Genomic DNA, 45,013 nt, shown 5'->3' with positions numbered 1-45,013 from the left:
GGGCGGTGATGCGCGAGCCCTGTAACCAAACCCCGCCCGCCCACGGACTCACCCCCAAAGGGAACCCACGGATGACCGCGACCGGCATGCGCTCGATGTCCGAGATGAAGCTGCCGCCCTTCGGGATCGCGCGCTTCCGGAAGCCGCGATGAGGCAATCATCCCCGACGAGGGCGGCGTCCCTGTCCGCGGAAGCGGCCGCCGGCATGCGAGGGGGGGTGCCGGGCGCCCTCGTCCTGCCTCGTCCCCGGCTGTTCCTCGTCCCGTGCGCGGCACTCCTCCTTTCATCCCCGGCGGTCGCCGTCGGGGGCGCGTCCGCCCCTACCGTAACGTCATCCGCGGGCGATGCGGCTCGCACGGCGTCGGATCAGGCCAGCTATCGGCGGATGCTCGCGCGCGAGGCCGAAGCGCGCGGAGTGCCCCCGGCCATCGCCGATGCCGTCGCGTACGTGGAGAGCGGGTACGATGCCGGCGCGGTCGGCGGGGTCGGCGAGCTCGGACTGATGCAGGTCCGGCCGACGACCGCGGCCATGCTCGGTCACACGGGTCCCGCCGGGGCCCTCCTCGATCCCGCGACCAACGTCCGCTTCGGCGTCGCCTACCTCGCACAAGCTTGGAAGCTCACGAAGGGCGATCTCTGCCGCACGCTGATGAAGTACAGGGCCGGTCACGGCGAGGAGCGGATGAGCCCGCGCTCCGCCACGTACTGCCAGCGGGTGCGGGTCCGCCTCGCGGCGACCGACGCTTCCCTCGCCGGGACCGCCTCACCCTCCTTCCGGGGGAGCGTCCGCGGGGTTTCCGCGGCACGCCTCACGGAAAGCGATCCCCGTTCGGCAATCGCTCGGCGCCTGTGGGCCGAGCATGCGGCGCGTGTCCGCGGCATCGGGGCGCGCATCGACCGCATCATGCGCGGCGGCTGAGAACCTGTCGGAGCAAGCCACGTGAACGTCCGCTCCAGCCCGGTCCCGCCCGCCGTCGGCGGCAGCTTGGAGGTCTGAACCCATGGCCCACGCCCACCACGCGCACCATGCCCACGGGAACCGTCACGGCCACGGCGCGGCGTGCGCTGCCGGGGAAACCGCGACGGACCCCGTCTGCGGCATGCAGGTCGACCCTTCGGTCACGCCCCACCATGCCGAGCACGAGCACGCGACCTACCACTTCTGCTCGGCGGGCTGCCGCGCGAAGTTCGTGGCCGAGCCGGCACGCTACCTGGCGGCTGACAAAGGGCCACCGGAAGCCCCTGGCGGGGCGATCTACACCTGTCCGATGCACCCGGAGATCCGCCGCGACCGACCGGGCAGCTGCCCGATCTGCGGGATGGCGCTGGAGCCGCTCACGCCGACGAGCGGTCCGGTCGAGAACGCCGAGCTCAAGGACATGAGCCGCCGCTTCTGGGTCGGCCTCGTCCTGACCCTGCCCGTCTTCGCCCTGGAGATGGGGGGACATCTGACCGGCCTCGTCGACCGCCTCGGCCTGCAAACCTCGAACTGGGTCCAGTTGCTGCTCGCCTCGCCGGTCGTCCTCTGGGCGGGGTGGCCGTTCTTCGAGCGGGGCTGGCAGTCGCTGGTGAACCGCCGCCTCAACATGTTCACCCTCATCGCCCTCGGGACCGGCGCGGCCTACCTCTACAGCGTCGCCGCGACCGTGGCGCCGGGGCTCTTCCCCGAAGGCCTGCGCGGCCATGACGGGGCGGTGCCGGCCTACTTCGAGGCCGCGGCGGTCATCACCGTCCTGGTGCTGCTCGGGCAGGTGCTGGAACACGGGGCCCGCGAGCGCACCTCGGGCGCGATCCGGGCGCTGCTCGACCTCGCCCCGCAGAAGGCCCTGCGTCTCGGGACGGGAGGGGCCGACGAGGAGGTGCTCGTCTCGGCGGTGGCTGTCGGGGACCACCTGCGCGTCCGGCCCGGCGAGAAGGTGCCGGTCGACGGCGAGGTCGTCGAAGGGCGCTCGGCGGTGGAGGAGTCGATGATCAGCGGCGAGCCTCTCCCCGTCTCGGTGGAGCCCGGTTCCCTCGTGGTGGGCGGGAGCCTGAACACGACCGGGGGCTTCGTCATGCGCGCAACGCGAGTCGGGTCCGAGACCACGCTGGCCCGCATCGTCGCGATGGTCGCCGAGGCCCAGCGCTCGCGCGCGCCCGTCCAGCGCCTGGTGGACGATGCGGCGGCCTGGTTCGTCCCCGTGGTCATCTCCGTCGCCGCCTTCGCCTTCGTCGCCTGGATGGCCTTCGGGCCGGAGCCACGCTTCACCTACGCGCTCCTCGGGGCGGTCGCGGTCCTCATCATCGCCTGCCCCTGCGCCCTCGGCCTGGCGACGCCGATGTCGATCATGGTCGGGGTCGGTCGCGGCGCCCGGGACGGGGTGCTGGTCAAGAACGCCGAGGCCCTGGAGCGGTTGGAGAAGGTCGACACGCTCGTCATCGACAAGACCGGGACCCTAACCGAGGGCAGGCCCAAGGTCACCGGCGTGCTCCCGGCCCCCGGTTTCACGGACGCCGACGTGCTGCGCCTCGCCGCCGCGGTCGAACGCGCGAGCGAGCATCCCCTGGCCCTCGCCATCGTCCGGGCCGCGGACGCGCGCGTCGTCCCGGGCGCCGTGGCGTCCGACTTCGAGGCACCGACCGGCAAGGGGGCGCTCGGCACGGTCGAGGGGCGTCGCGTAGCCATCGGCAACGCGCGTTTCCTGGAGGAGCATGCGACGGACGTGGCGCTTCTCCAGGCGCGGGCCGAGAAGGTGCGGAGCCGAGGCGCGACGGCGGTCCTCGTCGCCGTGGGCGGGAAGCCGGCCGGCGTCATCGCCATCGAGGACCCCATCAAGACGAGCACGTTCGAGGCCCTCCGACGGCTTCGGGAGGAAGGGTTGCGCATCGTCATGTTGACCGGCGACAGCCGGACGACGGCCGAGTTCGTCGCCAAGGCGCTCGGCATCGACGAGGTCGAGGCCGAGATTCTTCCCGACCGCAAGGCGGAGGTGGTCAGGACGCTCCAGGGTCACGGCGCGGTCGTGGCGATGGCTGGTGACGGAGTCAACGACGCGCCGGCCCTAGCCGCGGCGGACGTGGGCATAGCGATGGGCGGCGGCGCCGACGTGGCCATCGAGAGCGCGGGCGTTACGCTGCTCCGCGGGGACCTGTTCGGCATCGTCAGGGCCCGGGGCCTGTCCCGGGCAACGATGCGCAACATCCGCCAGAACCTGTTCTTCGCCTTCATCTACAACGCGCTGGGCGTGCCGGTCGCCGCCGGACTGCTCTACCCGTTCCTCGGCATCCTTCTCTCGCCGGTCATCGCGGCGGCCGCGATGGCGCTCTCGTCGGTCAGCGTGATCGGCAACGCCCTGCGCCTGCGCGCGGCGCGGTTCGGCTGAGACGCGGCCGTGACCTGCGCATCGCCATCCTTCGCCGACGGACCTCGCCCAACCCGCGGCGTGCAGGCCCGGCGCAGTCGAAGCCGGGGACGTGCCCCCTCCCCCTCCGAGCAACCGCATGAGCCCGTGGAGACCGTGACCACGCACCCGCTCGCACTCGGCGTCGCGGACGCCTACCTCGCCCTGGTCGATGCCGTCGTCCCGGAGTTCGTCGAGGCCTTGTACCTCGTCGGTTCCGCCGCCATGGGCGACTTCCGGCCCCCGCTCAGCGACGTGAATTTCGTGGCGGTGTCCCTGGCTCGCCCGGGGCGGGGGGGAGCTGGCCGCCCTCGCCGAGGCCCACGCCGACCTCGCGCTCGGTTGGCCGGCCCCGGCGCTCGACGGCATCTACCTGACCTGGAACGACCTGCGGGCCGGCCCGCTTGCCGTCCCGAACAGCCCCTGCGTCCAGCGGGGGCGACTTTTCGAGTCCGGGTGCCACGACCAGCATCCGCTCACTTGGAGCGTCCTAAGGGCCAGCGCAGTCACCGTTCGCGGTCCACTCTGCGCGGGCACCGGGCTCTGGCGTGGTGCGGCCCATCTCGAACGATGGGCCCTGGCCAGCGCCAATGGATGCTGGGGCATATGGCTCGGACCCGATATGGCGGACGAGACACTCCTCGCGGCGGACGGGGTCGAACGGTTCGTCCTCGGTATGTGCCGGCTCCATTACGTACTCGCAACCGGGGTCGTACCCTCGAAGAGCAACGCCGGCCTGTATGGGTTGATCACCTTCCAGCCGGAGTGGCATCGCATCATCGACGAAGCCCTACGCGTCCGTAGGGAGCCCGAGGCGGCCGGCCTCTACGGGACGCTTGGAGAGCGCGGCCGCGACGCGTTGGCTGTTGTCCGCATCGTCGCGGACGATGCACGAACGCTCGTCGTCAGTCCTGGCGGTTCCAGACCGGGCTGAAGGGGCTGGTCCCCAAATCGCCCGGTCGGGAACGGCCGCGCTGCGGTTCGCGGTAGCCTACGCCGTCCAGAGCTTGGCCGTTACGCCAGGCATGCGGGCGGGCCGCGGAAAGGGAGCCAACGTGATCGGCCTTCGTTCTGCCGGACGCCCCTCCGGCGTTCCCGGGAGAGGCAGGCCTTAGCCTATTCGGAGGTATTCGGGCTAGGCGCGCTGCGCCCTTCTGCCCGAACAACCGCCAGAGCCTTGTCGCCAGGAGTACCCGTTGCTTACCCCGCCAATCATCCACGACCTGATCCATCAGACGTTGGGCCTCGACCACACCCGCACCCACTGGTGGGTGGACCTCGTCACCGTCCTGGTCCTCGTCGTGGCGCCTGGCTGGACCGCTTGGCTCGCTGCCCGGTCGGGCCTGCGCTGGGCCGCCGCCCGGTGGCATCGCACCCGCGGGATGGCGGCGCTTCCGCCACCCGCCGCGGCCATGGACGAGCCGGGACGGCCGAGCTCTCGTCCGGCCGTGGCGGCGCGGCTGGAGTCCTACGTCGTGCGTGCGACGTCGCGGCTGCAGGTCCGTCTCGTGCTCCTCTCCGTCCTGACGCTGCCGGCGGCCTGGCTCCTCCTTGAGATCCCCAAGCACATCATCAACCACGCCCTTGCCGATGACGCGGGCGACGGTCACCCGAAGATGGCCTTCGTCGGCCTCCATCTGGGCCGCATCGAGCTGCTGTTCGCGCTGTGCGCCAGCTACCTGGCCGTGCTCACGCTCAGCGGTCTCGCCAAGTACGCGGTCAGTCGGGTCCGGGGGCGCGTGAACGAGCGCCTCGTGCGCCGCCTCCGCCTCGCCGTCGTCCGTCGCGCGCGCGGCGAGCGCTCCCCCGAACGGGGGGCCACGCTAGCCGCCGTCGCGGTCCAGGAGATCGAGCCCATCGGCTACTTCGGCGGCAGCCTAGTGGTGGTGCCGCTCGTCCAAGGTGGCACGCTCGTGACCAGCATCGTGTTCCTCCTCCTGCAGAACGCCGCCCTGGCCATGGCAGCCCTGATCATGCTGCCGGTCCAGCTGAGTATCCTGCCGCGGTTGCAGGGGCGGTTGAACGCGAAGGTCCGGCAAAGGGTGCATGCCACGCGGGAGCTGGGGGCGCTCCTCACCGCTCCCGCGCTCGCGCGGCAGGCCGGCCGCGAGGCGTGCGAGCCCTCCGACCTGAGCCGGCAGATGCGGCAGGCCCGGAAGCTTGAGGGGGTGCGCATCGAGATCAACGACCTGAAGGGCCGGCTCAAGGGCCTCTACAACTACACCTCAAACCTCACCCCGTTCTTCTTCTTCTCGATCGGCGGCTACCTCGTCGTGCAGGGTCAGCTCTCGCTCGGCGCGCTCGTCGCAGCCCTGGCCGCCTACAAGGAGATCGCCCCGGCCATGCGCGAGCTGTTCGACTTCGCCCAGGCCTGGTCCGACGCGAGCGCGCGCTTCGAGGAGGTCACCAAGGCCCTCAGGCCGGCGGGGCATGGGGATCACGCGACGGAGAGGTCGGCGCGCGACCGGACCGTTCGGGCGGCCTGAGCGAAGCCGGCGAGCGCCGGAGCCTCGCGAGAAGGCGTCCGGCCCCGCGCGACGACGCCATCCCGCATGGCCGGGCGCCCCTGGGAGGCGGCACCTCCCTCACCCTCCGGCACGGCCGCTCCTACCGCAGCAGCGTCGCGCCGAGCTGTGCCAGCCCGCGCCCCAGGCCCGGCGCGATGCCGAGGCCCAGCGTCCCTGCCGTGCACAAGCCGAGCGCCCATGCGTAGCCGGAGCCGGATGCCGGCCCCTCGGCACGGTCCGGGTCCCTGAAGTACGTCTCCGCGATGACGGCCGCGTAGTAGAACAGCGCCACCGCCATGTTGGCGGCGGCCACCACGGCCAGCCAAGCGAAGCCGCCCTCGATGGCGGCCACGAGCAGGAAGACCTTGCCGGCGAAGCCCGCCAACGGCGGGACGCCCGCGAGCGACAGGAGGGCGAGCGCCAGCGCCGCCGCTGGCCCCGGCGCCCGCCGTCCGAGGCCGCGGATCGCGGCGAGGGCGTCGCTCCCGGTCATGCGCTCGACCTGCGCGACCACCGCGAACGCCGAGAGGTTCATCAGGAGATAGGCCGCGAGGTAATAGCCTATGGCCGGCAGGGCGTCCGGGGCCTGCCCGGCCACCGCAACCCCCATCAGCACGTAGCCGGCCTGGGCGATGCTCGAATAGGCCAGCAGGCGCTTCAGGCTCGCCTGGCGGAGGGCCACCAGGTTGCCGAAGGTCATCGTCGCGGCGGCCAGGAGCGCGAGCACGGTCGGCCAGGCGGCGAGGCCGTCCGGCATCGCTGCCAGCAGGAAGCGGATGAGGCCGGCGAAGGCTGCCACCTTCGGCACGACCGAGACGAAGCCCGAGGCGGGGGCCGTCCCGCCCTGGAACACGTCCGGGGCCCAGACGTGGAACGGCACCAGCGTCATCTCGAAGCCGTAGCCGACGAGGACCAAGCCGAAGGCCAGCGCCACCCAGGCCCGGTCGGCGCCGGCCAACCCCGCCCCAATGGCCCGCAGGTTCAGGCTGCCGGTGAGGCCGAACAGGAAGGTGAGGCCGTAGGCCATCACCGCCAGCGCGGCGGCGCCGTAGAGGAAGTACTTGAGCGTCGCCTCCTGGGCCGGTCCGTCGCTCCGCACGAGCAGGACGAGCAGGTAGGAGGGGAAGCTCACCATCTGCAGGAACAGGATGATGAGGCCGAGATCCGTCGCCGCCGTGAGCCCCATGCCACCGACGGTCGCCATGAGCAGCGCGACCGGGTGGTGCGGTTCCTGCTCGCTCCCGCGGAAGTGGGACCCGAGCGCGAGCAGGCTCACCAGGGCGCCGGCCTCGATGACCAACTGGTAGAAGCCCCGGAACGGATCGACGGCGTAGGTGCCGCAGAAGGCCTCGCGCGGCGGGGCCGTCAGCATCGGCGCGGTCAGGCCCATCGCGACGAGCAGGGCGAGGAGCGCGACGGCGGCGGGCAGGCGGCGCCACCGGCCCCGGACCCAGCCGGCAACCGGGACCAGCGCGAGGGCGCTTCCCGCCAGGACCATCTCGGGCGCGACGGCGCCGAGATCCATGCAGCCGCCCATCGTCTGCCCGCCGGTCATGGAAGGTGCGCCAGGGCTGCGGTCGTGCCGTCGAGCAGCGCGACGAGGACGGCCGGCAGGACGCCGATGCCGACCGCCAGGGCCGCGAGCGCCCCCGCCGCGCCCGCCTCGGCCGCCGTGAGGGGCGGCAGCGCCGGCATGTCGGGCGGCGCCCGACCCATCAGCAGGCCCGTCATCAACCGGAGGTAGACCGCGGTCGTCACGACGAGCGCGAGGACGGCGAGCGCGGCGACCCAGGCGGAGAGCTGCAGGGCGGCGCCGATGGCCTGGAACTCCGCGATGAAGCCGGACAGGCCCGGGAGCCCGAGCGAGCCGAAGGCGAGCAGGCCGAACAGCCCGCTGAAGGCCGGCATCGCGCCGATCAGGCCGCCGAAGCGGGCGAGTTCCCGCGTGCCGGCGCGGTGCTGGAGCATGCCCACGAGCAGGAACATGCCGCCGGTCAGGAAGCCGTGGCTGACCATCTGCACGGCGGCGCCGTTGAGCGCCAGCCGGCGCACGCCCTCGTTGCCGGCCAGCGCCGCCACCGCGACGCCGAGCGTGACGAAGCCCATATGGTTGACGGAGGTGTAGGCGACGAGCCGCTTCATGTCGGACTGCGCCAGCGCCGCCAGGGCGCCGTGAAGGAGCGAGGCGAGCGCCAGCGCGACGAGGAGCCAGCCGAACCGGGAGGCGGTTTCCGGCAGGACCGGCAGGAGGACGGCGAGCATGCCGTAGCCGCCCATCTTGAGCTGGAGACCGGCCAGCACGACGCTGCCCTCGGTCGGCGCCTCGACATGCGCGTCGGGCAACCAGTTGTGCAGCGGCACCACCGGGAGCTTCACCCCGAACCCGAGGAGGAGGGCCAGGAAGACGAGGCCGCCCGCGAGCGGGGTCCGGTCCAGCGGCCGCGCCTGGACGATGGCCGGAAGCGAGAAGGTGTGGGGCTCCATGGCGAGGTAGAGGGCGAGGAAACCGAGCAGCATGGCGAGGCTGCCGGCGCGGGTGTAGAGGAAGAACTTGAGCGCCGCGTACCGCCGCCGCTCCCCGCCCCAGATGCCGACGATGAAGTACATCGGTACCAGGCCGACCTCGAAGAACAGGTAGAACAGCAGCAGGTCCTGCGCCGCGAACAATCCGATCAGCCCGGTCGCGAGCAGGAGGAAGAGGAAGGCGTGGGCGTGCGCCCGGTCGTGCTCGCCCAGCACGTAGACCATCACCACCGTGAGCAGGAGGGCGGTGAGCAGGATCAGCGACAGGGAGAGGCCGCTGACGGCGACGTCGTACGCCGCCCCGACCGACGGGATCCACGGCAGGGTCGCCCGCCATTGCAGGCCTCCCCCTGGCTCGAATCCGGCCCAGAGCGCCAGCGCCGCGGCGAGCGTCAGGATCGCGCCGCCGAGAGCGACGTGACGCGCGAGACCCGGGCGGCCGCGCGGCAACGCCAGCACGACGAGGCCCGTCAGGAGGGGGAGGAAGATCGTCGCCGTGAGCATCGGGTCAACTCGGGTTCAGGGCCAGAGCAGGAGGGCGCCGGCCGCCAGGGCGGCCGTGGCCCAGGCGAACAGGCCGAGCGTGTAGAGGTAGAGGCGGCCGGCTTGGAGCGCGCGGAGCTGCTCGCCCCCGGCGGCCAGCCAAGCCGCGAGCCCGTCCCCCAGGCGTGCGAAGCCGCGCACCTCGATGCGACCGGCCGCCTCGCCGGCGCCCCAGGTCCACCCGGCGACGCGTCGGGCTGCCGCGTCGAGCGCGTCCTCAAGGGGTCCGAGGCGCCGGGCGAGCTGCGTCGTCCAGCGTGCCGGGGCCGCCGTGGCCGCCGAAAGCCCGGCGGCGAGCCGAGCCGGCCACGGGCCGAGCGCGGGTGATCCGCCCCTTCCCCTGGCAACCCCGATGCCGAGGCCGAGGAGGCCGGCCGCGATGCCGAGGTTCCGCCAGGAGACCTCCGCCCCGGGGTCGGCCTCGATCGGCAGGAGGGCGCCGAGGCTGCCGGCCAGCAGCCAGCCGAGTACCGCCGCGGCGAGCGCCAGCGCGAGCGTGCCCGCGCGCATCGTCCAGGCGGTCTTGCCGGTCCCGGCCCGGTCTCGGCGCCGGCCTAGGAAGGCTGCGGTCCCCGCGCGACCGATGTAGGTCCCGCCGAGAAGGACGAGCAGCACAACGAGCGCCCCCGCCCCCGGACCGTGTTGCGACGCGACGGCGAGGATGCCCTCCTCGCTCCAGAATCCGGAGAGCGGCGGAACGCCGGCGAGTGCGAGGGCCGCGACGAGGAAGGCGGCTCCCGCGAGGGGCAGGGCGCGGAAAAGGCCGCCCAGGCGGTCGAGCGCGCGCGTGCCCGCCCGCTCCTGCACGATGCCCGCCGCGAGGAACAGGGTTGACTTGAAGGCCGCATGCACCGCGAGGTGGAAGGCCGCGGCGCGGGCGCCGCCGAGGCCGAGCGCGACCATCATCTCTCCGAGTTGGGAGCAGGTGGACCAGGCGAGCACCCGCTTCAGGTCCGCCTCGGCGGTCGCGACGAGCGCCGCGAAGACCGCCGTGACCGCACCGACCCAGAACAGGGCAGCCATCGCGAGCGGGGCCGCGGCGAAGACCGCGTCGAGGCGAAGGACGAGGAACACGCCGGCGGCGACCATGGTGGCCGAATGCAGCAGGGCCGAGACCGGGGTGGGCCCGACCATTGCGTCGGGGAGCCACGCGGAGAACGGCAGCTGGGCGCTCTTGCCGAGCGCGGCGGCGAGCATGAGGAGCGCCATCGCGGTCACCGCGCCGGGAGCGACCCTGCCCGCCTCGACGGCCCCGGCGAGAGCGCCAATGTCCGTGGTCCCCGTGGCTGCGAGCGCCAGCAACCATCCGAGCAGGAGGCCGACGTCGCCGGCCCTCGTCATCAGGAACGCCTTGGAGGCTGCACCGGCGGCCCCCGGCGCGTCGTGCTCGAAGCCGATCAGCAGGAAGGACGCCAAACCGACCATCTCCCAGGCCGCGAACAGGAGCGCGAGGGAGTTCGCCAGGACGAGGGCCAGCATGGCCCCTACGAACAGGCCGAGTTCGGCGAAGAAGCGGGGCCGGTCCGGGCGGCCGCCCATGTAGCCGACCCCGTAGGTGGCGACGCATACGGCGACGCCGGCGACGACCATCGCGACGAACCGGGTGAGAGGGGTCGCCGCGAGCCCGACGGTCAGCCGGTAGTCCCCGCTCTCGAACCAGCTCACGGTCATCGTTGCCCCGGTCGGGACCAGCGCGAGCGCGACGAGGGAGAGGGCGACCCCGGCGACCACGAGTTCGCCGCCGCCCCATGGCAGGCGCCGGCCGGCGGCGAGGGCCGTGACTGCCGCGAGGAGCGGCAGGAGGGGGATGGCCAGGAGCGCCGTCATCCGTTCAGGTCGGTGTAGGCGTCGACCTCGACGGTCCGGCGCTGCCGGTAGAGCAGCAGTACGAGGGCGAGACCGATGGCCATCTCGATAGCCCCCACGGTGACGACCAGGATGGCGAGGACCTGCGCGGAGTAGTCGGTCGGCGCGGTGAAGCGCCAGAACGCGACGACGTTCAGGCCGATGGCGTTGAGGAGCACCTCGACCCCCATCAGGACCATGACCGCCGAGCGCTGGGCGACGACGGTGTAGACGCCGATGGCGAACAGGAGCGCGGCGACGACGAGATAGGCGGTCAGCGGCACGGTCATCCGACGTGGTCCTCGTGTCCGTGGTGGCTCCCGTGGTGCTCCGGTTCGGGCGCGCCGCCCGCTTCCGCGAGCGGAGCCAATCGGTCGTCCCGGATGGCCTCCGGCTTCGCGTCGACGGCGGCCTTTGCGGCGCGCGAGGGGTCGTCCGGGTGGGTCGAGGGCCGGGCAAGCAGCACGGCGCCGAAGATGCCGATCAGGATCAGGAAGCCTGCGCCCTCGAAAGCGACCATGTACTTGTCCATGAGAAGGTTGCCGACCCGCCGGGCCGAGTCGGGATCCGGTACCGCGTCGGTCACGGGCCAAGCCGGCCGCAGGAACAGCATGCCCACTAGGACGACCCCGGCGGCGGCTGCGAGCCAGGCCGCGAGGGGGCGCACGGGCGTCACCATGGACATGTCCATTCCGCCGTGGCCGCCATCCCCGTGCTGGTGGTCTGCGTGCCGGTGCTCCGCATGTCCGCCGTGGGCGCCGTGTGGCATGGCACCACCCCCGTGGTCGCGCGCGTGGCCGTGCCGTCCCTCGCCGTGCGGCATGGCATGGCCCTCGTGCCGGTTCCCGGCGTGGCTGCGGCCCTCGCCGCTCGCAGGGTCGTCCTGTCCCGCGCTTGTGGCCTCGTCGCGCGGCACCAGGCCCTTGCTGAACCAGCGCTCCAGCGGGGACAGCTCCATGCCGGCCATCATCGCCCCGCCGGGATCGTGCATGACCAGCACCATGAACAGGATCATGACGAGGAAGCCCCCGATGTACATCATGACCTGGAGCAGCCCGATCAGGTCGGCCGACAGCAGGATGAACAGGCCGGCGACGCCGATGAACGAGGCCATCAGGAAGATGCCGGAGCGGAACATACTCATCGTCGTCGCCATGCCGAGCGCGCCGGCGACGGCGACGAAGGAGCAGGCCCCGAAGGCAAGGATATCGAAGGCGGCCATCATGCGCCGGGCCCCACCCCGAGGAGGATCAGGCCGCCGACGAGGAGCACGTTGACGAGGCCGAGCGGGATCAGGATCTTCCAGGAGAGGGCCAGCGTCTCCGCCGTCGAGAGCGGGCGAACGAGGCGCCCGAGCCCGAGCATCAGCGCCATCAGGCCGTACGTCTTCGCGAGCATCCAGGCCCATCCCGGGAGCCAGGGACCCGAGGGACCTCCCAGATAGAGCACCGCCCCGACCGCGGCGACGACCAGGAGCACGCCGGCGAGCGCTACCCGCCAGACGAGCGCGGACCAGCCGCCAGCGACACCGAGCACGCCGCCGCCCAGCGAGGCCGCGAACGGCTCCAGGAACGGGGCGCGATACGACTGCATCAGCCCGGTGACGACGTAGAGCAGGAAGCCCAAGGGCTGCAGGACGACGAACCAGAGGCCGCGCTGCGCGTCGACCACCGCCACGGTCGACAACGAACGGGCCATCATGATCACGCCGACGTAGGCGAGCCCGAGCGGCACGACGTACGCCACGAGCTGGGCGACGATGCGGTAGCATGCCTCGACCCCCTCGGGGGTATTCGCGCCCCAGCCGGCGAGAGCCAGGCCCAGCACCACGAAATCCACGACGACGATGACGTAGAAGAGGCCGATGCCGAGGTCCCTCCCGATCAACCCGGGGCCGAGGGGCAGCACGACCATGGCGAGCGCGACGCCCGCGAGCGCCACGACCGGACCGGCCGGCAGCAGCCATCGGTCGGCGTTGGGCAGTTGGAGGTTGTGCCGCAGCTCGGTGTGCCGCGCCGGGCCGGCCTCCCGGTCGATGCGAACGAACGCGTGCTCGACCGCGAGCGTCAGGGCAGCCCCCCCGAGCAGGGCGCCCAGGACCGCCAAGGCCGCCGCTACTCCCATCGCAGCCCGCCCATGCCCCAGGCGTAGGCGATGCCAGCCGACAGGAGCGCGATGAAGACCAGCATGTCGAGGAAGGCGCTCATGCCGATGTCGGCGAAGACGACCGCCCACGGGTACATGAAGATCATCTCCATGTCGAAGGCGAGGAAGATCAGCGCGTAGACCGCGTAACCGAAGCGGAACTGCGCCCACGCGGGGGGAGCGCGGACGGTCCGCGTTGGCGCGCGCGCGAACGCGGCCACGGCCAGCAGCGCAAGGCCCATGGCCATGAGCAGCACGAGGGCCACGAACCCGAAATCACCCAGGACTGGGCTTTGCGCCGGCATCCGCTCCATTCCCTTCTCCTGCTGACCGCCCCCACCCGAGGCAGGGCCCCTCCGTGGCCTGGGACGCCTAGGCGACGTGGCCCGCATGTCGACGGCGTCAATCCTCCGCGAACGCCCGCCCCGCATGGTCGTCGACAGGCGGAGGAGGTTGGCGAAGGCGCTGAGCAGACCGACCGCGGGAAGCGCGGCTTCGGCCCCGCGGAGCGGGCCTTCCCCCCTCCTCCCCGACCTCGGCACCCCCGGGGGTGGACGAACTCTCGATGCGGCTCATCGTGGCGGCCCTGCTACGGGGTGGTCCGGGGATCCAGGCCGGCGTGGGAACGCACGGTCCGGCGGCTCGGGGAAGTGGTCGGGCGCTCGCGGCCGTGCCGCGGGCACCATCCTGCCTCAGACACCGTGGCAGGTGAGGCTCGCCAGCCGCAGGTATCGCCGGCTATTGAAAGATGAGCTGGGAGCCGACCGACGTGATGGCCGGGTCGTTCACGAAGGCGCCTGCCCGTCCGTCGTCCGCGTTGAACATGAAATCGTCCTGGGCCATCTGGCTCTTCGTCAGGCCTTCAAGGAAGATCGACCCGTTGCCCTGGTCCGTCTGCCAGCTGACCAGGAGGCCGGTGTGCCCGTCGTCGTGCGCCGAGACCCCGTCGGCAACGGTGACTTGGCTCGGCAGGATGTCCCGGAACGCGATATGGTCGAAGGCGCCCGGGCCGGCGTCGAAGCCGCCGGTGACGACGTCGTTCCCGGTATCGGGTCCCACGATGAAGGCGTCGGCGCCGTCGCCGCCGTTCAGCTCGTCGTTCCCCTTGCCGCCGTCGAGCATGTCGTGGCCGGCGCCGGCGTAGAGCTTGTCGTTGCCGTCCTCGCCCATGAGGTTGTCGGCCTGATCGCCGCCGTACAACCGGTCCGAGCCGGCGCCGCCCCTGAGGTCGTCCTGGCCCGCACCGCCGTCGAGGACGTCGTCGCCGGCATCGCCGCGTAGATCGTCGTCCCCGGCAGCCCCGAACAGCAGGTCGTTCCCGCCTAGGCCAAAGTAGTAGTCCCGCTCGCCGGTGCCTTGGAATGTATCGGCTTGGCTGGAGCCTTCCCTTACGTTGAACTCGTCGAAGCGGAACGTGTTTGCGGAACCGGTGTCACTCCCCGGGTTCGGGGCGCCGAGGTTGAAGCCCTCGTCCTTCGCGTAGCTCAAGGCGGTGACGTGGTCCGCGTCCGCGCTCGTCGGCTGAATGAGCATCCTGTCGTCCGTGAACATGAAATCGTCCTGCGCGAGGTCCGTCTTCCGGACGCCCGCCAGCAGGACCGAGCCCTCGCCCCCGGTCACGTCCCAGCTGATCTTCACACCGGCGGAAGTGTCTTGGAACCTGAGGTCCTCGGGCGCGAGGTCCCGTACCGCGAGGTGGTCCAGGATGCCGGGACCGGCGGAGAAGTCGGTGATGACGTCGTTGCCGCTGTCGGGCGAGATGACGAAGGCATCGCCTCCCGGACCGCCTGTCAGGATGTCGTTGCCGGGACCGCCCTCAAGATCGCCGTGTCCGACGCCCTCGTTGAGATAGTCGTTCCCTTCGGCGCCACGCAATGCGTCCGCGGCCCCGCCGCCGATCAGGACGTCGTTTCCCTTGCCGCCGTCGAGGTGGTCCATGCCGGCGCCCCCCAGGAGGACGTCGTTGCCCTTGCCGCCCTGCAGGTCATCGTCTTGGCCTCGGCCGGCGAGATAGTCGCTCCCGCCTCGGCCGAAGGCGATGTCCATCCGGCCGGTGCCGGGGTAGGCGTCGGGATCTCGCTCTCCGATGAGCAATCGGTAGTCGCCGAAGTCCTCCTGAACGTTGTGGTCGTTCGCAGGGACTTGGTGGTGCGAGCGATGCGACATGAGGGGTCTCCTGCCGATGAGCCAAGAATCGGAAGCCAACCCGCCCGGGTTGCGCATCCGCCTATACCCCATCGGGGTAGGCAGGCTTCCAACACCCCGCCCGCGAAGCTGTTTCATCCCTACCGCGGCGCGGGGCGGTTTGACGCAGGCCCCGCCGTGCGCTCCGCGTCGGAACGGATTGCCACGGTCCCGCCGCTCCGGACGCCTTGACACCTGGTTCCAGGAAACGGGCAGGTGTTCGGAATACGTGTCCCGAACCCCCTCGGGGTATATCCCACTCCCGAGTGGGCCCTTCGTCGCGGCGGGGTGCTGACGGCGTCGACCACCGGGGTGGATGCCCGATCAGGTTGACCGCGGAAAGCTGGCCACCGGCCCAAGGCGGTAGTTGTCCGCATCCCCCGCGATTTGCCCGGATGCGCCTTACGAAGCAGCCGGGGCCAAGCGTAAGTCAGCGTCGTCGAGGGGACGGGGTGCCCGAGTCGGCTTTGGCCGGCGCGGCCGGCACGAACGCTCGTGATGTCTCACTAGGCCGGAGAGAGGGGCCGCGCGGCCTGGACATCACCTGGGCGCGCCGACCGGCCGTGCGATGGCCAGCACTCCCTTGAGGCCGGTTCCGAAGCGCGCGATGGTCTCGCGATGCCCCCGCAGCTCGCTGTACGGCAGGTAACGAAGATCCAGCTCGCTCACACGCGAGAAGGCAGGTCTGGCGAACTGCGCCCGGACGTCCTCCTCCCTGTTGTCGGGCGCGACGAGGAAGAGGTTGCGGGCCGTCCCGCCCTCGACGCCGAGCGCCAAGTCGAGCATCCGCACGATCCCGGAGTATATGCTCGTCGTATGCTCGACCTCGAAGGCCGCCGCCACGTCCCCGCTCGCCTTTTCGAGCCAGATCACGTCGATGAGCCGGACCGTTTCGGCCGTTCCGTTGGCGGTGAGCCGTTCGGGTAACCGGTCGAGGCAGCCGTCGGACAGCCTGCCGCCTGCGTAAGGACGGCCCCCGTCATTCGAGGCGACCCAGACGTCGAAACCGAGCGCGAGCCCGAGGTCCCGGAGCCAGCCCTGGATCTCGGTGTGGGTATGGTCGGCCTCGCTTGCGGCCTGGGCCGCCTTCGAGGCGGCGCCGGCCGCCTCCGCCCGCACGCGTTCGAGATCCTCCCGCCATCGCTCCAGCGCCCCGGTGGCATCCCGCTCGGGAAGCGGGTAGCGCCCCGACCCGACGTCGAACAGGAAGCCGGCTACGGCGCCGAGGTCGTTCGACAGGAGCGTCCGGTGGGCGGCGTTGAGGGCAAGGATGCCTTGGCGCATCGCGAGGTACTCGTCCCACCTGCCGAGCTTCACGTTGGCGCCCATGAGCGCGTTGAAGCCCTTGACGATGGCGGTGTTGAACGGGGAGGCCACGGTCGGATGCAGGAAGTACAGCAGGTTCGCCGCGGCCGGGCCAAGCCCTTTAATGCGCGACTGGTCGAGCGTTCGGATGGCCGCCAGGACCTGCGCCTCGGCGTTGCAGCAAAGGCAGGCGTCGAGGAAGCGCCCAAAGGCCAGCTGGTTGGCCCGATCCTCGTAGATGTCAGGGATGCGAAGCTTGGGCTTCCAGAGGAAGGCATGGTCGGCGCCCTTGAACACCTGGCGCTGCTCGGCGATGGAGGAGACGATGGTCTCCAGCGAGGAGCCGCGGTAGGCGTTGCCGAAGGTGTCGGACCGGATCTCGTCTATGACCGCCTGGATGCCGCGCCGGATCGAGCGGAAGTTCTTGATGCGCTCCTCCCACAGGAACCACGTTCTGTAGGAGGCGCCTGGGTCCTCGCGCCAGTGCCGGATGAGATTGACGATCCAGGCGTCGTTCACGTTCGTCATATTCGGGGGCTTGGTGGTCGTGGCTCCCGAATATGCCTGGTCGGGGTATCAGGCACCACAGGGCCGTGGACGCGCAGGCAGGGTTTCCGATGATGGCGGGAGGGTGTCGCAACCGTGCAACAGATGCGAGAGGCGTCGGTGATGGCGGGGCGCACGCGCCCAGGCGGCATGCCGATAGCAGCTCCCGGAGATCAGTGCCGCGGCTCATCCCGTGAAGCTTTTCCTAACCGGCGGTCCCGCACACATGAGAAGCGGACTGCCGTGGGCGAGTCCGCGGCGCAAGGTGACGGGCGCACTGCGGCCTGCGTCCGTTGCGCATCAAGGCCGGGGCCGACGGCGCGAGACCCGGGGGCCGCCCACGGCGACCGCCACGCAGGCGAGGCGGTCCCGCCGCGCCGATTGGTCCCGCCCATCCGCATGTTCTGGGCCCGGGCGCTGACGGTCCGGCACCGTGCCTGTACGTGCATCGTCGGCATGCGGGGATCTCGCCCCGCGCGGGCCGGCGGTGCGCTGGCCGTGGCGACGCCGTTCGAGGACGCTGCGCCGCCAGTGGTCCCAGCGGCACGCGGCACGAGCTGGTCGGCCTTCCTCGCAATTCCTCCACGCCCATGAAGGCGAGCGGGGAGCCTCTGGGATGCCGGAGAGCCTGGCGCAGCCCGGGGCCAGCCCGGCCCCGACAAGGATGGCGTCCGACGAACCGATGAACTCGCCGCGAAGCCTGGTGGATCCCTCCGGCGGACTGGCCGGCTCGGCTGTCCGGGCGCGGGGGCAGTGATATGTGCCATGAGGCCCGACGCGATTGCACCTGACACCTCCCAAGCCGGCCCGGGCAGGGCATCGGTCAGAAGGGCCGGCGGGACAACCGGGACGAGGCGGCGCGCAGGGAATGCCGCCGAGCGGCCGTGTCCTGAGCCGCCCCGGACGAGCGGTTCAGGCCGCCATCTTCCGACAGCTTTCCGCGCAGCGGCGGCACTGGTCGACGCAGTGCTGCATATCGCCCACCTGCTCGCAGCTCCGCGCGCAATCCTCGCACACGTCGGCGCACTCGCGGCAGGTGTGCTTATGATGGCTCGTGCCGAGGAGCATGAAGTGCGCCGAGGTGCGGCAGATCTCGGCGCAGGCGAGCATGAGGCGAAGATGCTCCGCCTCGACGTGCTTCCCGCCGGCGGGCAGGCAGTGGTTGGATGCCATGCCGAGGCAGGTCTGGTAGCAGCGCAGGCACTCGTCGATGCATGCCTGCATGTCCGGTCTCATCTGGTGCATTGTGTCGCTCGCATTGTTGGACGTTCGGCCAAGCCTTACTATGGCTGCGTGGGCCCGCCCGCGCGGAGCGGGCCCACGACGAAGAGGCAACATACCCAGGCAGGGTATGGTTCCAAAACCCTGGGCCGGCGGCCGCCCGTCCCATCAGAGGCGCAAGGCAGCATGTCGGGTTCCGAAAAGGACCACGGTGGGGTCACGGTCAACCACAAGCAGCAACTCCCCCGGCTGCGTCGCATCGAAGGGCAGGTGCGTGGCATCCAGCAAATGATCGAGACGGAGCGATACTGCGTCGACGTCGCGCACCAGATCGATGCCGTCATCGCCGCGTTGCGCCGAGTGCAGTCCGACATGATCCGCGACCATATGCACGGGTTGGTGCAAGCCTCCGTCGCGAGCAACCTCTCGCAGGAGGAGCGGCAGCGCCTGGCCGACGAGATCGGCAGCCTTATCGGCAGGATCGTGTAGCCGAGGGCAGGACTGTCGGATGTCAGGCGCTGCGAGCGCCCTGCCACGACCGGGTCGCCCCTCGTGCCGCATCCCGGCGTTGCGGCCCGGACGCATGCGCGGTCCCGAAGGCCGACCGGCGCCGCGGGACCGCGGGCGGCACAACCTGTACGCCCCCTGGCGTCCAAGCGCGATGCGGCCCTGGAACGGCCGCGGGCCTTGGGCCATGCATAGCGATGGTCGGCTCGGTCCTGGCAGGCCGACCAGCCGCCGCGGACTGGGGGGATCGGTCCCGGCACACCTCCAGGCGGCGGAAGCCGGCGCATGGCCGACAAGGCCCGCCCTGTCCCTCGCCCTCAAGAGTGGCGGTGAGGCAACACTTCGGCCCGATGAGAACCGCCCAAGGGATCACGGGTGAATAGCCTTTGACCCCGGTTCCCGACGGTTTTACCCCATTGGGGTATAATCTTGGAGGGGACAAATGAGGATGGCGACGCGGAGAGCGTTCCTGGGTGGCGCCGCGGCATCCGCGGTCGCACTGGCGGCGCAAGGAGCGGGCGCGAGGCGGGCGTTCGCGCTCGAACAGCGCAACGGCGTCGACTTCCTGCGAGGCCCCTACAACCTGGCATTCTTCTACCGGCACAACCTGGCCTACCGCATCGGGGCCGGCATGCACTTCTTCCACTCGAAGCAACACGACCTGCTGCAGTTGACGCGCTTCGAGGACCACGCCGCGGTCGACGCGCGCTTCGACCGGGAAGCTCTGGAGTGGCTGCTCAACCCGCCGGCGACCGAGCCGGAGATGCCGTACTACTCGTCCTATGTCGACCGGGCGATGCACACGCTGTTTCGGACCATCGACTGGACGCATATGCACCACGAGCAGACCTACGACGTGATGGCCTTTCGTGAGATCCCGTGGGCCGAGAAGAAGGCTTGGACAGACCGTGCGGTCAAGTATTACTTGACCATGCAGACCGAGGGTATCCCGCGTAGTCCGGCGCCACTGGAGCTGACGATGCGGCGCGCGGGCATCATGATGAAGCCCTACTTCAATTACTTCCGGAATTTTTATCCACTCGACCAAAGCCTATTCTACGTCGCGCACTGGTGGCACCCGGCGGTTTACGAGGCGCAGATGATCTCGGGCAACCAGGACCAGGAGGCCGCCATCAAGGGCGTGGAGGACGTCATGCATCGCGAGGTCATCCCGAACCGCCCGGGCCGGATGGTGCTCTCGCGCGAGATCATGCCGCGCTACTCTCGCATGAGCCCGGAGAGCGCGAACATCTTCGACAATCTGCACATGCTCCACGGCATCGCCTACTCGATCCTCGCCTACAAGGGCTGGTCCGTCGAGGAGAAGCGGGCCGAGATGTACCGCGTCATCCAGGCCATGGGGTACCAACCGGGGGACGAGGCTTACGCCCGCAAGTTCGGCGAGCCCCATCCAACATACGACCCGCGCACCTACCCGAACTGGGTGCGTTCGCCACAGGGCGCCATGGGCATGATCATGATGGACATGCTTATGGAGATGCTGCCCATGATGTACCCTGGGGGGCTATCCAAGGTGGAGAAGTCCGCCGTCATGCAGCAGATGATGAAGAACGGGCGGCTCGGCATTGAGCCGGGCGAGATCCCGGGCTCTCTGCACGACGCCATCATGCGTGTCGCGCCCGGGATGAGGATGATGCCCGGCGCGACCGAACCGGGCGAGACGCCGCGGATGATGACCGAGACGATGGAGGCGAACTGGCGACGGAAGGCCGAGCGCATGCCCGACATCGCTCCCATCGACATGGGCGTCGAGCCCTCGCTGGGCGCCGCCCGCATCGCCTCCCGCTGACCGCCCCGACGCCCGACAGGAACTCCGTCATGAAGCATCACGTGCGCCTGGCCGCCGGGGCCGCCGCGTTCGCCATCATTGCCTGCGACGCCCTCCCGGTGCGCGCCGCCGACCATACGAACCTCGAACAGGGCCTGCCCGTCGTCATCGAGGATGCCTACCCGATCAAGGAGAACGGACTGGAGATCCAGGGGTACCTCCGCTACGACAGGGCTCCCCGGAGTGACCCTGACGGCCGGAATCGCCTGTTCGTGGTCCCGCGCGTGGAGTGGGGCGCGACCAAGAACTTCCAACTGTCAGTCGAGACGCCATACGCGGTTGGCGATGCGAGCGAGACGAAGCAGGGTGCCGCCACGGTTCAGGGCCTCTACAACCTCAACACGGAAGGCCTCTATCTGCCGGCCTTCGCGGTGGCGGCCGGCGTGAGCCAACCCTATGGGTACCGCAACGGCGGGACCGAGACCGAGCTGAAGTTCCTCGCGACGAAGTCGCTGGGAACGCCGGACCCCGAAGGCACGTCGCCATTCTCCTACGTGCCGCGTCAGATCCACTTCAACGCGTCTTGGTTCCACAACTTCGACCCGCTCACGGGTCGCGATGCCGAGAGGACGGACCGCTACCGCGTCGGCGTCGCCTACAGCCAGCCCGTGACGAACGAGTTGGTCGTCGTCGCGGATGTCTACCGTGAGACGGACAGGGACCGCAGGCGCGCGTCGAACATGGCCGAGGTCGGTGTCCGCTACCTGCTGACGCCCCAAACCGTCCTCTCGGGCAGCGCCGGCGTCGGGTTCGGCGGCGACCGCAACCAGGATTTCCGGTTCGTGGCAGGCATCCAGCACACGCTGAGCTACCCGTTCAGCTTCGACCCGCCCCGATGAGCGGCCGCGCCGGTACGAGTTCCGCCCACCGCGGGACCTGCTCGGCCCTACGTACCGGGTCGCCTTCGCCCAACGCCGGAGCCATCGTGAAGAGGACGAAGGCGCCGACCCTGGCCATCACGCAAGCCAATTCCGATACCTGAAGAGCTGCGTCGCGGATGCGTCGCCAAGCCTCCCGAGAAGCTCGCCTCCGTGGAGCGGGAGGCCATCGCCGTAGCCTCGCGATGCAACAGGCCGAATGGGTGGGGCACTGAGCGGGCCGGCGCCTGACCCTGCATGTGCCGTGCGCTCCGGCAGCCGGATGCGGTCGATGGACATCACCCTGCCCAAAGGGCAAACGCCCATGAGGCGCCGCCCGGGACCTGCGTTTGGCAAGTCAAACGGACCAAGGCGTAGAACGCTGTGCCGTCACCGCTCGGGTCGGGAACCTGGTCGCGAGAGCGTCCTGGCAAGCGGTAGACGGATGATGACGGCCATTGGCCAGCAACTGCGAACGCCTTCGGGCGGCCCTCGCGCTCTGTTCGACCGATGATCTCCAGCGCCTCGTGCGTGACATTCCGTCAAGGTGCAGGCGCCCGGCATCGACGGCGGCATGATGGCAGCGTCTCAGCGCCTGGATGCCCGGACGACGGCCACTCTTGCGACGAGCACCGAATGCGAGCCGAGGCGCTTGACGCGCGCGAAGCCAGCTTCGGAAAGGATGTCGGGCCACGTTCCGTCCATGTGTTGTCGGAGGCGCGTCTCGCCGAGCATCATGGACGCGACCTTGACCAAGGCGCCTTCCTGCGCCCCACGCGCCGCATCAAGATCCGAGGCGAGCAGGCTTCCTTGCCGCCGCAGGACGCGCAACAACTCGCGCGCGATCCGAAGCTTTCCTTCCTGCGGCTCGCAATGCAGGGCCATCACCGAAGCCGCCTTGTCGAAGGAGGCGGGAGGGAACGGCATGCGACCGCGGGCCTCGTACGCGAACGCCTTCACGTTCGCGAGACCCGCCGCCGCCGCATCGGCCCGGGTCGCGGCGGCGCGCTCTGCATCCGCTTCCAAGCCGACGAACCCAGTGCCCGGAAACCTCCTCGCGAGCCCGAGCACGGGTTCGGCCTGTGGCCCCCTGACATAGAGGATGCGCTCGCCGGCCTCGGGAGCAAGGGCGGCTATAAGGGGCTCGGTGCAGGCCGGGTCCCGCATCAGGACGGGATAGGTCCGCTCGAAGCCGCGCCTGGCTATCCACCGGCGCGCGCCAAGGATGAGGTTCATTGTCGAAGAAACCGTTCAGGTCGACGCCAATGGCTACGTCGGCCCTGGGCGTGTCGGCCCCAGGGTGACGGCGGCCATTCCGACCATAGCCGCTTTCGGCCATGGGTGTACCACTACCGGGTAAGGGTACATGGCAGGCACTGCAAGCGGGGAACTCGGACCATGTCCTCCGCCCACCTCATGCGCTAAGGTCCACGGCCTCGGAAGTGGAAGAGGCCTTCGGGTGACGATCTCAATCGGTGAACTGTCGCGACGCTCGGGCGTGCGCATACCTACAATAAGGTACTATGAGCAGAATCGCCTCATTTCGGCCCCGGCTCGAACCGAGGGCCAGCAGCGACGCTACACTGAGGAGGATGTGGTTCGGTTGAGCTTCGTCCGACAGGCCAGAGAACTCGGATTGGAGGTCGATGCGATCCGCGAACTCCTCGAACTGGGAACAGGGCATAGTGGCTCGCCCGAGGAAGCTGCCAGGCTGGCCCTGCGCCACAGGGATGAAACGGACCGGCGGATCGCCCTGCTCACGGCACTCCGGTCCGAGCTTGGGCGTCTTGTGGCCGAATACGGCCGTGGACGTCTCCACGGAGGGCGTCTCCTTGAGGTGCTTGCGCAACCGGATATCGCGGATGGCGAACGCTGACCGTCTTGGCGCACGGGTATTCCGAAGGACCAGGGGCTCCTCCCCTGCCCCGGTGCTCCCAAGCGGGCAGCCCATCCCACCCGGTCCGCGCGGGGCACAACGCTCATCCTAGCAGCCGACCGGACCATCGAACACGTTCGTGGCCTTCGTGCCGCCGCAGGTGTACCGTTGCTCCGCGCCGAGCGCGATGAGCGCACTCGTTCATCAAGGAGCCCCCGATGTCCGGTGCAGTGCAGGGAAGCCTCGCGGGCCTCGTCTTGCTTGCACAAGGGAGTATGGCGCCCGTCCCGGACCCCCGTGTTGACCTGCTCGTTCCCGGTCTCCTGGCGCACCAACTTGGTACCCTGTGTGCGAGCCGGAACCCGGGTTTCCTGCCATCGACCGGTGACGCCAAAAGCCTGCTGTTCGCTTATGCCATGCACCTGAAGCAGGAGGTGTTCTCGTCCAACCCTGCGGAGTAAGCCGAGCGTCTGTTCGTCCGAGCCGCACAAGCCGCGCGCGATGCCGCGCGCCAGGAGGTTCGCCCCTTTTCGGCGCTGCCGCCCAAGGATGCGGGCGAAGCTCTCGACCGCTGGTGCGCGCTCACGGTGAGGACATTTGTGCTCACGACGTTGAGCGAGCATGGCGATGACCACGCGGCGTACATGAGGCAGCTCGGACAGGCGCCGTGAGGTGCATGCGTGCCCCGCCCCGGCTACCAAGATACCTCGGCTTGTGCCCGGCGTACCGTCGCCTGGCGGCTCAAAGACGTGAAGCCCTCACAAACAGGCGGGAGCACCATGGGCCAACCAACTGCGGCGCTAGCAATGCAAGCCCTGCCGGAAAGAGTTAGGACGGTCCCTGCTGCGGAGGCCGTTGTCCTGCAACTCGGCAGCGAGCCGCTCAGCAGCCGCAACCAGACAGGGTCCCGAGCAATATGGGTGTAAACTAGCGAGTGGATGAGCGTTTTGGGTGAAAAACAGCTCCCGTTGCAGCCCAATTGGGTCAAACGGGAGCTGTTATGGGTACAGGCAGAGCCAACCGGTATCACACGTCGAGATTGGCCACGTTCAGCGCGTTCTCCTGGATGAACTCCCGGCGCGGCTCGACCACGTCGCCCATCAGCTTGACGAAGAGGTCGTCGGCGTCGGTCGTGTCCTTGACCTTCACCTGCAGGAGCGAGCGCACGTCGCGGTCGAGGGTGGTCTCCCAGAGCTGCTGGGCGGTCATCTCGCCCAAGCCCTTGTAGCGCTGCAGCTGCAGGCCCTTGCGGCCGAGCGCCATCATGCCCTCGAACAGGGCGACCGGGCCGTAGAGCGTGGTCTGGTCGCCCCGGCGCACCAGGGTGACGGGGGCGCCGTAGATCTCGCTCAGGGTCTCGGCCCGCTCGTCGAGGCGGCGCGCCTCCTGCGAGGAGATCAAGGCCTCGTCCAGCACCGCGACCTGGCGCACGCCTCTGAGCGTCCGCGACAGCACGTAGCCGCCGTCCCGGGCCTCGCCCTCCCAGCCGCGCTCGATCTCGTCCGCGATGGCGTTGAGGCGCCGCGCGATCTCGTCGGCCACCACCTCGGCCTCGGCCGGGTTGCCGGCCACCGATGGCCGCAGGGCGCCGGCGATCGCCGCCTGCTCGACCACGACGCGGTCGTAGCGCGAATGCATCCCGTGCAGGACCTGGCGCACGCCCCGCGCCTCGTCGACAAGCGCCTTGAGCTGCGCCCCGCCGAACTCGGTGCCGGTGGCGAGCTTGAGCACCGCCCCCTCGACGCCGCCGTCGATCAGGTAATCCTCGAGGGCTCGGTCGTCTTTCAGGTAGATCGCGGTCTTGCCCTTCTGGGCTTTGTAGAGCGGCGGCTGGGCGATGTAGAGGTGGCCGCGGTCGATCAGCTCCGGCATCTGGCGGAAGAAGAACGTCAGGAGCAGCGTGCGGATGTGCGAGCCGTCGACATCCGCATCCGTCATGATGATGATGCGGTGATAGCGCAGCTTGTCGGGGTTGAACTCCTCGCGGCCGATGCCGGTGCCGAGCGCGGTGATCAGCGTGCCGATCTCCTGGCTCGACAGCATCTTGTCGAAGCGCGCCCGCTCGACGTTGAGGATCTTTCCGCGCAGCGGCAGGACCGCCTGGAACGTCCGGTCGCGACCCTGCTTCGCCGAGCCGCCGGCCGAGTCGCCCTCGACCAGGAGGATCTCGCATTTCGAGGGGTCGCGCTCCTGGCAGTCGGCGAGCTTGCCGGGGAGCGAGGCGATGTCGAGCGCGCCCTTGCGCCGGGTCAGCTCGCGCGCCTTGCGGGCGGCCTCGCGGGCGGCCGCCGCCTCGGCCACCTTGCCGACGATGGTCTTCGCTTCGGACGGGTGCTCCTCGAGCCAGGTCGACAGGCCCTCGTTGAGGACGTTCTCGACCACCGGGCGCACCTCGGACGAGACCAGCTTGTCCTTGGTCTGCGACGAGAATTTGGGGTCCGGCACCTTGACCGAGATGATCGCGGTCAGGCCTTCGCGGCAATCGTCGCCGGTGAGCGAGACCTTCTCGCGCTTGGCGATGCCGGAGGATTCGGCGTAGCCGGTGATCTGGCGGGTGAGCGCCGCCCGGAACCCCGCCATGTGCGTGCCGCCGTCGCGCTGCGGGATGTTGTTGGTGAAGGGCAGCACCGTCTCGTGATAGCTGTCGTTCCACCACAGGGCGACCTCGACGCCGATGCCGTCGCGCTCGGCGCGCACCACCACCGGCTGGGTCACCAGCGGAGTCTTGGTCCGGTCGAGGTAGCGCACGAAGGCCTCGACGCCGCCCTCGTAGACCAGCTCCTCGCGCTTGTGCTCGGCGTGGCGGGCGTCGGTCAGCACGATGCGCACGCCGGAATTGAGGAAGGCGAGCTCGCGCAGGCGCTTCTCCAGCGTCGCGTAGTCGAACTCGACCATCGTGAAGGTGTCGGTCGAGGGCAGGAACGTCACCTCGGTGCCGCGGCGGTCGCCCGCCGGGCCGACCGCCGCGAGGGGCGAGACCGCGTCGCCGTGGCGGAACTCCATCGCGTGCTCCTGGCCGGCGCGCCAGATACGCAGGCGCAGCCAGGTCGAGAGGGCGTTCACCACCGAGACGCCCACGCCGTGCAGGCCGCCCGAGACCTTGTAGGAGTTCTGGTCGAACTTACCCCCGGCGTGGAGCTGGGTCATGATGACCTCGGCCGCCGAGACGCCCTCCTCCGGGTGGATGTCGGTCGGGATGCCGCGGCCGTTGTCGGAGACCGTGCAGGAGCCGTCCGGGTTGAGGGTGACGGTGACGAGGGTGGCGTGGCCGGCCAGCGCCTCGTCGATGGCGTTGTCGACGACCTCGTACACCATGTGGTGCAGGCCCGAGCCGTCGTCGGTGTCGCCGATATACATGCCCGGCCGCTTGCGCACCGCGTCCAGGCCCTTGAGGACCTTGATCGAGTCGGCGCCGTAGGTGTCGGGGGTCAGATCGCGGGCGGGTTCGGCCATGTCGGTTCCTGATGCGGGCGGGCGCGCGTCACGGGGTGCCGCGGTCCGCGCCGGCGCCGGATCGGATCCGGCACCGTCTGGGTCTCTTCGTGTCTCACGGGGCCCGGGTCGCGGAAAGCCACGGCCCGGTCGATGCGTGATGTAAGCATTCCGCCTTGAAATTGCATCGTTTTCGGCGCCACAGGGGGGCGCTTTTCGGTGCCCGGCGGGTGCCCCGTCCGCCCCGGCGGCACGATACCGGGAGTTACGTTTCGCCGCACCCCGTTAAGGATCCGCCAACGGGCATTGTTAGCTCTTGAGCGAGCCGCGGCTCGCCTCGTCGAGCCGCGCGGCCGCCGCCGGATCGAGGGCGAGGCGCACGCCGCCCAGGATCTCGTCGAGCTGGGCCACCGAGGTGGCGCTGGCGATCGGCGCGGTGAGGCCGGGCCGCGCGACGAGCCAGGCGATGGCGATCTGGGCCGGGCTGGCGCCGTGCTCCCGGGCGACCGCGTCGAGGACGTCGAGGAAGGCGAAGCCGCGCGGGTTGAGGTAGCCCGACACGCGGGCCTCCCGGGCCCGGCCCGCGGCGGCGCCGGCCTGCCGGTACTTGCCGGTCAGGAAGCCCGCCGCGAGGGAGAAGTAGGAGATCACCCCGATCCCCTCCTCCCGGCACAGGGGCTCCAGCTCCGCCTCGTAGCCGCCCCGCTCGGCCAGGCTGTATTCGGGCTGGAGGCACTCGTAGCGCGGCAGGCCCTCGCGGGCGGAGACCGCAAAAGCCTCGCGCAGGCGGGCGGCGGAATAGTTCGAGGCGCCGATCGCCCGCACCTTGCCGGCGCGGATCAGGCGGTCATAGGCCGCGAGCGTCTCCGCGAGCGGCGTCTCCGTGTCGTCGAGATGGGACTGGTAGAGGTCGATCCGGTCAGTCTGGAGCCGGCGCAGCGAATCCTCCACCGCCCGCTCGATGTAGGCGGCCTTCAGCCCCTTGCGGCCCTCACCCATATCCATGCCGACCTTGGTGGCGATGGTCATCCGGTCGCGGGCCCTGCTCGCCTTGAGCCAGCGGCCGATCACCTCTTCCGATTCCCCGCCCCGGTGGCCCGGGGCCCAGCGCGAGTAGACGTCGGCGGTGTCGACGAAGGTGAAGCCGGCCTCGAGCAGCCGGTCGAGCAGGGCGAAGGAGGTCGCCTCGTCGGCGGTCCAGCCGAAGACGTTGCCGCCGAAGCAGAAGGGCGGGACCGAGAGGCCGGAGCGGCCGAGGGGACGCAGGTCCATGGGGAAGCTCCTACTGAAGGAACATGTTCGACAGCCGCTCCTGGCCGATCGTGCCGGTCGGCCCGTGGCCGGGGATGAAGGCGACGTCGTCGCCGAGCGGCAGGAGCTTGGTCTTGATCGCGGAGATCAGGGCTTCGTGGTCGCCCCCCGGCAGGTCGGTGCGACCGACCGAGCCCCGGAACAGCACGTCGCCCACCTGCGCGAAGCGGGCGTCCCGGCTCACCAGCACGATGCTGCCGGGGGAGTGGCCGGGGCAGTGGAGCACGCCGAAGGTGAGGCCGCCGACCGTCACCGTGTCGCCCTCGTCGAGCCAGCGGTCGGGCGTGATCGCCTTCGCGCCGTCGAGTCCGTAGGCGGCCCCGGTCTCGGGCAGGCTGTCGAGAAGCGGCTTGTCGGCCCGGTGCGGCCCCTCGACCGGCACGTTCAGGGCGTCGCGCAGGTCCGCCGCGCCGCCGGCATGGTCGATATGGCCGTGGGTGAGCAGGATCTTCTCGACCGTGACGCCCGTCTTGGCGATCGCCGCCTGGATCCGGTCGAGGTCGCCGCCCGGATCGACCACCGCGGCCCGCTTCGTCGCCTCGCACCACAGGAGCGTGCAGTTCTGCTGGAACGGCGTCACCGGGATGATCGCGGCGCGGGGCGTGCTCGGCATGGTCGGCCTTGGATGAGAACGGGGGTGAGACGGAAGGCGGCTCCTTGTAGCGTGGAACCGGGCGGCGCGGCACCCCGGCCCTCACCCCAGCCACCAGCCCTCGCCCGCGACGAAGGCCCCCGGTCCCGGCCTCCCGCCCCGATGCAGGGCGCGCACCTGGCGCCAGTCCCGGTCACGGAAGGCCAGGCCGAGGCGGGCCGCCTCCCCGGGCCGGCGGGCGCCCGTGCAGGGCACGAAGCTCACCAGCGACAGGAACCGGGCCGGCCAGGCCGCCGCATCCCCCGCCGGGCGGCGCGCCAGCAGCATCCCGCCGCCGCCCCGGTCGGCGGTCAGCGGCACCAGCAGGCGGCCGCCGGGGACGAGCGCGTCGAGCCAGACCGGCAGCGGCGCCGTGGCGCCGGCCGCCACCGTGACGAGGTCGGCCGGGGGCAGCGGGCCTTGCGCACCGGAGCGCGCATGCACGCGCACCTGCGCGGTGCCGTCGAGCGCGGCGCGGGCGGCGGCCGCGAGGCCCGGCTCGATCTCGTAGGCGTCGACCCGGCCCGAGCGCCCGACCAGCTCGGCCAGGATGGCGGTGTAGTAGCCGCCCCCCGCCCCCACCTGCACCACCCGCTCGCCGGGCCGCACCCCGGCCGCGGCGAGGCAGAGGGCGTGCAGGCTCGGCTCGCCGTTGTTGAGGCCGGCCTCCGGCCGCAGGACCACCAGCGCGTCGCGGTAGAGCCCGGCCGGGTCCGTCACCCTGGCCACGCCGTCCTCGGCCAGGACCGTCCAGGGGCCGGGGCCGCAATAGGCCTCGCGCGGCACGCGCGCGAAGGCGCGGATCAGGGCCGGGTCGTCGCTGCCGGCCCGGGCGACGATGCGGGCCGCGTAGGCGGCGCGGTGCTGCGGGAGGTCGGTCATGCCTGGGTCGCTCATGCCTGGTCGGCCCCCGCGTCCCGGATACCGGGCGAACGGGCCGGGGCCCGGGCCGGTTCCGCCCCGCTCACCGTCCCGCGATCAGGCCCGCCACCCCCTTGGCGGCCGGGCCGGCCCCGCGTTACCCTCGCGGCGTGCGGCGGGGATCTCCCCGCCCGGTGCGAGTAGAACAGGTTTGATGCGACCCAATCGTCCGGCGCCCTCGCGGGCCGGACCGGGCGCCTGAGGACCGCCGTCAGACGGCCCGAACGCGGCCCGGCCTCCCCGTCGCGGGCGCCTCCCTCCGGAGGAAGCGCGATGACGAGTTCGTCCACCCTCATCCATGGCTACGCCGCCGCCCGACCGGCCGTGCGGCGGATCGGCGTCCAGGACCTCAAGGCGGCCCTGTCGCGGGGCTTCGACGACTTCCTGGCGATGCCGACCCACGTGCTGTTCGTGGTGCTGATCTATCCGATCGCCGGCGTGGTGATCGCGGCGGCGACCTTCGAGCGCGACCTGATCCCGATCCTGTTCCCGCTCGCCGCCGGCTTCGCGCTGATCGGGCCGTTCGCGGCGCTCGGCCTCTACGAGCTCAGCCGGCGGCGGGAATGGGGCCTGCCGGCGACCTGGGCCGATGCCTACGCCCCCCTGCAGGGCCGCTCGGCCAAGGCGGTCGTGGCGGTCGGCGTGGTGCTGGCGGTGATCTTCCTCGCCTGGCTCTGCACCGCCATGGGGCTGTACTGGGCGCTGTTCGGCGAGGTCAGCGAGCCCTCGCTGCTGGCCTTCCTGGACGACGTGCTGACCACGCCCCGGGGCTGGGGCCTGATCCTCGTCGGCAACCTCGTGGGCGCGGCCTTCTCGCTCCTGGCGCTCGCCGTGAGCGCGGTCTCGATCCCGCTCATCATCGACAAGGACGCGGATGCCGGCACCGCGATCGAGACGTCCCTGGCGCTGATGCGCGAGAACCCCGGCACGATGCTCGCCTGGGGCGCCATCGTGGCGGGGCTCCTGGTCCTCGGCATGGTGTCGCTGTTCGTCGGGCTCGCGGTGGTGCTGCCGGTGCTCGGCCACGCCACCTGGCACCTCTACCGCCGGGCGGTGGCGTGACGATCTCTCCGTGATCGCGAGGCTCGCCCGATGCGCGCGGCGCTCAGTCGGTCAGCGCCGCGCTTACTCCGTGAGCGCCGCGTAGGTCAGCACCCGCAATTCGCGCCGGATCGGCCAGGTCGAGGACGGCATGAGCTGCGTCAGCATGATCACGAACAGCTCCTCGGCGGGGTCGATCCAGAACGCCGTCGAGGCCGCCCCGCCCCAGGCGACCTCGCCCGGGGTGCCGAGGATCTGGGCCTTGGCCGGGTCGAGCATCACCGAGAAGCCTAAGCCGAAGCCGATGCCGCTGTAGCTCGATTCCGAGAAGCGCGGCTGGCCCATATCGGCGAGGTCGCCGCGCAGGTGGTTCATCGTCATCAGCGCCACGGTCTTGCGGCCCAAGAGCCGCACGCCGTCGAGCGCCCCGCCGTTGAGGATGAAGCGGCAGAACCGGGCGTAGTCGGCCGCGGTCGAGACGAGGCCGCCGCCCCCCGACGGCACGGCGCGGGGGCGCGTGTAGCGGCCCTCGCGGGCGTCGTCGATGAGCGTCAGCCGGCCGCCCTCGCCGAGCGCGTAGTTCGAGGCGAAGCGGGAGATCTTCTCCGGCGGGACGTGGAAGTCGGTGTCGACCATGCCGAGCGGCCGGATGATCCGCTCGCGCAGGAAGGCGTCGAAGGGCATCCCTGAGATCACCGCCACGAGGTGGCCCAGCACGTCGGTGGCGATGCTGTAGTTCCACTCCGCCCCCGGCTGGGCCAGCAGCGGCTGCCGGGCGGCCTTGGCCACCACGTCGGCGAGCGAGGTTTCGGCGGTCTGGAAGTCGACGCCCTCCTCCCGGTACATCCGGTCGACGAGCGTCGCGTCCATGAAGCCGTAGGAGAGGCCCGAGGTGTGGGTCAGGAGATCGCGGACGGTGATGTCGCGCTCGGCCGGCACCGTCTCGGGCCGCAGCCGGCTGCCGCCGACCAGCACCCGCATGTCGCGGAACTCCGGCAGGAATCGGGTGATCGGGTCGTCGAGCTGAAACAGGCCCTCCTCGTACAGCATCAGGATCGCCGTCGAGGTGAGCGGCTTCGTCATCGAGTAGATGCGCACGATGGTGTCGTCCTCCATCGGCAGGTCCCGGGCGAGGTCGCGCAGGCCCTCCTGGCGGGAGAAGACCACCTGGCCGCGCCGGGCCACGGTCACCGACAGGCCCGGCAGCTTGCCGGCCTCGACGTAGCCCCGCATCCACGGGACGATCCGTTCCAGCCGCTCCGACGAGAGGCCGACCGCCTCCGGGGTTCCGATCTCAGCCTGCACGCCGTGACTCCTGGTCGTCCGTGGAGACGCGAACAGGAGAGCCGGCGCAGGCGCGCGTCAAGGGGGCGGTTGCGAGGCCCGTTGACCGCTCCCGGGCCTCGGTGCGATGCGGTAGCGTAACGGTACCTCGTGAACGAGACCCTCAGAACGCGTCCTTGGGAGCCACGCCGCCGATGTCCCTGCCCGACAGCCTCTCCTCCGCCCTCGCCCTGCCGGTGATCGCCTCGCCGATGTTCATCGTCTCGGGGCCGGAACTGGTCATCGCCCAGTGCGTCAACGGCATCGTCGGCTCCTTCCCGGCCCTCAACGCCCGGCCCAAGGAAGCCCTCGACGAATGGCTGACCCGGATCACCGGGGCGCTCAGCCAGGCCAAGGCGGCGGAGCCCGACCGGATCGTCGCGCCTTTCGCCGTCAACCAGATCGTCCACGCCTCGAACGACCGGCTCGAGCACGACATGACGGTCTGCGCCAAGCACAAGGTCCCGATCATCATCACGTCGCTGCGCGCACCCGACGCGGTGGTGTCGGCGGCGCATGGCTGGGGCGGCCTCGTCTTCCACGACGTCACCACGGTGCGCCACGCCGAGAAGGCGCTGGAGGCCGGCGTCGACGGGCTGATCCTGGTCTGCGCCGGGGCCGGGGGCCATGCCGGCACGCTCTCGCCCTTCGCCCTCGTCGGCGAGATGCGCCGCTTCTACGACGGGCCGCTGATCCTGTCGGGCGCGATCACCACCGGCGACGCGATCCTCGCGGCCCAGGCGATGGGGGCGGACCTGGCCTATATGGGCACCCGCTTCATCGCCACGCAGGAGGCCAACGCCGCCCCGGCCTACAAGGAGATGATCGTCGGCACGACGGCGGCGGACGTCATGTACACCCCCTACTTCACCGGCGTGCCGGGCAACTACCTGCGCCCCAGCGTGACCGCCGCCGGCCTCGACCCCAACGCCCTGCCGGAGGTCGACAAGACCAAGATGAATTTCGGCTCGGGCACGACCAAGGCCTGGCGCGACATCTGGGGCGCCGGCCAGGGCGTCGGCACCATCGACGACGCGCCGGCGACCGCGGTGGTGATCGACCGGCTCAAGGCGGAATACGCGGCGGCCCGGGCCCGGCTGGGGTGAGGGCGACCCTCCCCCCGTCTCGGGACCGGCACTGAGGTAATCGCTCCAGATTGGTCGCGCGCCTCCCCTTCCGGGCCCGGCAGGGCTGTCGGGAGAAAGAAGAGGCACATCTCCCCCTCTCCCGTGTGGGAGAGGGGCCGGGGGTGAGGGTGGCGACGGTTCAGAACGAGACTGGACTGTTGAGCCGCGCATTTGGACGCTCAGTGCTTAATCCTGAACCCGAGCCACCCTCACCCCTACCCCTCTCCCACACGGGAGAGGGGATCCCGCGCCTCGTCTTCAAACGATTGTCCCCGGACAGCCCTGCGGGCGTGGATAGAGGAAGGCGCACGACGTGTTTCCCGGTTCGGCTCCGGGCCATCCACATGATGACCTGTGCCCTCTCGCGTGCGCCATGTAGGCAAACCGATCTCGCGCCCTAAGATCTCACAGCCGTAGAACGCCGCCCGAGACGAGGCGGCGCGGCGGGAGGAGAAGGGCCCATGATCGTTCGTTCGCGCCGGCTTGGCCGGCGGAGGCTTGGCCGGTGGAGTGGGGTGCTGGCCGGGTGGCTCGCCATCGCGTCCGCAGGGGCTCAGGAATCCCCCCAGGCCCCGCCCCTCCAGGTGCCGGCCAAGAGCGTCCCGGTGCCGGCCGATGTCAGCCCGCAGATGGCGAAGATCATCGGCGCGCCGCTGCGCAGCAACTGGAACATCCATCCCAAGACCGGCGAGGAGTGGAAGCCGGTCGCCGAAGCCGGCGCGGCCGCGCTCGGGAAGCTGGTGCCGGGCATGCTCGAGCGCCTGAAGGTGAAGGTCGAGCGCACCACCATCGACGGCGTGCGGGCCTTCATCCTCACCCCCGCGGAGATCCCGCCCGAGAACCGCGACCGGCTCCTCGTGCACGTCCATGGCGGCTGCTACGTGCTCAATCCCGGCGAGGCCGGCCTGCCCGAGGCCATCTTCATGGCCGGGTTCGGCCGCTTCAAGGTCATCTCCGTCGATTACCGCATGCCGCCGGAGGCCTACTACCCGGCCGCCCACGACGACGCCATGACGGTCTGGAAGGCGGCCACCAAGATGGCCGACCCGAAGAAGACGGCGATCTTCGGCACCTCGGCCGGCGGGGCGCTGACCCTCGCGATGGTGCTGCGCGCCAAGCAGGAGGGGCTGCCGCTCCCGGCCGCGATCGCCCCCGGGACGCCGATGTCGGACACCACCAAGGTCGGCGACAGCTTCGTCACCAACGCGATGCTCGACAACGTGCTGGTCTCGCCCGACGGCTTCTGCGACGACGGCGCCAAGGTCTACGCCAACGGCCACGACCTCAAGGACCCGATGCTGTCGCCGGTCTACGGCGACATGCACGGCTTCCCGCCGACGATCCTGACCACCGGCACCCGCGACCTGCTCCTGTCGAACACCGTGCGGGTGCACCGCAGGCTGCGGGATGCCGGCGTCGAGGCCGCCCTGCAGGTGGGCGAGGGCCAGTCGCATGCCCACTACATCCGCGACGACACCGCGCCGGAGACCCGCAAGGTGTTCGAGGAGATCGCCGGGTTCTTCGACAAGCATCTGGGCAAGTGATCGTCCGGGAGCCTGTTTGATCAATCGATAACATTTGTCCCAACCACAGCCTCATCCTGAGGCGTCATACCAACGGTCGTTGAAAACGACCTTTGGTTCCGTTCTCGAATTTTCGCCAAGCCTCTGGCTTGACATCGAAAATTCGAGATGGGTCATCGGCCCGATGCGTCAGCATCCTGGGCCGATGGTATCAGTCGATTGAAAATCGACTGACCTCGAAGGAGGCCTCCAGAAATTTCGAAGATCTCTGGAGGCCTCCTTCGAGGCTCTCTGCGATCGCACCTCAGGATGAGGTCGCGTATGGGACAGAAGATTTCTTCGCGGTGGTATCCTCTTACCTCGAATAGGCTTTCAATCGGTTTCAAATCGGTCGCAGCGAGTCAGACAGGCTCTGAGCAAGGGGTCATCCGTCCCCGGCGTCACAGCCGCGGATCGACCGGCTCCGATTCCAGGGCCAGCACCGCGAACACGCATTCGTGCACGCGCCGCAGCGGCTCGCGGGCCACGAACCGCTCCAGGGCCTCGAGACCGAGGGCGAATTCGCGGAAGGCGAGCGAGCGCTTCGCCCCGAGCCCGCGCTGGCGCAGCCGCGCGAGGTGCTCGGGCGTGTCGTAATCCGGGCCGTAGATCAGGCGCAGGTACTCCCGGCCCCGGCACTTCACCGCCGGCTGCGTGATCCCGCGGCGGCCGCGGGCGACGAAGCCGGCGGGCTTGACCACCATGCCCTCGCCGCCCCCGGCGGTGAGGTCGAGCCACCAGGCGAGCGCCGCCTCGACCTCCACCGCTTTGTCGAGATCCACCGCGACCGTCGCGGTCGCCCGAAACAGCGGGTCCGCGGTCGCGAGCCGCGCGAGATGGCCCATATGCCAGGCATGCGGCTTGTCGGCGTGGACCTGCCCCTCGCTGGCCAGAAGATGGAACGGCGCGATCCTGAGGTCGTCGACCGTCGTCACCGGCCAGGCGTAGCGGCGCAGGACCGCGGCGAAGCGCTCCGCCCGGCCGAGGCGGTCCGTCGTGCCCGAGAGGAGGTCGCCGATCTCGGTGCCGTTGGCCTCGGCGCGCCGGAGCGCGTCCGCGAGGGCGTGAAGCCCGATCCGGGCCGCGGCCGCGGTCGGCGCGTACTGGCCGGCGATGAGCGCCTGGGCCTTGGCCGACCACGGCATGATCTCGGCGTCGAGCAGCACCCAGTCGGTGTCGAGGTCGGCGAGCAGACCGCTTCCCGCGAGCGCGGCCCCGGTCCGGGCCAGGACCTCGTCCTGCTGCCGCGCGTCGCCGAAGAAGGCGCGCCCGGTGCGGGTATGGACCGCCCCGAGGCCGCCCGCGACGCCGAACCGGCGCCGCGCCGTGTCCTCGTCGCGGCACACGACGATGAGCGCGCGCGAGCCCATGTGCTTCTCCTGGCAAAGCACCTGCCGCACGCCCTCGCGGCGGTAGAAGTCCAGCGCCTCACGCGGGTGTTCCAGGTAGCCGTCCTCCGTCGCGGTCTCGCAGGGCGACATGGTCGGCGGCAGGTAGATCAGCCATTTCGGGTCGATGGCGAAGCGGCTCATCACCTCCAGGGCCGCCGCATTGTTCTCCTCCCGGATCGTCAGGGAGGGCAGGAGCCGCGTCGTGACGATCCGCTTGCCCGACACGTCCGAAAGGTCGAGGAGGTTGTCCGCCTCGGCCTGCGCGCCGACCGCCGGCCCGAGGAGCCGCGCCGGCTCGGCGTGGACCCGGTTTGCCGGAACCGAGACGATCTCCCGCTCGGGGTAGCGCAGGGCGGTGAGCCGGCCGCCGAACACGCAGCCGGTGTCGATGCAGAGCGTGTTGTTGAGCCAGGCCGGCTCGATCACGGGCGTGTGGCCGTACACCACGATCGTGTCGCCCCGGTACGCGGTCGCCCAGTTCTGGCGCACCGGCAGGCCGAACTCGTCGACCTCGCCCGTGGTCTCCCCGAACAGGCAGAAGCCCCGGATCGCCCCCGAGGCGCGACCCATCATCTCGGCCTTGATTCCCGCATGCGCCACCGCGAGCCGGCCCGCATCGAGCAGGTAGTGGCTCACGAGCCCGCCGATGAAGCGCCGGGCGCGGGCCCGGAAGGCCGCGCTCTCGGCCGAGAGGCCGTCGATGCTCGCCTGGAGCCCGTGGCCGACCTTCACGTCGCGGCCGTCGAGCCACTTCTCCAGCTTGGCCTCGTGGTTGCCCATGACGCAGAGGGCGTGGCCGTCCTCGACCATGTCCATGACGAGGCGCAGCGCGTCGGCGACCCGGGGCCCGCGATCGACGAGGTCGCCGACGAACACCGCCTTGCGCCCGGGCGGCGGCACCACGCGGTAGCGCGACTCCCCGTCCCGGCTCTCGCGAGTCACGGCGTAGCCGAGCCGGTCCAGCAGCGCCTCCAGCTCGTCGGCGCAGCCATGCACGTCGCCGATGACGTCGAAGGGCCCCGCCTCGTCCCGGCGATCGGTCCAGAGCCGCTCCCGGGCCACGGTGACGGCGGCGATCTCGGCCTCCGAGCGCAATGCGTGCACCTGCCGGAAGCCCTCCCGGTCGAGGCCGCGCAGGCCGCGGCGCAGGGCCGCCATCTGGTTGCGGATCACGTGCGGGCCGAAGGCGCGGTCGGGCCGGGCGGCGTTGCGCGCCCGGCAGACCTCCTCGCCCGGATCGAGCACGATGGCGACGCAGCGCGCGTGCCAGCGCCGGGCGGTCTCGACGAGCTTCCGGCGGTCCTCCGGCCGGACATTCGTTGCGTCCACCACCGTGAGGCGGCGGTTCTTGAGGCGCAGGTCGAGGATGGCGGCCAGCAGCGCGAAGGCGTCCGGCGTGGCGCCCTGGTCGTTCTCGTCATCCGCGACGATGCCCCGGCAGACATCCGAGGACACGATCTCGGTTGCCCGGAAGTGGCGGCGCGCGAAGGTCGACTTGCCGGAGCCGGAGGCGCCGATCAGCACCACCAGCGCGAAATCCGGCACCGTGATCGCGGAAGCACCCGCAAGGGAAGGCATGGCGTCGCGGCTCATCGGGAAAACACCGCCATCTGGCTCGGCGCGCCGTAATCGGGATGCGCGTCGCCTATGCCCTCGATGCGCACGGCGTAGCCGTGATCGGAGGCGACGCGCCCGGCCCAGGCCGCGAACTCGGCCCGGCTCCACTCGAAGCGGTGGTCGGGATGCCGGAGCCGGTCCGCCGGCAGGCCCGGAAACAGCGCGTTGTGGTCGCGGTTCGGGGTGGTGACCACGATCGTCGCCGGCTTTGCGTCGCCGAACAGGGCGCGCTCGAGATGCGGCAGGCGGTCGGGCTCGACATGCTCGATCACCTCGACGAGGGCGGCGGCGTCGAACCCGCGCAGGCGCGCGTCGCGGTAGATGAGCGAGCCCTGGAGCAGCGCGAGCTTCCGGTGCAGCGCCTCCGGCAGCGTCTCGAACCGGCGCGCGGCGCGGGCGAGCTCGGCGCTCGACACCTCGACGCCGACCACCTGCGCGATCGCGGGATCGCGGATCAGCCGGGCGATCAGCTTGCCGTCGCCGCAGCCGAGATCGAGCACGCGCAGCGTGCCACCCTTGGTGCCGCTCTCGGCGATCACCTGCGCCACCCGGTCGAGGCGCCGCTCGTGCAGGCGCAGCGGCCGCTCGATCGCCGCCTCGGTCTCCTCCTGCCCGGCCGGATCGAGGGCCGCGTCGGGCTCCGACGCGGCCTCCGCCAGCTGCGCCAGCGCCTGCCGGACCAGGGCCCCGCGCCGCTTGAGGTAGCGCGCGACGATCAGGTCCCGCTCGGGGTGGTCCGGAAGCCAGCCCTCGCCGCGGGCGAGGAGCTTCCCGATCTCGTCCTCGCCGACGAAGTAGTGCTTGCGGTCGTCGAGCACCGGCATGAGCACGGTGAGGTGGGTGAGGAGGTCGGCGAGCCGGGCGGTGCCGGAGAGCCGCAAGGTGACATAGGGCGCCTCGCCCCAGTCCGGGCGCTCGGGGTCGAGCGGGTGGCGCGTGACCTCGACCGCGTAGCCGAGCGGCGAGAACAGCCGCTCGACGAGATCGGGCCGGCCGCGCACCGGCAGGGGTGCCACCGTGACGGAGAGCGGGATTTTCGTCTGCGCGAGGGCGGGACGCTCCTTGCTGCGCCCGCCCATGGCCGCGCCGAGGCAGCGGCCGATCGCGACGCTGAGGAAGGACGAGGCCGCGTAGGGCCGGTCGTTGACGTACTGGTCGAGCAGCCCCTCGCTGCCTGAGCGCCCGCGCACCAGGGCGACCGGGTCGATGTCGAGCGTCAGCACGAACTCGCAGCGCGCGTCGTTCGCCTCGGGATAGAGCATCACGGCCCGCCCGAAGCCGAGATCGAGGTCCTGCATCCGGGCCGGGTTCTTGTGGAGCAGGAAGCCGAGGTCGGTGGCAGGTCGATGCGCGGTGGCGACCGAGAGGAACACGGGCGTGGATCCTGACGACGGGAGCGGGATCACCCGCGCGGGACAATGCAGCGGGGGCGATCATCCATAGCGATGAACGCCGCCGCGTCCATCGGCTCCGGTGCCCCAATGCCGGCTCCCCGGCCACGGGCGTCACCGTGGCCGCCTCCGCCATTGTGACCGCGGCCCGCGCACGGGCGGACTCGCGCGCGACGCCGGCCTCCCCCTACCCCTGGCGCGGATCGATCCCGGATGCCGTCGGCCCGCGCGCGGCCTCGCCGGCCTCGCCGGCGCCCCGCGCGAGCTGGTCCGACAGAGCGGCGGCGGCCGACCTGATGGCGGCCTCCGCCCGGTCGAGGTCGAGCGCCGACAGGGCGACGACGCCGATCGACAGCTCCAACCCGGGATAGCCGGCCCTCGGCATGCGGATCGGGCTCGCGGCCCCGACGGCGCCGTCCTGAAGCTCGTTGCGCGTCACGCAGTAGCCCTGCCGCCGCGCCACCTTCACGGCCTCCGGGTCGTCGCTCCGTTCCGGCCGCCCCGCGAGGAGCGCCAGGCCGGGCGCGCCCTTGTCGAGGGGAGAGCGCGAGCCGACGCGGTAGTGGATGCTGAGGCGCTGCCCGGGCGGCTCGGCGCTCAGCAGGGCGACGCAGTCCGACCCCTGCGCCATCGACAGGAACGCCGTCGCGCCGGTCTGCGCCGCCAGGCGCTCGACGATCGGCCGGCCGAGGACCCGCACGTTGCCCTCCGCGTGGACCGCGAGGGCGATGGCGCCGCTGCCCAGGATGATGCGGTTGTCCGGCAGCCGGAAGGTCATCCCGTGGTCGGCCAGCGTCGCGACGATCCGGTACGCGATGGCGCGGTGGACGCCGAGCGCGTCGGCCAGCTCCGCGATCTTCAGCCCGCGCGGGTGGCGCGCGAGGATCCACAGAGCGGCCAGCCCCCGGTCGAGCGTCTGCAACCGTCCATCCGCCATCCCGTCCCCTCCGGTTCGTCCCCGCGACCCCGGGGCGCCGGGCGTCCGGGCAAACGGGCCTCACATTGACGAAGCACCGTCACCCTTTACACTATGAGGGAACAGATGTGCGATAATCGTAAAATACGCGGGAGGACCCCATGAGCGCATCCGAGAGGACGGCCCAAGCGGCCGGCGGCTGCCCGTTCCACGCTGCCGGGGGGCCCGCCGCGGGCGAGCCCGCCGCGGGTTCGCCCGCCGCGATGGCGGAGGCGTTCGATCCCTTCGATGGGCCCTACCAGCTGGACCCGGCCGAGGCGCTGCGCTGGTCGCGCGACCAGCTGCCGGTCTTCTACAGCCCCAAGCTCGGCTACTGGGTCGTCAGCCGCTATGACGACGTGAAGGCGGTGTTTCGCGACGCCATCCTGTTCTCGCCGCGCAACGTCCTCGAGCCGATCACCCCGCCCTGCGCCGAGGCCCGGGAGGTGCTCACGCGCTACGGATACGCGATGAACCGCACCCTCGTGAACGAGGACGAGCCCGCCCACATGGAGCGGCGGCGGGTGCTGTCCGAGCATTTCCTCCCGGCGAATGTCGAAGCCCACCAGGCGATGATCCGCCGGCTCACCCGCGAGAAGGTCGACCGCTTCATCGACGAGGGCCGCATCGATCTCGTCGACGCGATGCTGTACGAGATCCCGCTGACCGTCGCGCTGCATTTCCTGGGCGTGCCGGAGGACGAGCTCGAGCGCCTGCGCCGCTTCTCCGTCGCCCATGCGGTGAACGCCTTCGGCCGCCCGACGCCCGCGCACCAGATCGACGTCGCCCACGCGGTCGGCCGCTTCTGGCAATATGCCGGGGGCGTGATCGAGACGATGCGGGCCGATCCCGACGGCACCGGCTGGATGCATCACACGATCCGCAAGAACGCGGAGCTGCCGGCCATCGTCACCGACAGCTACGTCCACTCGATGATGATGGCGATCATCGTGGCGGCGCACGAGACGACGGCGCTGGCCTCCGCCGGCATGTTCAAGACGCTGCTGACGCACCGCGACGCCTGGGAGGCGATCTGCGCCGACCCGGCGCTCATCCCCAACGCCGTCGAGGAATCCTTGCGCGTCGCCGGCTCGGCGGCGGCGTGGCGCCGCCAGACCACCGCACCGACGCGGCTCGGCGGCATCGACCTGCCGGAGGGCGCGAAGCTCCTCATCGTCCAGGCCTCCGCCAACCAGGACGAGCGCCATTTCGAGCATGCCGAGCAGTTCGACATCTACCGCGACAACGCGGTCGATCACCTGACCTTCGGCTACGGCAGCCATCAATGCATGGGGAAGAACATCGGCCGGATGGAGATGCGGATCTTCCTCGAGGAGGTGTCGCGCCGCCTGCCGCATCTGCGCCTCGCCGACCAGACCTTCACCTACCTCCCCAACACGACGTTCCGCGGACCCGAAGCGGTCTGGGTCGAGTGGGATCCGGCGCGGAACCCGGAGCGTAGCGATCCGCAGGTCAGGACCGCCTCGGTCGACTTCGCCGTCGGCGCGCCGGCCCGCCGGGACATCGCCCGGTCCGTGCGCGTCGCCCGCATCGTGCGCGAGGCCGACGACGTCCTGGGCCTGACCCTCGTCGACGCCAGGGGCCGGGCGCTGCCGCGCTGGAGCGCCGGGGCGCATGTCGAGCTCTGCCTCGGCGGCTACGACCGGAAATACTCGCTCTGCGGCGCGCCGGACGCCGCTTGCTACCAGGTCGCGATCCTGCACCAGGCCGACGGGCGCGGCGGGTCGCGCCACATCCACGAGACCGTCCGCGAGGGGATGGAGCTGAAGCTGCGCGGCCCCCACAACCTGTTCCGGCTCGACGAGGGGGCGCCGGCCTACCTGCTGGTCGCGGGCGGCATCGGCATCACGCCGATCCTGGCGATGGCCGACCGCCTGAAGGCCCTCGGCCGCCCCTACGCGATCCACTATCTCGGTCGCGCGCGGTCGTCGATGGCCTTCCTCGACCGGCTCGAGGCGGACCACCGGGGCCGCCTCGCCGTCCATGCCCGGCAGGACGGGGCGCGGGCCGACCTTCCGGCCATCGTCGCCGGGCTGCCGCCGGGGGCGCAGGTCTATGCCTGCGGGCCGGACCGCATGCTTGCCGCGCTGGAGGAGCTGACGGTTGGGCATCCCGACGGGACCCTGCATGTCGAGCGCTTCGCGGGCGCGACCGGGATCCTCGATCCGAGCAAGGAGACGGCGTTCGCGGTCGTCCTGAAGGATTCCGGGCTCACCCTGACCGTCGCGCAGGACCAGACGCTGCTCGACGCGATCCAGGCGGCCGGCATCGACCTCGCCTGCGATTGCCGGGAGGGCTTGTGCGGAAGCTGCGAGGTGGAGCTGGTGGCGGGCGAGGTCGACCATCGCGACCGGGTCCTGTCCCGGGCCGAGCGGGCCGAGGGCCGGCGCATGATGGCGTGCTGCTCCCGCTCCCGGGATGGCGGCCCGCTCACGCTCGCCCTCTGACGGGCCTCGCGCGGTCACCGGCTCCCCCGCCCCGGGTCGAATCCCCTGGCGATTCCGGAGGACGGGGGCGCAGGCCTATCGCGGGCCGCCCGGGCGACGTAGCGTGCGCGCCATCACGACGAGACACCCCACGGGAGGACCGCATGCGCTACGATTTCGACCATCTCCACCTGCGCAGCCGGGACGCGGTGGCGGCGGCGCGGTTCTACGGCGAGGTGCTGGGGGCGCGGGAGATCGGGCGCGAGGGCGGAGAGGCGCCGAGCCGGATCATCCTCGATCTCGGCGGGCTCCGGATGTTCATCGAGCAGGCGCCAGAGGGCACCGGGCCGGCGGCGGTGCCGCCCCATCGCGGCATCGAGCATATCGGCCTCAGGGTCGAGGACATCGAGGCGACGGTGGCGGATCTCGCCGGACGCGGCATCCCGCTGGTCTCCGGCATCACCGACATCAAGCCGGGCCTGCGCATCGCCTTCTTCGAGGGGCCGGACGGCGTGCGCATCGAGGTGCTGCAGCGGGGCTGAGACCGCTACTCCGCGACGTGGACCGTGATCGGCTGGCTGCGGCCGCGCAGGGTCAGGGGGAGCGTGCGGGTGAAGCGGCCCGCCGCCTGCGGCCCCGCGGCGGTCACGCAGGCTTCCGAGGCGACGATGCGGCCGCCGAGCTCGCGGGTGGCGGCCTCCAGCCGGCTCGCCACGTTGACGACGTCGCCGATCACCGTGAACTCGACCCGCTGGTCGGCGCCGATATTGCCGATCACCACCGGGCCGCAATGCACCCCGACCGCGACCCGCACGGGCTCCGCCCCCCGGGCCTGGCGCTTGGCGTTCCAGGCGTCGATCTCGTGCTGGAGGTCGAGGGCGCAGGCGACCGCCCGGGCGGCGGCGTCGCCGCGCCCGTCGAGGCCGCCGAAGGTCGCCATGAAGCCGTCGCCCAGGAACTTGTCGAGGGTGCCGGCGTGGCGGAAGACCACCTTGCAGCTGCGCTCGCGAAAGCCGCGCAGCAGCGCGAAGGCGCGCTCGGGGCCCAGGCCCTCGCTCATGCCGGTGAAGCCGACGACGTCGGCGAACAGGACCGCCACCACCCGGGTCTGCGGCGCCCCGAAGCCGGCATGGGCCCGGGCGGTCAGCGCGTCGGCGACGTCGGGCGAGACGTAGCGGGCGAGGTCGGCCCGCACCACCTCGGCGCGCACCTGCGCCAGCAGCAGCCCCCGGCCGCGCCACACCGCGATGGCGAGGAGCAGCGTGAACAGCCCGGTGGCGATCCCTTGCGTCCAGGCCGGGGTCAGGCCGACGAAGGCCGGGTCGAGGAAGACCCGGAGCGCGGCCTCGGCGCTCAAGGACCCGTCGTGGACGATGTCGGCGAAGCGCACGCTGTCCTCGCGGCGATAGACCAGCCAGACGCCGAGCGACCAGATCGCCGCGATCCAGGTCCCGGTCCAGAGCACCGCCAGCGGCCGGTAGGTCAGCGCCGCCTCGCCGAGGAGGAGCAGCAGGTAGAGGAATTCCGGGGTGCGCAGCCGGGTCTGGATCGGCCAGTCGATCCCGAGGCCCGCCGGCGGCGGCAGGATGATGACGGCGGTCATCAGCGCGACGTCGAGCACCGTGAAGGCGAGCTTGATCGCCCAGGCGCGGCGCGCCTTGCGCAGGGCGTACGGGATCGTGCCGAGGATGAAGAACAGGCCGGCGGCGGCGAGGTAGTAGAGGTCGCGCGGCCAGGGCACCAGCACCAGCAGCCACAGCGACACCACCACGATGGCGATCGCCCGGGCCCGGAACGCGAAGGCGAGGCCGGCGAGCTCGGCGGAGCGGACGTTCTCGGCCAGCCGGCCGCGCGCCCGGGGCGGCAGCCGCCCGGCGAGCCAGTGGCGCAGGCGCGCGACCCTGAGGCCGGCCCGGAAGACGAGCGCGCGGGCAAGGGTCGCGCGGGCGAAGCCCGACGCTCTCGGCTGGTGCGGCGCGGCCGCCGCGATGGGCTCACTCACGGATCCGGACGCCAGGCTCCCGCTGCCATACTCATGGTAGGGCGGATTGTCGCGAGGCGAAGCCCCCCGAGGTTGAACACCCCGTGAGTGCCGGCGAACGCGGCCCAAGAGCTCAGCCAACGGCTCAGCTCAGCCGGCCAGGGCCCGCCCCTCGGCCGGCATTCCCTCAAGAAAATTCTCCGCGTAGTGGCAGGCCACCGCGCGGCCCGCCAAAGGCCGAGGCGCCGGCCGCTCCGTGCGGCAGCGGTCGGTGGCGTGGGGGCAGCGGGTCGAGAACACGCAGCCCTGCGGGGGATTGAGCGGCGAGGGCAACTCGCCCCGCAGCACGATCCGCTCGCGGGTGCGCGGGCCGACGCCCGGCGTCGCCGCCATCAGGGCCTGGGTGTAGGGGTGGAGGGGCCGGGCGTAGATCGCCTCCTTCGGCCCCTGCTCCATGGCGAGGCCGAGATACATCACCAGCACGTCGTGGGCGATGTGCCGGACGACGCCGAGGTCGTGCGAGATGAACAGGTAGGCGAGGCCGAGCTCCTGTTGCAGGTCGCCCAGGAGATTCAGCACCTGGGCCTGGATCGAC

General features: G+C 71.0%; 34 protein-coding genes (1 of these 34 running past the window's edge). 13 read left to right on the top strand and 21 right to left on the bottom strand.

From position 1 onward, the window contains the following. Nucleotides 1–385: 385 nt before the first annotated feature. From EU555_RS22555 to EU555_RS22540, 4 genes are all read left to right on the top strand, one after another. Nucleotides 386–919 carry a lytic transglycosylase domain-containing protein gene (locus tag EU555_RS22555; RefSeq protein ID WP_395411332.1) on the top strand — a complete coding sequence of 178 codons (534 nt, stop codon included), beginning with the start codon at nucleotides 386–388 and terminating at the stop codon, nucleotides 917–919. An 82-nt stretch (nucleotides 920–1,001) separates the two neighbouring features. After that, on the top strand, nucleotides 1,002–3,362 hold the full coding sequence (locus EU555_RS22550) for a heavy metal translocating P-type ATPase (RefSeq protein WP_099956033.1): 2,361 nt from the start codon (nucleotides 1,002–1,004) through the stop codon (nucleotides 3,360–3,362). Between the two features lie 640 nt (nucleotides 3,363–4,002). Beyond that, entirely contained in the window at nucleotides 4,003–4,314 is a 312-nt protein-coding gene (locus EU555_RS37135) for an aminoglycoside adenylyltransferase domain-containing protein (RefSeq protein WP_245524439.1), read from the top strand. 262 nt (nucleotides 4,315–4,576) lie between these two features. Continuing rightward, nucleotides 4,577–5,866, top strand: coding sequence for a multidrug ABC transporter ATPase (locus EU555_RS22540; RefSeq protein ID WP_135417463.1), 1,290 nt, complete (start codon nucleotides 4,577–4,579; stop codon nucleotides 5,864–5,866). A 121-nt stretch (nucleotides 5,867–5,987) separates the two neighbouring features. Here the strand turns inward: EU555_RS22540 and EU555_RS22535 are convergent, their stop codons facing one another. The 10 genes from EU555_RS22535 to EU555_RS22490 form a co-directional block, all read right to left on the bottom strand. After that, nucleotides 5,988–7,442 carry an NADH-quinone oxidoreductase subunit N gene (locus tag EU555_RS22535; RefSeq protein ID WP_091887283.1) on the bottom strand — a complete coding sequence of 485 codons (1,455 nt, stop codon included), beginning with the start codon at nucleotides 7,440–7,442 and terminating at the stop codon, nucleotides 5,988–5,990. Next, nucleotides 7,439–8,914, bottom strand: a complete 1,476-nt coding sequence (locus tag EU555_RS22530; protein WP_135417462.1) for a complex I subunit 4 family protein — start codon at nucleotides 8,912–8,914, stop codon at nucleotides 7,439–7,441. The genes EU555_RS22535 and EU555_RS22530 overlap by 4 nt, the downstream gene beginning before the upstream one ends. A gap of 15 nt (nucleotides 8,915–8,929) precedes the next feature. Beyond that, nucleotides 8,930–10,780: an NADH-quinone oxidoreductase subunit 5 family protein gene (locus EU555_RS22525; RefSeq protein WP_135417461.1), complete on the bottom strand. Its 1,851-nt coding sequence runs from the start codon at nucleotides 10,778–10,780 to the stop codon at nucleotides 8,930–8,932. After that, nucleotides 10,777–11,088 carry an NADH-quinone oxidoreductase subunit NuoK gene (gene nuoK / locus EU555_RS22520; RefSeq protein ID WP_060850433.1) on the bottom strand — a complete coding sequence of 104 codons (312 nt, stop codon included), beginning with the start codon at nucleotides 11,086–11,088 and terminating at the stop codon, nucleotides 10,777–10,779. Before nuoK ends, EU555_RS22525 begins: the two co-directional genes overlap by 4 nt. Further along, nucleotides 11,085–12,023 (bottom strand): NADH-quinone oxidoreductase subunit J, encoded by a 939-nt coding sequence (locus EU555_RS22515; protein ID WP_091887277.1) that lies wholly within the window; start codon nucleotides 12,021–12,023, stop codon nucleotides 11,085–11,087. The genes nuoK and EU555_RS22515 overlap by 4 nt, the downstream gene beginning before the upstream one ends. Next, nucleotides 12,020–12,904, bottom strand: a complete 885-nt coding sequence (locus tag EU555_RS22510; protein WP_238191352.1) for an NADH-quinone oxidoreductase subunit H — start codon at nucleotides 12,902–12,904, stop codon at nucleotides 12,020–12,022. Before EU555_RS22510 ends, EU555_RS22515 begins: the two co-directional genes overlap by 4 nt. 8 nt (nucleotides 12,905–12,912) lie before the next feature. After that, nucleotides 12,913–13,257, bottom strand: a complete 345-nt coding sequence (locus tag EU555_RS22505; protein ID WP_091887272.1) for an NADH-quinone oxidoreductase subunit A — start codon at nucleotides 13,255–13,257, stop codon at nucleotides 12,913–12,915. 424 nt (nucleotides 13,258–13,681) lie between these two features. Further along, nucleotides 13,682–15,109, bottom strand: a complete 1,428-nt coding sequence (locus EU555_RS22500) for a calcium-binding protein (RefSeq protein WP_135417460.1) — start codon at nucleotides 15,107–15,109, stop codon at nucleotides 13,682–13,684. A 558-nt stretch (nucleotides 15,110–15,667) separates the two neighbouring features. Then, nucleotides 15,668–16,960, bottom strand: coding sequence for a type II restriction endonuclease (locus tag EU555_RS22495; protein WP_135417459.1), 1,293 nt, complete (start codon nucleotides 16,958–16,960; stop codon nucleotides 15,668–15,670). Between the two features lie 930 nt (nucleotides 16,961–17,890). Next, the gene (locus EU555_RS22490; RefSeq protein ID WP_091887265.1) at nucleotides 17,891–18,223 is read right to left on the bottom strand and encodes a four-helix bundle copper-binding protein; all 333 of its coding nucleotides are present in this window, start codon (nucleotides 18,221–18,223) and stop codon (nucleotides 17,891–17,893) included. A gap of 162 nt (nucleotides 18,224–18,385) precedes the next feature. Between EU555_RS22490 and EU555_RS22485 the strand changes: the two genes are divergently transcribed. The 3 genes from EU555_RS22485 to EU555_RS22475 all read left to right on the top strand — a co-directional run bounded on the left by EU555_RS22485 (nucleotide 18,386) and on the right by EU555_RS22475 (nucleotide 21,394). Continuing rightward, a complete protein-coding gene (locus EU555_RS22485) occupies nucleotides 18,386–18,688 on the top strand; it encodes a metal-sensitive transcriptional regulator (RefSeq protein WP_091887263.1) in 303 nt (100 codons plus the stop codon). Between the two features lie 466 nt (nucleotides 18,689–19,154). Beyond that, a complete protein-coding gene (locus EU555_RS22480; RefSeq protein ID WP_135417458.1) occupies nucleotides 19,155–20,516 on the top strand; it encodes a hypothetical protein in 1,362 nt (453 codons plus the stop codon). Nucleotides 20,517–20,545: 29 nt separating this feature from the next. Continuing rightward, nucleotides 20,546–21,394, top strand: coding sequence for a transporter (locus tag EU555_RS22475; protein ID WP_135417457.1), 849 nt, complete (start codon nucleotides 20,546–20,548; stop codon nucleotides 21,392–21,394). Nucleotides 21,395–22,000: 606 nt separating this feature from the next. Here the strand turns inward: EU555_RS22475 and EU555_RS22470 are convergent. Beyond that, a complete protein-coding gene (locus EU555_RS22470; protein ID WP_091887261.1) occupies nucleotides 22,001–22,648 on the bottom strand; it encodes a methyltransferase domain-containing protein in 648 nt (215 codons plus the stop codon). Between the two features lie 130 nt (nucleotides 22,649–22,778). Here EU555_RS22470 and EU555_RS22465 point away from each other — a divergent pair, with 130 nt between their 5' ends. After that, nucleotides 22,779–23,288 carry a MerR family transcriptional regulator gene (locus EU555_RS22465; RefSeq protein ID WP_238191350.1) on the top strand — a complete coding sequence of 170 codons (510 nt, stop codon included), beginning with the start codon at nucleotides 22,779–22,781 and terminating at the stop codon, nucleotides 23,286–23,288. Nucleotides 23,289–24,314: 1,026 nt separating this feature from the next. Here the strand turns inward: EU555_RS22465 and gyrB are convergent. The 4 genes from gyrB to EU555_RS22445 all read right to left on the bottom strand — a co-directional run bounded on the left by gyrB (nucleotide 24,315) and on the right by EU555_RS22445 (nucleotide 29,544). Next, nucleotides 24,315–26,741: a DNA topoisomerase (ATP-hydrolyzing) subunit B gene (gyrB, locus tag EU555_RS22460; protein ID WP_135417455.1), complete on the bottom strand. Its 2,427-nt coding sequence runs from the start codon at nucleotides 26,739–26,741 to the stop codon at nucleotides 24,315–24,317. Between the two features lie 288 nt (nucleotides 26,742–27,029). Continuing rightward, nucleotides 27,030–27,992: an aldo/keto reductase gene (locus EU555_RS22455; RefSeq protein ID WP_135417454.1), complete on the bottom strand. Its 963-nt coding sequence runs from the start codon at nucleotides 27,990–27,992 to the stop codon at nucleotides 27,030–27,032. A gap of 10 nt (nucleotides 27,993–28,002) precedes the next feature. Beyond that, on the bottom strand, nucleotides 28,003–28,644 hold the full coding sequence (locus tag EU555_RS22450; protein ID WP_135417453.1) for an MBL fold metallo-hydrolase: 642 nt from the start codon (nucleotides 28,642–28,644) through the stop codon (nucleotides 28,003–28,005). 81 nt (nucleotides 28,645–28,725) lie between these two features. Beyond that, entirely contained in the window at nucleotides 28,726–29,544 is an 819-nt protein-coding gene (locus EU555_RS22445; RefSeq protein ID WP_135417452.1) for a protein-L-isoaspartate O-methyltransferase family protein, read from the bottom strand. A 312-nt stretch (nucleotides 29,545–29,856) separates the two neighbouring features. Between EU555_RS22445 and EU555_RS22440 the strand changes: the two genes are divergently transcribed. After that, on the top strand, nucleotides 29,857–30,645 hold the full coding sequence (locus EU555_RS22440) for a DUF2189 domain-containing protein (RefSeq protein ID WP_135417451.1): 789 nt from the start codon (nucleotides 29,857–29,859) through the stop codon (nucleotides 30,643–30,645). A gap of 63 nt (nucleotides 30,646–30,708) precedes the next feature. Here the strand turns inward: EU555_RS22440 and EU555_RS22435 are convergent, their stop codons facing one another. Next, the gene (locus EU555_RS22435) at nucleotides 30,709–31,929 is read right to left on the bottom strand and encodes a serine hydrolase domain-containing protein (protein ID WP_245524438.1); all 1,221 of its coding nucleotides are present in this window, start codon (nucleotides 31,927–31,929) and stop codon (nucleotides 30,709–30,711) included. Nucleotides 31,930–32,102: 173 nt separating this feature from the next. Here EU555_RS22435 and EU555_RS22430 point away from each other — a divergent pair, with 173 nt between their 5' ends. Both EU555_RS22430 and EU555_RS22425 read left to right on the top strand, forming a co-directional pair. Beyond that, complete coding sequence (locus EU555_RS22430; RefSeq protein WP_135417450.1) at nucleotides 32,103–33,053, top strand: NAD(P)H-dependent flavin oxidoreductase; 951 nt, start codon at nucleotides 32,103–32,105, stop codon at nucleotides 33,051–33,053. A 482-nt stretch (nucleotides 33,054–33,535) separates the two neighbouring features. Continuing rightward, nucleotides 33,536–34,618, top strand: coding sequence for an alpha/beta hydrolase (locus EU555_RS22425; protein WP_135417449.1), 1,083 nt, complete (start codon nucleotides 33,536–33,538; stop codon nucleotides 34,616–34,618). A gap of 419 nt (nucleotides 34,619–35,037) precedes the next feature. Here EU555_RS22425 and EU555_RS22420 read toward each other — a convergent pair whose 3' ends face one another. The 3 genes from EU555_RS22420 to EU555_RS22410 form a co-directional block, all read right to left on the bottom strand. Further along, nucleotides 35,038–37,605, bottom strand: coding sequence for a polynucleotide kinase-phosphatase (locus tag EU555_RS22420; protein ID WP_135417448.1), 2,568 nt, complete (start codon nucleotides 37,603–37,605; stop codon nucleotides 35,038–35,040). Between the two features lie 11 nt (nucleotides 37,606–37,616). Further along, nucleotides 37,617–39,017 (bottom strand): 3' terminal RNA ribose 2'-O-methyltransferase Hen1, encoded by a 1,401-nt coding sequence (locus tag EU555_RS22415; protein ID WP_135417447.1) that lies wholly within the window; start codon nucleotides 39,015–39,017, stop codon nucleotides 37,617–37,619. A gap of 205 nt (nucleotides 39,018–39,222) precedes the next feature. Beyond that, nucleotides 39,223–39,972: an IclR family transcriptional regulator gene (locus EU555_RS22410; RefSeq protein ID WP_135417446.1), complete on the bottom strand. Its 750-nt coding sequence runs from the start codon at nucleotides 39,970–39,972 to the stop codon at nucleotides 39,223–39,225. Nucleotides 39,973–40,112: 140 nt separating this feature from the next. On the opposite strand from EU555_RS22410, the gene EU555_RS22405 reads away from it, so the two are divergent. Continuing rightward, nucleotides 40,113–42,458 carry a cytochrome P450/oxidoreductase gene (locus EU555_RS22405; RefSeq protein ID WP_135417445.1) on the top strand — a complete coding sequence of 782 codons (2,346 nt, stop codon included), beginning with the start codon at nucleotides 40,113–40,115 and terminating at the stop codon, nucleotides 42,456–42,458. Nucleotides 42,459–42,601: 143 nt separating this feature from the next. Continuing rightward, nucleotides 42,602–42,979 carry a VOC family protein gene (locus tag EU555_RS22400; protein WP_135417444.1) on the top strand — a complete coding sequence of 126 codons (378 nt, stop codon included), beginning with the start codon at nucleotides 42,602–42,604 and terminating at the stop codon, nucleotides 42,977–42,979. A gap of 5 nt (nucleotides 42,980–42,984) precedes the next feature. On the opposite strand, the gene EU555_RS22395 is transcribed toward EU555_RS22400, so the two are convergent. Both EU555_RS22395 and EU555_RS22390 read right to left on the bottom strand, forming a co-directional pair. Beyond that, nucleotides 42,985–44,439 (bottom strand): adenylate/guanylate cyclase domain-containing protein, encoded by a 1,455-nt coding sequence (locus EU555_RS22395; protein WP_245524437.1) that lies wholly within the window; start codon nucleotides 44,437–44,439, stop codon nucleotides 42,985–42,987. 129 nt (nucleotides 44,440–44,568) lie between these two features. Beyond that, a protein-coding gene (locus EU555_RS22390) for a peptide ABC transporter ATP-binding protein (protein ID WP_135417443.1) crosses the window boundary here: on the bottom strand, nucleotides 44,569–45,013 show its 3' end. It continues 560 nt past the right edge of the window; the window shows 445 of its 1,005 coding nt (coding positions 561–1,005); its start codon lies off the right edge, out of view; its stop codon occupies nucleotides 44,569–44,571.

Origin of the sequence: Methylobacterium nonmethylotrophicum, from assembly GCF_004745635.1 — a bacterium.
Classification (GTDB): Bacteria; Pseudomonadota; Alphaproteobacteria; order Rhizobiales; family Beijerinckiaceae; genus Methylobacterium; species Methylobacterium nonmethylotrophicum.
This window is presented reverse-complemented; position numbering and strand designations above follow the sequence as displayed.

Coding starts and splice junctions, on each gene's coding strand:
- EU555_RS22555 (WP_395411332.1), top strand. CDS start 386: ATGCTCGCGCGCGAGGCCGAAGCGCGCGGAGTGCCCCCGGCCATCGCC.
- EU555_RS22550 (WP_099956033.1), top strand. CDS start 1,002: ATGGCCCACGCCCACCACGCGCACCATGCCCACGGGAACCGTCACGGC.
- EU555_RS37135 (WP_245524439.1), top strand. CDS start 4,003: ATGGCGGACGAGACACTCCTCGCGGCGGACGGGGTCGAACGGTTCGTC.
- EU555_RS22535 (WP_091887283.1), bottom strand. CDS start 7,442: ATGACCGGCGGGCAGACGATGGGCGGCTGCATGGATCTCGGCGCCGTC.
- EU555_RS22530 (WP_135417462.1), bottom strand. CDS start 8,914: ATGCTCACGGCGACGATCTTCCTCCCCCTCCTGACGGGCCTCGTCGTG.
- EU555_RS22525 (WP_135417461.1), bottom strand. CDS start 10,780: ATGACGGCGCTCCTGGCCATCCCCCTCCTGCCGCTCCTCGCGGCAGTC.
- nuoK (WP_060850433.1), bottom strand. CDS start 11,088: ATGACCGTGCCGCTGACCGCCTATCTCGTCGTCGCCGCGCTCCTGTTC.
- EU555_RS22515 (WP_091887277.1), bottom strand. CDS start 12,023: ATGATGGCCGCCTTCGATATCCTTGCCTTCGGGGCCTGCTCCTTCGTC.
- EU555_RS22505 (WP_091887272.1), bottom strand. CDS start 13,257: ATGGAGCGGATGCCGGCGCAAAGCCCAGTCCTGGGTGATTTCGGGTTC.
- EU555_RS22500 (WP_135417460.1), bottom strand. CDS start 15,109: ATGTCGCATCGCTCGCACCACCAAGTCCCTGCGAACGACCACAACGTT.
- EU555_RS22495 (WP_135417459.1), bottom strand. CDS start 16,960: ATGACGAACGTGAACGACGCCTGGATCGTCAATCTCATCCGGCACTGG.
- EU555_RS22490 (WP_091887265.1), bottom strand. CDS start 18,223: ATGCACCAGATGAGACCGGACATGCAGGCATGCATCGACGAGTGCCTG.
- EU555_RS22485 (WP_091887263.1), top strand. CDS start 18,386: ATGTCGGGTTCCGAAAAGGACCACGGTGGGGTCACGGTCAACCACAAG.
- EU555_RS22480 (WP_135417458.1), top strand. CDS start 19,155: ATGGCGACGCGGAGAGCGTTCCTGGGTGGCGCCGCGGCATCCGCGGTC.
- EU555_RS22475 (WP_135417457.1), top strand. CDS start 20,546: ATGAAGCATCACGTGCGCCTGGCCGCCGGGGCCGCCGCGTTCGCCATC.
- EU555_RS22470 (WP_091887261.1), bottom strand. CDS start 22,648: ATGAACCTCATCCTTGGCGCGCGCCGGTGGATAGCCAGGCGCGGCTTC.
- EU555_RS22465 (WP_238191350.1), top strand. CDS start 22,779: ATGGCAGGCACTGCAAGCGGGGAACTCGGACCATGTCCTCCGCCCACC.
- gyrB (WP_135417455.1), bottom strand. CDS start 26,741: ATGGCCGAACCCGCCCGCGATCTGACCCCCGACACCTACGGCGCCGAC.
- EU555_RS22455 (WP_135417454.1), bottom strand. CDS start 27,992: ATGGACCTGCGTCCCCTCGGCCGCTCCGGCCTCTCGGTCCCGCCCTTC.
- EU555_RS22450 (WP_135417453.1), bottom strand. CDS start 28,644: ATGCCGAGCACGCCCCGCGCCGCGATCATCCCGGTGACGCCGTTCCAG.
- EU555_RS22445 (WP_135417452.1), bottom strand. CDS start 29,544: ATGACCGACCTCCCGCAGCACCGCGCCGCCTACGCGGCCCGCATCGTC.
- EU555_RS22440 (WP_135417451.1), top strand. CDS start 29,857: ATGACGAGTTCGTCCACCCTCATCCATGGCTACGCCGCCGCCCGACCG.
- EU555_RS22430 (WP_135417450.1), top strand. CDS start 32,103: ATGTCCCTGCCCGACAGCCTCTCCTCCGCCCTCGCCCTGCCGGTGATC.
- EU555_RS22425 (WP_135417449.1), top strand. CDS start 33,536: ATGATCGTTCGTTCGCGCCGGCTTGGCCGGCGGAGGCTTGGCCGGTGG.
- EU555_RS22420 (WP_135417448.1), bottom strand. CDS start 37,605: ATGCCTTCCCTTGCGGGTGCTTCCGCGATCACGGTGCCGGATTTCGCG.
- EU555_RS22410 (WP_135417446.1), bottom strand. CDS start 39,972: ATGGCGGATGGACGGTTGCAGACGCTCGACCGGGGGCTGGCCGCTCTG.
- EU555_RS22405 (WP_135417445.1), top strand. CDS start 40,113: ATGAGCGCATCCGAGAGGACGGCCCAAGCGGCCGGCGGCTGCCCGTTC.
- EU555_RS22400 (WP_135417444.1), top strand. CDS start 42,602: ATGCGCTACGATTTCGACCATCTCCACCTGCGCAGCCGGGACGCGGTG.